The organism is Arthrobacter sp. KNU-44 (assembly GCF_051843155.1).
In the GTDB taxonomy this organism is placed as follows: Bacteria; Actinomycetota; Actinomycetes; order Actinomycetales; family Micrococcaceae; genus Arthrobacter.
Map to the genome: position 1 here is coordinate 2,553,024 of NZ_JBPXNG010000002.1, position 55,684 is coordinate 2,608,707.

The window sequence follows — 55,684 nt, forward strand, 5'->3', positions numbered from 1 at the left end:
GGAACGGCTGCGCCTGGGGCATCTCGTGGACGCCAACCCGTACACGCTCTCCGGTGGCGAAAAGCGCCGGCTGTCCGTGGCCACAGTGCTCGCCGCGCACCCACGCGTCCTGGTGCTGGACGAACCCACCTTCGGCCAGGACGCGAACACTTGGGCCGAGCTTGCGTCGTTCCTGTCTGAACTGCTCGACGCCGGCACCTCGGTGGTTTCCGTGACCCATGACCGGGAGTTCAGCTCCGTCCTGGGCGGCACCGAGATGCGGCTCGAGCCTGCGTTCCAAGGCGGGGCCCGGCAGGAAGCGGGTGCGGCATGAGGGAAACCCTGACCCTGCGAGGCAACAATGCACTCCTGACGCGCGCGAATCCGCTGGCCAAGTTCGTGTCGGTCTTCCTGATCACCCTGGTGTTGGCGCTGTCCATCGACCTGGTGTCAGCTTCGACGGCGCTCATCGGCGAACTGGCGTTGTTCCCCCTCGCGGGGCTCACCGTGCGCTTGCTGTGGCAGCGCGGCTGGCCCTTGATTATCGCGGCCGCGCTTGGAGGCTGGAGCACCGCGATCCTGTCGGCGGACAGCGGAAGGATACTGCTCGACGTCGGGATCTGGTCTATCAGCGAAGGCTCGCTTCAGCTGGGACTCGGGTTCATGCTGCGCGGCCTTGCCATAGCGTTGCCGGCCATTCTCCTGATGAGTTGCACCGATCCGACGGACCTTGCCGATGCCCTGGCGCAGAAGGCGAAACTGCCGCACCGTTTTGTCTTGGGCACTTTGGCCGCGCTGCGGCTCGTGGGACTCATGGCGGAGGAGTGGCAGACGATCGGCATGGCACGGCGCGCGCGGGGTGTCGGCTCGCATGGGAGCCCGCCGCAACGGTTCAAGGCCATGCTCGGCCAAAGCTTCGGTTTGTTGGTGCAGGCGATCCGTCGCGCGTCCCGCTTGGCTGTGACTATGGAGGCCAGAGGCTTCGGCGGCGGACGGCGGACTTGGGCGCGCGAATCCTCCTACAGTCGCCTGGACGTCTGGGTTCTCGCTGGCGGGCTGCTCATCGCAGCCGCGGCGGTGCTCGCGGCCCAATGGGCAGGAACGTGGCACTTCGTCTGGCTGAAGCAGCCCAACTAACTCGCATTTGTTGTCGTTTTGGGGCCTCATAACGACAACAACTGCGAGTTACTTGGGGGAGGACGTGTGGCTGGCTTCCGGTGGCCGCGAGCAACGCAACACTCAGGCTCTAGGCCGGATATCGCACGAGACGACTATTCTGCGACAAAATCGGCGAGTTGCGTCACGAAACCTCCGATTGATAGACCATCTGTGATATTTATTGGGTATGACGCAACCGACTGCCGAACATGTAGGTCTCCTTCTTCGCGACGCCCGCGGCGAAAAGGGCTGGACACAAGGACAGCTCGCTTCGGAACTGGGCACCAGCCAAAGCGCCATTGCCCGCATGGAACAGGGCAAGCAGAACCTTAGCCTCCGGATGATCGAGCGACTTGAGTCGATCTTCGGACGAACCATCGTCAAAGTCGGCAAACGGCAGATGACCCACCTGCGCGTGGAGGGCGGACGCACGCTCTTCGGCTCGGTAGACGTCAACAGCAGCAAGAATGCCGGCGTCGCATTGCTTTGCGCGAGCCTCATCAACCGCGGCACCACTATCTTGCGTCGGCTTGCCCGGATCGAAGAAGTCAACCGGATCGTCGAGGTTTTGACCTCAATTGGTGTCGAATGCACCTGGCTGAACGGCAACGATCTTCGCATCCGCCGCCCGGAGACCCTGGACCTTGCCTCCATGGACGTGGAGGCGGCCCGCCGCACCCGTAGCGTCATCATGCTGCTGGGCCCCCTCTTGGATGAGGCGGCCTCGTATCAACTGCCCTACGCCGGTGGTTGCGATCTCGGGACTCGAACCGTGGAACCGCATATGCAGGCGTTGCGGCAGTTCGGGCTCTCGGTGGAGGCCAAGTCCGGCTTCTATTCCGTGCAGGCTCCACCGGCCGACGGCGAGCACCGCACCTTTGTCCTTACGGAGCGCGGCGACACAGTGACGGAGAACGCCATCATGGCCGCCGCACACCGCAGCGGTACTACCGTGATCCGCAATGCCAGCCCCAATTACATGGTTCAGGACCTCTGTTTCTACCTGCAGGGGCTCGGCGTGGTGATCGACGGCATCGGGACAACCACCCTGAAGATCACGGGCCGCCCGGCGATCGATGTTGACATTGAGTACTTCCCGTCGGAAGACCCGATCGAGGCCATGAGCCTCATCACCGCGGGCATCGTGACCAACTCGGAAGTCACCATTTGCAGGGTCCCCATTGAGTTCATGGAGATCGAACTGGCCACGCTTGAGCAGATGGGCCAGCAGCTCGACATCTCCGGGGAGTACTTTGCCCGCAACGGACGGACTCGCCTGGTGGATGTCACTACCAAGCCATCACGGTTGCGCGCCCCGGAAGACAAGATCCATCCGATGCCGTTCCCGGGGCTAAACATCGACAACTTGCCGTTCTTCGCGGTCATCGCCGGCAATGCCGAGGGCCAGACCATGATCCACGACTGGGTCTACGAGAACCGGGCGATCTACTTGACCGAGCTCAACAAGCTCGGCGCCCAGGTCCAACTCCTCGATCCGCACCGCATCTACGTCAATGGCCCCACCAAGTGGCGTGGTGCGGAAGTCGGATGCCCTCCGGCACTCCGACCCGCAGCTTGCCTGCTGTTGGCGATGCTGGCGGCCCGCGGAACGTCCGAGTTGCGCAATATCTACGTGATTGAGCGCGGATACGAGGACCTGGCCGAGCGGCTCAACACCATCGGTGCCAAGATCGAGTACTTCCAGGACTGACCGCGTCGGATTTGGCTCGATTCGGACTTCCAGCAGAATCCTTCGGGCGGGCCGCAAAACCCCGATCTGTCTCGGCGAGGCTGCCATGGCGCACAATTGATCCGTGCGCACTTTTGGTGTGGAAGAGGAATTGCTGATCGTCGATCCCGTGACCGGCGAGCCGCTCGCCCTTGCCGACGCGCTCCTATCGGGTCCCACCCACGACGGCCTCGCCCAGGACGGTCCCGACGCTGGTCCGAGCCAGGAGAGTCCCGACGCCGGTCCGCCCCTTGAGGAGATCGACGGCCCCGATACCGGCCTAAGCCACGAGCTCAAGCTTGAGCAGATAGAAACCCAGACCCGGCCATGCCGCAGCTACGCAGAGCTCCTGCACCAGATCCGCAGGGGGCGGGGCCTCGCGAGCCATGCCGCTCGCCGCCACGGCGCAAGGATCGCCGCGTTGGCCACGTCGCCCGTGGACGCCGCGTTGCACACCACCCCGGATCCCCGCTACGCCATTATGCTCGAACGTTTCGGCATCACGGCGCACGAACAGCTCACCTGCGGATTCCACGTCCACACTTCGATCGAGTCCCCGGAGGAAGGCGTGATGGTGCTTGACAGGATCCGGGACAAGCTCGCTGTCTTCACGGCGATGAGCGCCAATTCTCCGTACTGGCGGGGGCTGGCTACCGGTTTTGAGAGTTACCGGACGCAGGCGTGGAACCGCTGGCCTTCGTCGGGGCCGTCAGCCATCTTCGGTTCCTTGGCCGCTTACCGACGTGTTGTCAGGAGGCTCATCGAAACAGGAGTGTTGCTGGACGAGGGGATGGTCTACTTCGACGCCAGGCTGTCCCGGCACGTTCCCACGGTGGAGGTCCGGGTGGCCGATGTCTGCCTCCGGGCCGAGGATGCGGCGCTCCTCGCGGTGCTCGTCAGGGCCTTGGTTGAGACTTCTGTTCGTGAGTACCATGCCGGAATAGAGCCGGCGGCCGTGCCTACGGCGCTTTTGCGGATGGCGTCCTGGCAAGCAAGCAACTTCGGCCTCCGCACCGAACTGCTGGACTTTGGAACCTTTCGCCCGGAGCCCGCCGCGGATGTCGTGTGGTCGTTGGTGGAGTACCTGGAACCTGTCCTCGCCGAACAGGGTGAATTCGACTTGGTCCAAACCGGCGTGGCAGCCATCCTGGGCCGCGGCAACGGCGCCATCGAACAGCGCGGTGTTGCCGGGCGCTGGAGCGAGAGCAACGGGAGCGCGCCCGACGCCGCCGGGCTGGCCGCCGTCGTCGAGCACGCCGTTCAGATCACGATGCGCTCGGAGAGGGACGAGAGCGACACCAAGCCGCAGCCCGTCCTCACCTGGGTGCGCCAGGACTGGCGCGAACCGCCCGGCTAGACCTGCTTGAGGGCCCTCTCCAGGTCCCCGATGAGGTCGTCCACGTCCTCCAGCCCCACTGAAAGCCGCACGACGCCGTCGCTCAGGCCAATGGCCGCGCGGCCTTCCGGACCCATGGCGCGGTGCGTGGTGGTGGCGGGGTGGGTGATGAGGGACTTGGAGTCGCCTAGGTTGTTCGAGATGTCGATCACGGCGAGCCCGTCCAGCAGCGCGAAGGCGGCCTCTTTCGCCGATCGCCCCGCCGAGGGCAGCAGTTCAAAGGTGAGCACGGTTCCGCCGGCCTTCATTTGCTTCGCGGCGAGCTCGTACTGCGGGTGCGACTTCAGCAGGGGGTACTTGACCCAGCTGATGGCCGGCTGATCCTCAAGCCATTCGGCGATCCGCAACGCAGACGCCGAGGAGTGGTTGACGCGCAGCGCCATCGTCTCCAGGCCCTTGGTCAGGACCCAGGCGTTGAACGCGGAAAGCGATGGCCCGGTGTGCCGCATGAGCTGCTTGACGGGACCGTCGATGAATTCCTTGGTACCCAGGATCGCTCCGCCAAGGACCCGGCCCTGGCCGTCGATGTGCTTGGTGCCCGAGTAGACAATCACGTCCGCGCCGAGATCGCCGCAGCGCTGCAGCAGGGGGGTGGCAAAGACGTTGTCGACGACGACGGTAGCGCCCGCCGCGTGGGCCAGCTCGCTCACCGCCGCGATGTCCACGATTTCCTGCATGGGGTTCGACGGCGACTCGAAGAACACTGCCGTTGTCGGCTCGGACAACGCGGCACGCCACTGGTCCAGGTCCGGGCCGTCCACGAAGACGGTCTCGACGCCCCAGCGGGGCAGGATCTCGTTGAGGATCACGAAGCAGGAACCGAAGAGCGAGCGGGCGGCAACCACGCGGTCGCCCGCAGCCAGCAACGCACCGAGGGCGGTGAAGACAGCGGACATGCCCGACGCCGTCGCGAAGCACGCTTCGGTGCCTTCGAGAAGGCGGAGTCGCTCCTGGAAAGTGGCCACGGAGGGGTTGCCGTAACGGGAGTAGACGAAGCGCTCGTCCTCACCGGTGAATGCGCGCTCTGCGGCTGCGGCGGACTCGTAGACGAAGCCGGAGTTCAGGAAGACGGCCTCGGACGTTTCTTGGAAGTTGGTGCGGTCAAGACCGCCGCGGACGGCCTGGGTATCAGGGCTCCAGCCGGCGGCGTCAGGATTGAAAGTCACTTAGATGTTCCCCAGGTTCGTCGGAAGTCCACGGTTTTTCCAGCCGTTCACGGTTCGCTCGCCGTAGCGGTCCGGTTCGCCCTCGAAACCCTCCAGGACGTTGTAGGCGGTGTAGCCGGCCTGTGTTGCGGCGATCGCGGCGGCGATGGAGCGCTGTCCGGAGCGGCAAAGGAAGACCAGTTCGGTGCCATCCGCTTCCGGAGCCTGCTGCGTCAGCTCTTCGATGAAACGGGTGTTGGGGATGCCGCCGGCCAGGTTCCACTGGATGAACAAGGGATCGTTTTCCGTGGCCTTTGTGTCAGGGATCCCGATGTGTGCCCACTCGCCTTCGGTGCGGACGTCCACCAGGATGGCGCCTTGTTCCAGCTTGGCCCAGGCATCGTGCGGGCTGAGGTCGCCTGCGTAGCTCATGCGTGGCCCTCGCCGTCGAACTCTTCATCAAGCTGGTCTACCGCGTTGGCAACTGCTGCATCTGCGCTCGCGATCGCGGCGGGTAGGACGATGGCCTGGGCCACAATCACGTCCGTGCCATTGAAGGTCGCGGCCGGGCTGCCGTGCAACACGTATCCCTCCGCGAGGGCGGTGGAGATCCGCTCGCAGAAATCCTTCGTGTCAGGGCCCGTGATGAGACGGTACGAGAGTTTTTCTTCGGTGGGTTCAGGCATTGGTGCTCCTCAGTCACGCTTGCAGTTCGAAAGTGTCGATACGCCGAGTAGTCACCTGAGGCACCCCGCCGGAGAGAGGGTTGCCGACCAGCAAGTCAGGGCTTCGCGCTGGTGCTCATTACTCAAGAAGAAAATAACATCCACGACGGCGGCCTGCATCACTGGCCGTCGTCATGTTCCGTAACCGGGGGTCTTAGGCGTCGGTTTCATTCGGCAGCGGTTCAAGGCTTGCCTGGATCCGGGGTGGAATGGCGTCAAACCGCGACGCTACTCCCGTAGGGGAGTGATGGAAAGTGGAACCTTGGTGCTTCCGGATTTCCAGCAACTCGTGCACGGATATCCCGGTGGCCGTGGCGAGCGCGTGCAGCGAGAGGCTGTTGTGATGAGCCAAGGCAAAAACCACACCCGACAGGGCTTCGAAACCTTCTGTCTCGTAGATTTCCTTCACCAAGTTGGACATGCCGTTTGCATCATCGATTGATCCCGCTGACGCACCAGTCGCCATGGCCGTCAGCGACCATGCAGCAGAGTCGGGGCTGATGTAGATGCTCATGTCGATACCCTACGGACTCAGGCCCGCTTGGGGAATGGGCGATACGTTTATCTTTATGGCAGCACTCACCGACCTTGACCGTCAGCTCCTCTCCGCCCTCCGGGAGGACGGCAGGGCGTCCGTGGCGAGCCTCGCGCGTAAGCTGGGCGTGGCCAGGGCCACTGTGAATAGCAGGCTCGAGCGTCTTGTCTCCTCGGGAACCATCGTCGGTTTCACTGCGAGGGTGCGCGACGAGGTCGATCCACTTGCCATTCGCGCCATTGCGCTCATTGCCGTGGAAGGAAGATCGGCTGACAAAGTCATTCGCCAACTCAGGGGACTGCCGGAGATTTGGGCACTGCACACCACAAATGGCGGTTGGGATCTCGTGGCCGAGCTGCGCACGGAAAGCCTCAGCGACTTTGACCAGGTGTTGGGCAGGATCCGCGGCATCGAGGGGATCGTCAATAGCGAGACGAGCCTGTTGCTCAGTTCCGTCCTCCGGTAGTCGTCAGCGAGACGACGACTCGTCTAAGCATTTTGCAAAGGATCAATCGCCATTTTGTACATTTTTTCAATGAAAAGTACGTACTTTGGCAATTGTGGATGCATATCACCGCTCCGTAGCCTCGTAGCAACAATGTTTATGAGGGAAAGGAGCGCACATGACGCGCTTTGTCGATGTCCGCAATATGGTTCGTTGGACGGCCGGGCGGGGCCCGGAAACCATCATCTCGGAGATGATTCAGTACCTGGAGGACGACTTTCGGAGGTGGGAATCTTTCGACAAGACTCCGCGGGTGGCAAGTCACACGCCATTTGGGGTCATCGAACTGATGCCCACCAGCGACCAGGAAACATACGGCTTCAAGTATGTAAATGGACACCCTTCGAATCCCGCGCGCGGCTTCCAGACCGTGACGGCTTTCGGTGTCCTGTCCGACGTCCATAACGGCTACCCGACGTTCCTTGCAGAGATGACAGTGCTGACGGCGCTTCGGACGGCGGCCACGTCCGGGATGGTCGCGAAGAAGCTCGCGCGCCCGGATGCCCGGATCATGGCGATGATCGGGACCGGAACCCAATCGGAGTTTCAGGCCCTTGCCTTCCGGGCGGCCCTGGGTATTAACAGTGTCAGGATCTGGGACACGGATCCGGCTGCGATGGAGAAATTCGTCCGGAACATGGCTCCCCTCGGCCTCGACATCACCATCGCAGACTCGGCAGCCCAAGCAGTGGAGGGTGCCGATGTCATCACCACCTGCACGGCGGACAAGGCGAATGCCACCATCCTGACGGCTGCCCAGGTCTCGCCCGGCGTTCACATCAACGCGATCGGAGGCGATTGCCCAGGGAAGACCGAGCTCGACGCCGCCATCCTGGGCCTCGGCGACGTTTTTGTGGAATACGATCCCCAGACGCGGATTGAAGGCGAGATCCAACAAATGTCCGCCGAATTTCCCGTCACGGAATTCTGGCAGGTCCTGTGCGGGAACGCGCCGGGCCGCACCGCCACGGACCAGATCACGATTTTCGATTCTGTGGGCTTCGCGATCGAGGACTTTTCGGCATTGCGGTATCTCCGCGCCGCCGTTGAGGGTTCGGAATTCTTCGATGAGATCGACCTCGTCGCGAACCCCGATGACCCCAAGGACCTCTTCGGCCTGGTGCGGGCGCTTTCTCCGATCGGCTCCTGAGAAGCCCAACTGACTCGCATTTGTTGTCGTTTAGGGGCCGCTAAACGACAACAAATGCGAGTTAGTTGGGGAAGTCTGGTGCGCCGGCCCCAGAACCGGCGCACCAGACATTTAACAAGCTTGACCGGCCGCAAACTAGTTAACTACTGAGGGCATGGCGGCACAATAGGGTCGCGATGCTAAATTACGCGGCCCGCTACACTCGGATTCATGGTGGGTCATGGGGGAACCAGAACCGTAGCGCTAACACTGGCAGGGCTGCTGCTCGCGGCCTATGTGTCCGGATGTGAATATACCGACGCCGGCGATCCTCGGCCGGCTGCCGGGCCCACTCGGAGTTCCCCTCCTCGGCCGCCATTGCCAACCAAGGACCAGGCAACGGTGTCGCTCGAAGCCAGCAACCTCGTGACCGCCAGGAAGCTTCTCGGGGCCGCCTCCGGCGCGGTGATCCTGGAGGATTCCGGCACGGTGGGCGGCGCCGTTAGCGGGGTTGGAAAGAGTGCAAGGGTCGAGGACGCGGGCCCGTATACTCTGACCGCAGCCTGTGTTGGCGCCTCGGATGTCCACCTTGTCATCGCCCAGGATCCACGGATCGGCCTTGCCCCCCAGGATCAGACGATCGATTGCGCTACTTCCTACTCGCGAGTTGTTCAGCTCCAGCCTGGGTCGGTCAATGTCCAGGTTCTGGTAATGCGGGTTTATTCAAGTGCTTCCGCCACCTCAACAGGCGGGGGCGTCGCTGCGGTGAGGCTCACGGCCGGCGGCTGAAATCCTCCGGCTCGCGGGCGACGGTTATGGAATGTCTTCCGGTTCCGCCGAGGGCCCAGGTGGCCGATGCGGCGCGGGCGGGCCGGGGTGCGGGGGGTGGGGTACATGTTTGTGCAGGTGCGGCGGATGCGGACCGCCGTGCGGCGGACGCGGAGGATGCCGGGGCGGGGGTGGCGGGCCCGGTTCCGGCTCGGTCTCCCCAGCCGCGGCCTCAGGCACCGTCCGTCCATCGTCGGCACTGGTTTCCTCCGCGGCACCTTCGTCGGGGGCCTCGGTCACGAGCCCGTAATAGTTGTAGAGTTCCTGTTCCTGCGTCTCCGTGATCGCGCCGCGGTCGCTCTCGATGCGCGGGCCGTTCTTCACTTTGTCCTTGGCGAAAGCCACCTTGATCACTGAATTCTCAAGGCTGGCTCCGGAAAGCGGCGCGAAAGACTCGGACATGCCGAACAGGCCGGTCCGCACGGTGACAAAGACAGGATCCCCGGAATCACCGCTGGTGAAAACCTGCTCCACTGAGCCGATTTTCTCCCCGGCGACGTCAACGACAATCCCTCCGTTGAGGACGATGTCGTCGATGTCCTGCAGGCTGAGCATGAGGCAGATCCTTGTCGTGTCGGGGTTCCGGCTGTACGGCCGAGCTGTTCTATATTCTGTCCTGATTCTTCCGGCCCGGCGATAGGCGCCGCCACGCGCCGAACGCACTCACTGTCCGGTGACTGCCAGCACCGCTACTGCGGCAAACACGGTCAGAGGAGCAACCATCAGTCCGAAGATCGCGTAACCCTTCCACGTAATCAGGACGTTCATCCGCATCAGCCGGTCGTGCCACAGCAAGGTTGCCAGGGAGGCCCACGGCGTGATGATCGGGCCAGCATTGACTCCGATCAGCAACGCCGCCATCCGCAATGGGGTCCCCGCCAGCGGTTCTGCGAGCAGGTACGCAGGCAAATTGTTGAGGACATTGGAGCCGGCGGCACCCGTCACGGCGAGCCGAACCAGATCCAGGAAGCCCTGGCCTTGTCCGGCCACCTGACTCAGCAACACGGAAACCCCCAGATGCCTGGCGGCCTCCATCACCAGAAAGAGGCCGGAAGCGAACAGCAACAAGGACCAAGGAATCAGGGTCACCTTGAGAACCCGCGGGCGCCGGAACGCGAACACCACGCCCAGCACTACAGCCCCGGCCAGGGCAGGGATCCATACCGGGACTCCGGACACCAATGCGGGCAGCAGCAGCGCCAGAACCACAGCGCTGCACCCGAGCAGGACCCGGTCCGCCGCAGGCCTGGATTCACCGCCGGCTGGCTGGTCAGACCTGATCCGCCCGACCGGGATCCGTGAATACCGGTTGCGCAGATCCCGCCGGAAGACGATGGCGATGAACAGCAGCGGTACGACGACGGCCGCAAGGGAGGGCGCCCACATCAGGCCAGCAAAGCCGCCAGGAGTAATACCGCCAAGACTGTGCTGCGCCAGAAGGTTCGTCAGGTTGGAAATGGGCAACAGCAGGCTTGCCGTGTTGGCCAGCCAGACCGTCGTCAGTGCGAAAGGCAGGGCCGGCAGCCCGGCTTGCCGCGTAACGCTGACCACCACCGGGGTCAGCAGCACAGCCGTTGTGTCCAGGGAAAGGAAGACAGTGCTCAGCGTCGCAAAGACCGCGAGTAGCAGCCACAAGAGAATGCTGTATCCGCGGCCCCAATAACGGAGCCGGCGGGCAGTCCAAAGGAACACCCCGGCCTCGCTGCACAGCTCAGTCACAACCGTCATCGCGACGACGAACAGCAGAATGGGAGCCACTCGATCCACGAGTGCCATGAGATCGGTGAAAGGCAGGGCGCCCGTGGCGATCGCCACGGCACCCGCCAAAAGCAGGACCGCTCCAATGATCGCCAGACGCATGAACGGAGTCTATTCCCCAGCATGCGATCCTCGGACCAACAACGGCAATCATCGCCACGCTAAGCTCGGATCACGTTGATACTGACTGAGTCCCTGCCTGACGGAAAACATAGGTGCAACCGTGACGCTTGCCGAGAACATCTTCAACCAGCCCTTTCGGGTCCAATTCGAGGCATTTATCGACGAGCACCGGCGGGCGCTCCATGACTGCTTGAACGGGTTGACGGAAGAACAGTCCCGGCGGTCGTTGGTGCCGTACCGGACCACCTTGCTTGGCCTCGTGAAACACGCGACCTTCGTGGAGAAGGTCTGGTTCGACGAAGCCATAACGTGCCGTTCCCGGGCCGAGATCGGTATCCCTGCGACGCCGGATGAGTCTTTTATCCTCGATGACGGCGACACGATCGCCACGATCCAGCAAGCACACCGCGAGGCATGCGAAGCATCGCGCCAGGCGACATCGTCCTTGGGGCTCGACGAAATGCTCAACGGCAACCGACGCGGTCCGCTCCCGCTGCGCTGGGTGTACCTCCACATGCTCCGCGAGCTTGCGCAACACTGCGGGCACGCAGACATCCTGCGCGAGCAGATCCTCAGCCGGGGATAAAGACGAGGTGCTCGTCGCCGGGTTCGGGCGCTCTCGAGTCCCGCTGAGAGCGATTACTTTCCGGTAGGTAGTAGGGGAGTGTCGATTCTCGATTCCCGTAAGCAGTCCAGTAGCCATTACTCGCGACCCGTTGAGCCTTGGTCCATATGATCCGAATTGGGGCTTTCGTTGTCCAAAACACAATCGTTCGGAATCCCGTGGGGATTGCGAAGCGTCAAGGCGTTTCACGCGGAGACGCATCGGATTTATTTACTGCGGCTGAGACTTCGCTGGACCGGGGATTCGGGGTAATCCGGCGCACGCCGAAGTCGCGCAATCAAGTTATGGGATGCAGACATGAAATTGACGAGTCGCCAGCCCCTCATGAGGGGCTCAACAGATCCAGCACCGCGGCTTCCCGCGAAAATCAGGCCAATGAGCCGGTGGTTCGCCGCGGGCAGCGTTGCGGCTGTCATGGCCAGCTTCCTGGTGGGCGTTGTCGTCGCGGCGCCTGCACAGGCGGCAACTCCTCCGGTCATCACCTTGACGTTTGACGACGCCAACGGAGACCAAGTGGCTGCTGCCCAGATTCTTAACGGAGCTGGTCTGAAAGGGACGTTCTTCACGCCTTCCGGTTACTTGGATGCGAACGGCTATATGACGAAGGCCCAAGCCTTGGCAATCCAGGCGGCCGGGAACGAGATCGGTGGCCACACTGTGACCCACCCGGACCTGGCCCAGATGGGACCGGACGAGGTCAAGCGCCAAATCTGCAATGACCGCGTGAATCTAACCAACATGGGTTTCCGGATTACAAGCTTCGCCTATCCGTTCGCTTCGCTGACACCCGCGGTAGAGCAGACGGTGAAAGATTGCGGTTTCAATAGTGCGCGCAGTTTGGGCGATCTCGAAAGCAAAGTGCCCGGCTCAGCAGGTCTCGGATTTGCCGAGACAATTCCGCCAGCGGACCCGTGGCTCACTAAGGCCCCCGATGAGGTGGACAACACCTGGACATTGCTGGACCTGCAGAACCTCGTCACGAAAGCACAGCCTGGCGGCGGATGGGTTCAGATCACGTTCCACCACATCGGCACGGGCATTGATCCGACCACCGGCATTGCTGACCCCTTGACGGTAACCACAGCCCTCTTCACCCAGTTTGTACAGTGGCTAGCGGGGCAACAGACGTCAGGGCTTGCGTCCGTCAAGACCGTTGACCAGGTGATCGGCGGGGCAGTGCAGCCGCTCGTCAACGGCCCGGCTGCGCCGCCGCCGCAGACTAGCGGTAACCTCGCCAAGAACCCGAGCCTGGAAACGGCAGGGCCTGCCGCGACAGGGCTACCACAGTGCTGGGCGGCTGGCGGATACGGAACCAACACGCGAACCTTCACCTCGGTCACTCCGGGCCATACCGGGAATGTCGCTGAGCAAATGGTCATAACCGGGTATGCCACCGGCGACGGCAAGCTTCTACCGACTCTTGATCTGGGCGAATGCGCCCCAAGTGCAATACCTGGCCACGTGTACACGATGTCTGCGTGGTTCAAGTCCACCGCTCCAACCCAGTTTGAGGTGTATTACCGCACGGGATTGGGCACGTGGAGCTATTGGGACGCCGGTCCCCAAGTCCTTGCCGCTGGTAACTGGACCCAGATTACGTGGACAACTAAGGCTGTGCCCGCTGGTGCGACGGCCATCAGTATGGGGCTGAACCTGAAAGCTAACGGGACTCTGGTGACGGACGATTACACGCTCACAGACACAGGCGCGGGGGCCGATGCCGCAATTGCGGCTGCGGCTGCTGGGCCTCCGAGTATCGGCACCGCCACCGGAGCAATGGTTTGTGGCCTGGCCGCAGGCGGCTGCTACCAGTACTTCCAGGGCGGCGTGGTGCACTGGTCAACCGCGACCGGGGCACACGTCACGAAGGGCGCCATCGACGCGGCTTGGGCTGCAACGAATTGGGAGAACGGTATTCTGGGCTATCCGACCAGCAATGAGATTGGCGGGCTTAAGAACGGGGGCGTCTACCAGACGTTCCAGGGCGGCGTGATCCACTGGTCTGCTGCAACGGGAGCCCATTTCACCAGGGGCGCCATTGATGCGGCGTGGGCGGCCCAGAATTGGGAGAACGGGTTCCTCGGCTATCCGACCAGCAATGAGATCGGCGGGCTTAAGAACGGCGGCGCCTACCAGACGTTCCAGGGCGGCGTGATCCACTGGTCTGCTGCAACGGGAGCCCATATCACCAGGGGCGCCATTGATGCGGCGTGGGCGGCCCAGAATTGGGAGAACGGGTTCCTCGGCTATCCGAGCAGCAATGAGACCAGCGGGCTGAAGAATGGCGGCGTTTACCAGAACTTCCAAGGTGGAGTCATCTACTGGTCCCCAGCCACCGGTGCCTTCCCCAACGGCGGAGCCATTCGCGTAGCCTACGCTTCCCAGGGTTGGGAGAACGGTCGCCTTGGTTACCCGACCACCACCGAGTACGCGGTTTCGGGCGGAAGAGCGCAGAACTTCCAAGGAGGACACATCACCTGGTCGGCGACTACAAACGCAACCACCATTACCTACAACTGAGATTGAACGCACGCGGACGCCGGCCCTGCCGGCGTCCGCACCCTTGAACCGGCAGGGGGCGTAGCGGCAGACTGCATCTCTGACGCACGCCCCCTGCCGCTGCCTGCTGCGGAGGACTAGCCTCCGCTCATCGTTTCTCAGGGGTCGAAAGCCCTACTCGATCCCCGCGAACAGCTCGTTGAGCTCGGCCGTCAGCTGTTTGCGCATTGCCGGGGTACCGATCTCCCTGCCGTCCACATGGTTGACCGGCGCAATGAGCCGGATGCTCGAGATCAGCCACACAGCATCGGCGTCGAACAGGTCTTCCGGGACCAGGGGCCCGTAGCCGAGCTCCCAGCCCGCGGCCTTCGCCTTGGTGAACAGCGCGTCCTGGGACGTGCCCGGGAGGATCCCGCTGTCCAGTTGCGGAGTGATGAGGCGCTTGACCGTGCGTACCGAGCCGGCGCCGTCGTCGACGGTTTCAACGTGGGCCAGCAACACCGTGGACGTCGGGCCCTCCAGAACACGGCCGTCTGTTGAGGTGAAGATGGCGTCGTCCGCGCCTTGCTTGTGCGCGTAGCGCAGCGCGGCCATGTTCACGGCGTAGGAGAGCGTCTTGGCGCCGAGCAGCAGCCAGGGGGCGCGGTCGCCCGCTTCAGTGTCGAAGCCACGGTCAAGAAGTACGACGTCGATGCCCGTCTCGCGCTGCCGGCGGCTGCCCGCGGGGGACGGCGAAGCCTGGATCCAGCATGTGGGAGTCGAGGCGCCTTCCACTCCGCGCGTCACCAGAAGCTTCACGACGACTTCGTCCTCGGCTGGGCTTGGCGCGGGGAAGGCGTCCCGGAATTCGGTGATCGCGGTGTCGATCGCGCGGCGCCAGACGTCCTGTTCGGGAATGTTGAGGTCCAGTGCGCGGGCTGAGCTCTCAAGCCTGTTCAGGTGCGCTTGCACCTTGCGAGCACGGCCCTCGACGGCGAGCAGCGACTCGAAGACGCCGTCACCCCGGGTGGCGCCCAGGTCGGTTGCCATGAGCTGCGGCTGGTTGGAATCGGCGACGCGGCCGTTTTCGAACTTTGGATCCAGGAAAACGAGGACCGTCGAGGCAGGTAAAGTCATGCTTCCAGCTTAGTGCTGGCCCACAGGACGAGCAGTCGGGAGCGTTGCGCCAGATAGGCTGGGCTGACTGTTGGTTCTTTGATTAGCTATTCGATCGTGGGGGTGTGGGGTGCTGTTTCCTTTTCAGTTCGGGACAGAGTGGACTTGGCTCCTCGGCGCGTGGGCCATCGTTGAGATCGTCTTGCGCGTCGTGCTGCTGGGCGTCATCCCCGGAAACCGCCGCCCCACGACGGCCATGGCGTGGCTCCTCGCCGTCTTCCTCGTTCCGTCCGTCGGTTTCGTCCTGTTCCTGTTGTTCGGCAATTTCCGCTTGTCCCGCCGTCGTCGGGAGCAGCAGGAGCAAGTCAACGATCGGGTGCGTGCAGGCACTTCGGCGCTCGCCGACGTCGTAAGCACATACTCGGGACCCGAATGGGTGACGTCGGCCGGTGAACTGAACCGGCGCCTGGGTTCCTTGCCGATGGTGGACGGTAACTCCGTGGAGCTGTTCCCCGGCTACGAGGAGTCGATCAAGGCCATGGCGGAAGCGGTCCGGGGGGCCAAGAAGTTCGTCAATGCGGAGTTCTACATCATGAGCAGTGACTCCGTCACGGACGAGCTCCTCACCGAGTTGGAAAACGCGGCAGCGCGCGGCGTCAGCGTCCGCCTTCTGTTCGATCACATCGGCACGCTGCGGATCCCCGGCTACCGGAGGCTGGTCCGTAGGCTCAGCAGCGGCCAGATCCAGTGGCGCCGCATGTTGCCGCTGCTGCCCATCCACGGACAGTGGCGCCGTCCGGATTTGCGGAACCACCGTAAAATCCTGGTGATCGACGGCGAAATTGCCTTCACGGGCTCGCAGAACCTGATCGAGCCCTCTTACAACAACCCCAAGCACCGGCGCGCCGGGCGTAAATGGGTGGAACTCATGGCGCGGATGGAGGGGCCGATCGTTGCTACCCTCAACGTCGTCTTCGCTACCGACTGGCTCAGCGAAACCGATGAATCCCTGGAAAACCAACTGCAGGTCGCGGTCCAGGCAACACCCGGCCGAATGACGGCCCAAGTGGTTCCCAGCGGCCCGGGGTTCGTCACGGAAAACAACCTGCGCCTGTTCAATACACTGATTTACTCGGCCCAGCACCGCATCTCAATTTGCAGCCCGTACTTCGTGCCCGACGATTCCCTGCTGTACGCCATTACGACGGCGGCCCAGCGTGGCGTCGACGTGGAACTTTTCGTCTCCGAGAAGGGCGACCAGTTCCTGGTCCACCATGCCCAGCGCTCCTACTACGAGGCGCTGCTGGAAGCCGGGGTGCGGATCTACCTGTACCGCGCGCCGTACGTCCTGCACGCCAAGCACTTCACCATCGACGAAGAAGTGGCCGTCCTAGGCTCCAGCAATATGGACATGCGCTCCTTCTCGCTCAACATGGAGGTGTCCGTGATGCTCCTGGGCGCCGAAGCTGTGGACAGCATGCGCTCCGTTGAATCGAGTTACCGGGAAATGTGCCGCGAGCTGACCCTGCAGGGCTGGTTGCACCGGCCGATGCTTGCCAAATATGTGGACAACGTGGCGCGGCTGACGGCGACCCTGCAGTAGGGACTCAGTCCTCGGCGCAGGCCTCGTCCGCGGGTTCGGCATGGACCCTCGACAGCAACCGATGGAGTTGCTGGAGCTCATCGGCGGAGAACCCCGCAAAGGCCTCCTGCTCGACGTCGGCCACCGCAACTTCAATCGACGCCACCGCGCGCTTGCCTTCCGCGGTGATTTCAACGATATGACGACGACGGTCGGCGGGATCGCGGCGTCGTTCCGCCAGCCCTTCGCGTTCGAGGTCGTTCAGGACCGCTACCAGTCCGCTCGCGTCGATGGAGAGAGCATCGATCAGGCCCTGCTGGCTGAGCGGCCCGGACTCCTCTAGCCGGCACAGCAACACGGCGTGCCTCGGGCTGAGCCCGGAGGAGTCGAGGGCTTGGCGGAGGCGCGTATTCATGATGCGCCCGTGGCGCGCCAAGAGGAACCCCAGTTGCTTTCCCGCTGCCGAAGAACTCATCAGCAAAATCTTATCACTGAGGAAATTATTGATCACCGGCAATCGTTGTCTTTCATAAACGATCTGAGCGGCACGAGCCGAGCAGCGTGAGCTTTCTACCTAAGGAGTTGCCATGAATGATCAGGCTCCGCACCCCACTGTGGTGGTTATCGGTGGAGGCTACGGTGGGATCTCCGTAGCAAAGGCCCTGGACGAACACGCGACGGTTACCTTGGTGGAGCCCAAGGACGCTTTCGTACACAACATCGCGGCCCTCCGATCGGTAGTCCAGCCCGATTTCCTGCCGCGGATGTTCCTTCCCTATGACCGCCTGCTGGTGCACGGCACGGTACTCCGGGACCGCGCGGTCCGGGTGGACGGGCACACGGTCGAGTTGGCCTCGGGTGCCAGCCTGGCACCGGACTACATGGTCCTCGCAAGCGGTTCCAGCTACCCGTTCCCGGCCAAGAGCGATCGAATGGTCACTTCCGACGCGATCGCCCGCTACCTGGCCGCACATGATGACCTCAAACGCGCCGACAGGGTGATGCTGCTGGGAGCCGGGGCTGTAGGCCTTGAATTTGCCGGCGAGATCGCGGCGGCATGGCCGGAGAAGGACATCGTGATGGTGGATGTGGCGCCGGACATCCTGCCGGGGCCGTACGATCCACGGCTGCGGATTGAGGTCAACCGGCAGCTGGATGAACTCGGCGTACGGCGGATCCTGGGGAATCCGTTGGTCCAGTTGCCGCCCGTTCCCGCGGGCGAATTCGCCACCTTTACCGTGAACACCGCGGACGGTACGGACATCCAGGCGGACATTTGGTTCCGCTGCTATGGAATAGCCCCGCAGACGGACTATGTGGCGGGAGACCTCCTGGCCGCACGGACTGCCGAGGGCTACCTGGACGTCACCCCCGAACTCCGCGTCGCGGGCTTCGAGAACGTCTACGCCTTGGGCGACATTTCGGCGATCGACGTGAACAAAGCCGGCGTCGCGGGACGCGAGGCCGTGGTGGTTGCCAAGAACATCCAAGCCCAGATTGAGGGCACGGCGGAACTGTCCGCTTACGCGCCGTCGAAGCCGGTCATCATCCTTCCCCTGGGGCCCTCCGGCGGTTCGGGCCAACTGCCCGACGGTGAGATCGCCAGCCCGGAGCTGATCTCCCAGATCAAGGGCCAACACATGATGATCGACCGCTATGTCGAAATGTTGAATCTCGGCGCATAAGTTGACCGCTTACGCCGACTGCTAGTCGAGGACGGCGTTGACGAGTTTGACGAGGTCCGCCGCGGAGTCGGCAGTGACAGCGGTGCCCATCTTAATCGCCGTGGCCCCGAGATTGCCTTTCACGCCGGTCACGGTCAGTGTGGTCATCTTCTGGCCGGAGGGCAGGACCTGGGTGCTCAACGCTCCCGTCGACTGATCGCCGGTGGTCTTTTGCGGCAACGGCTGGGTCTGGGTCGTGACCTTCTGCCCTCCTACCTCGATCGTGAAGGTCGAACACTGAGCCAGCGCATCAGTGGCCTTCTTTGTCTGACCGGTCAGCACGCTGGGGTCCTTCACCGCCAGGGCAGTGATCACTGTGACGGACTTATCCGCGGCCGAAATGCTCTGCCCAGCGGCATACGTCGCCCCCTCCGGGACCTGCGCGCTGTTGTTCGCCAGGGCTGCGCATGCCGGGGGAGTGATGACGGCGGACGCGAGCATCTGCTTCGCCGCGCTCATGCCCTGGTCTATCTGCGCAGCAGGCACCACGGTCAACGGCTTGCCCTGGTCATCTTTCAACTGCGCGACGATCGATGCGAGTTCCTCGTTTGTGTACGTCTTCGGCGTAGGAGTCGGTGTTGGAGTAGGCGTTGGCGTCGAGGACGAAGCGGCTGCGCTTCCCGGATTTGCGGGACCTCCGCAGGCGGTCAAAGCCAGTACGGCAGCAAAGAGAATCCCGAGCGGTGCGAGCATTTTTTTCATTTGTAAACCCCAATTTTTATGGCGGCACGACCTTCCCGGGGATAACCGGTACAGCCTTGCCTCAACCGCCCGGCCGGTCATTCCCCGCACCGATCCGGGCAGTAGTGAATAGGATGGTTGCCACGGTACATAATCAGTAGGCTTCCTAAGTAGAGTGTTGTCTACTTGGATGCCGTGAGCAGGGTCAGTACTCGCCTTTGATCACGAAGAAAGAGCCGCGAATGACGCCTGCCAGCTTCGACTTCTGGCGAGCGAATTTGAAGCGTGACGCCAGTTCTTCCGGGATCTCCATGCCGTCGGCGAGTTTGAATCCGACCGCTCGCTTCCCGCCGGCCTCGATGCTGTACATGACGTTGATCGACAACCCGGACTCGTAGAAGACGTACGCCATCCGCAAGCCGTCGACGTCGAAGGCAGTTGCTTCCAGGGGGCGGGAGCTGATGACGATGTCACGCTCCTCTTTCAGGATGCGCCTCACGCGCTCGACGACTTCGGGGACCTCGCGGGCCGGGCTCACCGTGAAGACGTGGTCGTATTTGTTCCGGTAGTAGCGGCCCTCGTTGGCGCGCAACCCGGCAAGCGCCTCGGCAACTGGAGACGATTCCAGGCCAACGGTAGAAACGTTCTCGAAGTCAACGATGTACGGCATGCATCCTCCTAGTAAGACATGGTTGGACCAATGCTAACGTGACGGCGTTCCAGCGATCCCAAGGGGCTTTCCATCCAGGAGCAATGGGGCGATTCTGTAAGTCCAAGCATGTTTGGAAGCGTTCTTTGGAGGCATCATGGCGCGGAAAAACGAGTCCCCGGCTGTGCAGGCACCGCCTGAGCCCGGAGACGAATACCCTGAGAAAGTCCGAATCCTCGCCGAGGGCCGATTGGTCAGCGACAGGCTGTGGAATGCGGACCTCGCACCGGCCCGGGAACGCAACTGGAGAGTCCGCAGCCTCTTCGCCCTGTGGATGTGCGACGTCCACAGCATCGCCGGTTACACTTTTGCGGCCGGTCTCTTCATCACCGGCCTGGTCGGCTGGCAAGTCTTCCTGGCCCTGGTCCTCGGCATTACCCTGGTTTATTTCCTCATGAACTTTGCCGGGACGGCAGGGCAGAAGACCGGCGTACCGTATCCGGTCCTGGCGCGGATGTCTTTCGGCCTCTTCGGTGCCAACCTGGCCGCCCTGATCCGGGCACTTATCGCCATCGCGTGGTACGGCATCCAGACCTGGCTTGCTTCTGAAGCCGTGCTCGTTCTGCTGTTTTCTGTGTGGCCCCAGCTGACTTCGCTCGACGGTCCGGACGTGCCGCGCATCCTTGGCTTGACGCCGCTCGGCTGGGCGGCGTTCCTGGTCCTTTGGGCGGTCCAGCTGCTGGTCATCCGGCGCGGCATGGAGACGGTCCGGAAGTTCCAGGACTGGGCCGGTCCTGCCATCTGGGTGGCAATGTTCGCGCTCGCGGTCTACATCCTGACGCAAGCGGGCAACAAGTTCAGCCTCTCGATCCCCGGCGTCGCGCCTTTGGACGGCCCGGCGGCCCTGGCCCAGTTCTTCTCCGCCATCGCCCTCACAGTCACCTACTTCGCCGCGCTGCTCCTGAACTTCTGCGATTTCTCCAGGTTCGCACCGGACCGCAAGACCATCCTGCGCGGCAACTTCTGGGGCCTGCCCGTGAACTTCATCGCGTTTGCCCTTGTCACAGTGGTGGTCACAGCCGGTGCGGCGTCCTACTTCACCGCAGACCAGTACCGTGGCCAGGACATGTTCAAGGTCATCACCGATCCGGTGGCGATCGTCCAGGCGATCAAGAATCCGTGGATCACCATCATCGCCGCCGTCACGTTTGTGGTGGCCACGATCGGCATCAACGTGGTGGCCAACTTCGTTTCGGCCTCCTACGACCTCGCCAACGTGGCCCCGCACCGGATCGACTTCCGCCGTGGCGGACTTATCAGCGCGGTGCTCGCGATCGTGATCCTGCCTTGGAACCTCTTCAGCAGTCCCGTGGTGATCGTGTACTTCCTGGGTGGTCTGGGCGCGCTGCTCGGTCCGCTGTTCGGGGTCATCTTCACGGATTTCTTCCGCATCCGGCACCAGCGGTGCAAGGTCTCGGACCTGTACCACGAGGACGAGAAAGGCCTCTACTTCTACACCAAGGGCTGGAACCTCAAGGCCATTGCGGCGCTGGTCCCGGCCGCCGTCGTCGCAGGCGTTTTGGCGCTGGTCCCGGCACTGCAGAACTTCCTCCCGGGAGGCTCGGGCCTGGGTCCGTATTCATGGTTCGTGGGGGCGATCCTGGCCAGCCTGATCTACTACACGATCACCCGCAACGATCCCCGGACAGTCCGCGCCCGCACTGAGGAGCACGACTGATTCTCAGGTAGTGGGAAACTCCGCGCCCAGGGCCGAGAGCACGCCGAACGCCTTGGTACGGATTTCGTCATATTCGTCCTGGGGCGTCGAATCCGCCGTAATGGCACCTCCGACGCCGAGGCTGAGCGTGCGTCCGCCGTCGCCGTCGCGACCCATCACCAGAGTCCGGATCACGACGGCGAGGTCCGTCGCCGCGTTGAGCGAAAAGTACCCGATCGCGCCGGAGTAGACCCCGCGCGGTCCGGACTCCAAACCGTCAAGGATGTCCATGGTGCTGATCTTCGGGGCGCCCGTCATGGACCCGGCAGGGAACGCGGCCGCCACGGCCTCCGCCCGGGGTGCTCCGGGGCGCAGCCGGGCGTCGATGGTGCTCACCATCTGGTGCACCGTGGCATAGCTTTCCACCTCGCACAACCGGCTGACGGTCACTGACCCGGGCACCGCGAAATGGCTGAGGTCGTTGCGGAGCAGGTCCACGATCATGATGTTCTCGGCACGGTCCTTGAGCGAGGATTCAAGGGCACGCCGCAGGGCCTCGTCAATGGCGGGATCGTTGGCCCGGCCCCTCGTGCCCTTGATCGGCTCGGCCCGCATGCCGCCGTCGGAAGTTATCCGAAGGAAGCGCTCCGGCGAAGTACTCGCGACCGTCATATCGCCGAACCGCAAATAGCTCGCGAACGGCGCCGGGTTGCGTTTGCGCAGCGCGAGGTAGATCTCCCACGGGTCCATCCCGGGATCCGGAGCCGTCACTGTGGTGGTCAGGCAGACCTCGTACGTGTTGCCCTCGGCGATCTGGTGCTGGGCTTCAGTGATTTTGCTTTTGTAGTCGTCCTCGGTGTCGCGGCTGGAGAACTCGAGTGCCACTGTACGGCTCCCGGCGGCGGGATCCCCGGCCGAGTGCCTCGGCGCGCCCGCCGCTTGGGGTGCCGAGGCCGCGGACAGCACGGCCTCGCGCGCAATCCCAAGCCATTCGCCGGCGTCGGGAGCATCGATGGCGAGCAGCCAGACGGCACCGTCACGGTGGTCGATCACGACGGCCCGGCCCGCGAAAAGCAACGCCGCATCCGGAGTGCCGGCTTGGACATCGCTGCCACCGGTCTCCCGCTTCAATTCATAGCCGAGATAGCCCAACCAGCCGAGCGTGAATTCGCAGTCGTAGCCTTCCGGCGCCCTCAAGGCCTTGCGGCCCCACACGGTGTCCAGCCAGCGGAAGAAAGGACCGGTGGTCTCCACGGTGGCGCATCCGGCGCTGAGGTGGGTGGTTCCGGAGCTGTGCGTTACGGCTTGGCCGAAGGAGCCGCCGTTGTCCGCGAGGATACTGAAGCGGCTGCGTTCGGCGGCGTTGAAGGAAACGGCGTCGCCGGCTGTGTCCCTGTTGGAGGACGTGTTGGAGGAATCGAGCCAGACGGCGTTGGCGGACTCGGCGTAGAGAGCGTGGAACAGGGCAACGGCGTCCGGCGCGGCATCGATCCGTTCGGCCTTGAGCTGCAATCCGCGGCGCGCCGAGAGCTCGGGAGCCAGCACAGGGGAGAGCGTAGGGAGGTAGTTCAGCGCCTGCAGGGCGTCATCAGGGGCCTCGCCGTCCGCCCGGTTCAGCACCCGGACGTCGATGTGGTCGAGGACGTCGTCGGACTCGAGCCACTCGTCCTCCTGCGCCGCCCAGCTGTCCCAGAACGGTTCGTAGCTGCTGCCGTCCCGGGCCATTGCACGGTGCCGGCGGTCGTCGTCGGGAGCGTCTACCCAGACCACGGCGTCCAGCATGGGCCGGGCCGCACTCGCGGCGGCACCGACGCCCTCGACGATGACGATTTCGGCAGGCAGCGTCACATGGCTGCGGCCGTCGTAGTGTTTGTCCCAATCCCAACTGACCCACTCGGCGGCGTCGCCGTGCCGCAGCGGTGCCAGGACGGTGGTGACGTACCGCTCGACGCCCGCGGCAAGGCCGTTCCAGCCCGGATAGATGTCCTCAAGATGGAACAACGACACCTTGTGATGCATGCGTAGGCGGGCGGCGAGTTCGACGGCGAGAGTAGTCTTTCCCGCGCCGGACCGGCCATCGATGGCAATGATCACAGGTGCTGGGGTCATGAAATAGAGCGTACCTGCTGCGGGTCGTGCTGCTGTGCGTGCTGCCTCGCGGCAAGGGCTTCCCGCGTGTGCGCGACGATGCCAGGGACGGCCGCGCGAATGAGGTCCCAGGTCACGTCGAAGTCGTGGTGGCCCCCATACCAAGGATCCTCGACGCCAAGGTCCAGGGTGCTCCGGCCAACAACGGCTGGGTCGAAACTACGAAGCATCCGGATCTTGGCGAGTGTTTCCGAATCCGGGGCGGCCTCGTGCAGCCAGCCATAGTGATCCACGTCGAGGGCCAAAATCAGGTCCCGTTCCCGGAACCACTCCGGGCGCCAGATCCTGGCAATGTGACCCTCGGAGCGGATGCGGTGTGCCGACAAGACCCGGGCTGCGCGTGGATCGATGGGGTGCCCGGCTTCGTAGGACGTGGTTCCCGCGGAGTCCACAACAACCGCTCCACCCAGCCCTCCGGCGTCGAACGCTTCAGTCAACATCAGTTGCGCCATGGGTGAGCGGCAGATGTTTCCCGTGCATACGGTGATGATGCGGTATGGGCTCGACGCTGAGTACATGGAGCAAGCATGGGGGATGCCACCCTGTCTTGGCTAGTCAAAAAGGAAAGGAGATTACAGGATTTGTAAAGTCGCTGGGGGAGGCGTAAAAGGGCCTCGACTTCCTGCCGCTTTTGACCGCCGGTGACGCCGCCGACGCAGGGATTCCGGGGTGCGGATCCGGAAAACTGGTGGGAGGTTGAGGTGGGCTCGCCTAGGTGCACACCAGATCCCGACGGCGGTAACCAACCAGGCCGGCGGAAGCCAGGACGGCGGCAATCGCCAAGGTCCACCAGGTTGACCCCCAGTCCGTTCCGGGGGAGAAAACGTGTGGCACCACGTGGAAGGGGCTCGTGTCCATCAGCCACTCCGGGAACTTCAATATCGGCCCGAAGAACGTGATTAGCAGCCAATAGACCAGGAGCAGCCAGGCCAGCGATCGCAATTGCGGGGCAATCCCGATGAGGGCAAGGGCCGCTCCTACGGCGAGCCATATGGCGGGAAGCTCGGCAGTGCCCTGCAGCACCACCTTGCCTGCGTCGAGCGGAGAACCGGAGACGTTCGACGCGGTGGCCAAAGCAAGGGAGCAGACCACCATCCCCGCCGCGGGAGCAAGGATGGAAAGCGCCGCCGTCGGCATGACGTGGCGCAACCGTGACAGCGGTGCCGACAATACCCACTCGGCCCTGCGCTCCTCTTCTTCCGCATAGAAACGAAGGGCGAGCTGTAGGCCCATCGTCGCACCGATGATCCCCAGTATCAGCAGGAGGACTTCGACGAATCCGTAGGTCAGTTGCTCCTCGGTGGTGATGCGGAAGGCGATCAATTGCCTGACGAAGGGGTTGCCGGCAAAGGCGCTGCTGAGGGTGCCCGTAACCAGGCCGAACACAGTGCCTAGAATCAACAGGTTCACCCCCCACGTCCACAACGGCAGGCGGTTCAGCCGCGAGGTCAGGCCCCAGATTCCTGTGCGTCCCCGAGCCGGACCGGGCCTGGTGGGGATCAGCCCGAGACCAAAATCCCGCCGCGAAGACAACCACGCGGCAAGAACCGCCAGTATGCCGCCGGCGCTTACCAAGAGCAGCAACGGCCCGGCATTGTTTTCCGACGCCGGGCGGATGTGTTCAGCCCAGCCCAGCGGACTGGCCCAGAGAAGCCAGTTGGAATCTTGGAGCGTGTCACCTAGTCCACGCACAAGGTAGCTGACGCCGAGCACCGTACCTGCAAGGGTGTTGGCCGTACGCGCCACGGAGCCCAACTGCGCGGTCACCGCTCCGACGCCTGCGAAGGCCACGCCGGCGCCTCCCATGACGCCCCCCAGCGCGTAGGCCGACGTGGTGGGCGCTCCGGCCATCGCCAACGCCGCCCCCACCAACACGGTCAGTGCGGCAGAAGCCAGCCAGGCGAACAGGACGGCCGATGTCAGCCTTGCGTGCCTGCCAACGACTCCGGAGTCCAGAAGCTCGGCTTGTCCGGAGTCTTCGGCTGCCCGGGTGTGACGGGTCACGGAGAGAATCGCCATGAGGGCGGCGAAAAACATGCCGAACATCTGGATGCGCCACGTGGTGAAGCCGATCGCGTTGCTGAGATCCGTGGCGGGGCCCAGGAGCAAGGAGAATGCCGGATTGGTGGAGAGGCTCGATTGGAGGGCCAAGGCGTCCAAGCGCGAAGGGAAGAGGGATCCGTACACCGCGTAGACAACTACCGGGATGATCCCGAAGGCCAGAAACCAGGGCAGCAACTTCCAACGGTCCAAGCGGATCGCGTGCCGCAGTAGGGGCAGCGTCCCCGTGAACGCGTGGTTCATGGCGTGCGCCTGCGGCCCCGCCTGAGCGAGAAAGAGGGGTTCAGCCGTTGCTCGTCGTCGTCCCGGGGAGGATCATGTTGTTCGCCATAGTGCTGGAGGAACAGGTCCTCAAGGCTTGGCGGCGTGACAGTCAGCGCGGACATGCCGTGGCGGGCAAGAACGCTCATCGCGTCCCCAAGGGTTTCTGCGTCCACGCTGAAATGCACGCGCTTCCCCTCGATCCTCAGATCCGTGACTCCAGGCAGCGCGGTCAGCGTCCCGGCGCCGTCATCGAGCGTCGCCGAGACGTTGGTGCGGGTCCGGCTGCGCATCTCCTCAAGGCTGTTCGTTTCCACGACCTTGCCTTTGCGGATGATGCTGATGCGGTCGGCCAAGGCTTCCACCTCGGCGAGGATATGGCTGGAGAGCAACACCGTACGTCCCAAGGTCCGTTCCCGTTGGATTTCCTCCCGGAAGGTAGCTTCCATGAGTGGATCCAATCCGGCGGTCGGCTCATCCAGGATCAACAGTTCGGCGTTGGAGGACAAGGCCGCCACAATGGCCACTTTTTGCCGGTTGCCCTTCGAATAGGTGTGCCCACGCTTGGAAGGATCCAACTCAAGGGCCTCCAAGAGATCTTCGCGGCGCTTTTCATCCAAACCGCCCCGCAGTCTGCCGAGAAGATCGATCGCTTCGCCTCCGGTCAGGCTGGGCCAGATGCTGACATCCCCCGGGACATAGGCGATGCGCTTGTGCAATGGGACGACATCTCGCCAGGGGTCGGCACCAAGAACCTTCACAGCGCCTGAGTCGGCCCTGAGGAGCCCAAGGAGTATGCGGAGCGTCGTCGATTTGCCTGCGCCGTTCGGCCCCAGAAAGCCAAGGACCTCGCCTTCGCGGACCTCGAGATCCAGTCCGTCCAAGGCCGTGAACCGCCCGAAGGATTTCACGAGCCCCGAAATGCTGACGGCGGCAGTCATGGAGTGAGCTTACTCCCGCGTTGTCAGGGCGGACAGGTGCAGCGGAGGTCGTCCGCCGCACCTGCCGGTGATCTCCCAAGGGCGCCTTGCGGGCTGGGTCTGAGTCAGGAAATCCGCAAGTGCTCCAGGACTTCCTCAGCGCCGGGGTAGGCGGCCTGGGTGCCCTTCTTGGTGGTGGCGAGCGCTGCGGCCACCGATGCGAACGCCGCGGCTTCGGCCAGGGTTACGCCTACTGCGAGGCGGGCAGCGACGGCACCGGTGAAAGCGTCACCCGCACCGGTCGTATCCACGGCATTGACCTTCGTGGGCGCGATCCGGGAGATCTGTTCCCCGGATGCGGCGAGCGAATCCAACACCACCGAGCCGTGCGAGCCGAGGGTAACCAATACCCGTTGCAATCCGCGCTCGGCGAACTGGCTTCGGACCGACTCCCAGGCGCTTGCATGCGCCCCCGGGTGCGGCATTTCGGCGTCGCCCAGGAACATGGACGCTTCATGGGCGTTCACCAGCAGTACATCGCTCAAGGCGGCCAGGCTTTGCGGGATCTCGGCGTACGGCGAGAGGTTCAACAGAACGGTTGCGCCGGCGTCGTGCGCTGTTTTGGCGGCAGCCTCCACAGTCTCAAGGCTGACCTCCAGGCAGAGGCAGAGCACCGCGGCGTCGTCGAAGGCGTCCGCCGACACATCCGCCGGGGCGAGCGTTCCGTTGGCGCCTGCCGAAATGATGATGTTGTTCTCACCGTTCGCGTCTACCGCGATGACCGCGACGCCGGTGGCGACATCCGCGGAACGGCGGACGCGCGAAACGTCCACGCCGGCCCCTTGCGTGGAGGCAAGGAGCATGTCACCGTTGGGGTCGTTTCCGACCGCGCCGATCAGGCTCACCGTGCCGCCCAGCTTGCTCGCCGCGACGGCCTGGTTGGCGCTCTTGCCGCCGGGATTGACCGCGAAGCCGTTGCCGTGGACGGTTTCACCCGGGAGCGGGAGCCGCTCGCAATAGATGGTCAGGTCCGCATTCAAGGACCCGACGACGACGATCCTTCGGTTCACTTTTCAACCTCGGCTTCGAGGGGCTTGGGGATGAGCAGCGATGCCGCGAAGGCGGCAACTGTGATGGCCAGGCCGACGACGACGACAGTCAAGTACGAGGCCTTGGCGTCACCAAGCGCCGAGGTCGCCACAAGGACCGCCGGCAACACCAGGAAGCTCAGGCCGGCGCCGAGGTTGAAGGCTCCGGCGTTCATGCCGGGCAGGAAGCCGGGGTTGCCGGCGGGGGAGAGGACAACTCCGAGTCCGTTGAGCATGATGTTGACGGTACCGGCATACATGATGCCGAGCAACGCCGTTCCCACGATCATGAGGGGCAGGCTGCTGAGTCCGAAGAACGCGATGACGGCGAGGGCCGCGATGCTTCCCAGCATGCCGATGCGCAGGACTTTGGTGTAGCCGAGCACCGGGGCGAGCCGGCCGCTGATGGGTCCGAATACCCAGCCGAGCAGGGCGTAAGGCGTGAGGATCATGAGGGACATCTCGGTGGGGCCAACCCCGAATCCCGGTGCCGCGGCCTGGACGTAGGCCGGGACGATGCCGTTGATGACTGCGAAGATGCCGGTCATGGCGAGGGTGGTGGTCAGCAGCGGCGCCCAGGTGGAACGCTGGCGCAGGTGGACGGTTTCCACCATCGGTTCCTTGGACCGCTTCTCGACTGTCCAGAACGCGGCGAACGCGGCAGCAGCGACCACAATCAGCCCGATGGCCAGCATCAGCGTTCCGGAAGAGAAGGCGCCGACCAGCTTGGACCCCTCATTGAGGGCTGTCAGGAGTGCGCCCACCGCGATGACTATGAAGAACACGCCGAGCCAATCCATGGTTGTGCCTGCGGCGGGCTTGCTCTCGCCAGCAAGGATGGCGACCAGGGTCGTGGCCACGATTGCGAGACCGACCATAAGCCAGAAGATGCTGCGGAATCCGAAGTGTTCGGCGAAGTAACCGCCTACAAAGGAGTCGACGCCCGCAACGCCGCCGTTGACTGCCGTGATGAGGCCCATCAAGGCTCCGTACTTGCGCGGGTTGTTGACCGCGGAGCGCAGCATGATGAGGCACAGCGGCACGGTGGGGCCACTGACGCCCTGGACGATGCGGCCCACGAAGAGCCATGTAACGTCGGGCGCCATGGCTGCGATGACCGAGCCGACGGCCATCAGCAGCATCATGCCGAGGAGGATCTTCTTGCGGCCGACGATGTCGCTCAGGCGCGGCAGGAAGAGCGAGAACAAAGCTGCTGCCGTGAAGAACCAGGTCTGGGAGAGGCCGATGACCGCCTGGTCCGTGTGGAGCTCGTTTCCCATGGTGACCAGTGCCGGGCTGAGCATGGACGCGTTGAGCTGGAAGGCTACGCAGGCTGCCAGCAGGGCGACCATGAGGGCCGCGACGTTGCCGCGGCTTGTCTTGGTTTCGTTGATGAGGGTGGTCATTTACTTGGCCTCTCCTGCGATGCCGCTGGCGACGACGGCGTCGCCGCTAATGGTGGCGGGAGCCCCGGCGTCGGGCTCCCCGATGCGGATGATCGCGTCGGTTACGAGGTTCCAGAACTTCTCGTGGTCAAGGTCGACGGCGACGGAGGTGTGGCAGTCGGCCGGCGCTGGGGCGCGGAAATCTGCCACGGTCATGCCAAGGGTGAGCTTGCCCTGCAGTTCGATGTCAACGGGGACTTTGCGGGTAGTCATCACGGTGGGGTCGATGACGTAGGCCACGGCGCAGGGATCGTGCACCGGGGGATAGTCGAAGCCCTGTGCATCCTTGTAGGTCTTGGTGAAGAACTCCATCAGTTCCATGACGAACTTGGCCGGCTTGGTGCCCACGGCGGCGATCTTCCCGACGACGTCGGGAGTGGCCAGCGCCTGGTGCGTGAGGTCCAAACCGACCATCACCACGGGCCACTTTTCGTTAAAGACGATGTGCGCGGCCTCGGGGTCAATGATGATGTTGAATTCCGCCACGGCGCTCCAATTGCCAACGTGGTAGCCGCCGCCCATGAGGACAACTTCCTTGACGCGTTCAACGATGCGCGGCTCCTTGCGGGCGGCCATGGCGATGTTTGTGAGTCCCGCCGTCGGGACGAGGGTAACGGTGCCCGGCTCGTGCGCCATGATCGTTTCGATGATGAGGTCGACGGCGTGGCGCGGGTCCAGTTCGATAGCGGATTTGGGCTGTTCGGGCCCGTCCATGCCGGTTTCGCCGTGGATGTCCGGCGCGGTTTCTATGGAGCGGACGAGTGGGCGGTCGCAGCCGGCGGCAAAGGGAACACCTGTGATGCCGGCGATGGTGCCCACGGAGAGGGCGTTTCGGGTGACCTTTTCCAGGGTTTGGTTCCCCACCACCGTGGTAACGGCGAGCAGTTCGATGTCCGGGTTGCCGTGGGCCAGCAGCAGGGCCACTGCGTCATCGTGCCCGGGATCACAGTCCAGGATGATCTTCTTGCGTTCAGGGGTCATGGTGTTGGGATCCATGTTCATCTCCACGTCATTGGGGCCTGCCGAGGCAGGGCGCTAAAGCATTCAGGGGAATTCTGGCACTGGCCTGCGCCTCACGTCAAACGCTTAACGCTAATTGCGTCAAGCGCTTGATGCCTTGCGGCGTGGGGAGGGGCCGATTCCCCGCTACGATCGTTGTATGGAATCCGCGGAACCAATGCATCGGGCCTTAGGCCGTACGCAGCGTGTCACCGCGGCGATGGTGGCCTCCCTGGCAGGGGTCTCGACTGCGACGGTGTCCCTGGTTGCCAACGGCAAGACCCAGGGCAGAGTGTCCGAAGACAACATTTCGCGGGTCCGCGAGGCCATCGCCGAACTCGGCTACGTGGTGGATGGCATCGGCAGTTCTTTGGCCAAGGGCGTGAGCTCGATCGTGATCCTTGTGGCGCCGGACATTTCCAACCCCTTTTTCGCCAAGGTCATCGCCGGAGTCCGGGAATCGCTCGGTTCCGAGTACCAACTGCTGCTCTCTGTGACCGATGCCGGTGAGTTCCCCCGTGCGGAGGACGTCCGAAAGCTCCTGGCCCTTCGCCCTGCGGGCCTGCTGGTGGACGCGCCCAATGCAAGCTTCCTGGAGGATCTTTCGGTTGCCGGGCCGCTGGTTCTTCTCGATGCGCCGGGCCTCGAAGCCTATGCTCCGTCCGTCAACCTCGACGTCGCACATGGCGCCCGTGAATTGGCCGCGCACCTTGCGGCCTCCGGGCACAAGCGAGTTGCCTACGTGGACAGCGTGACCGGCACGGCCACCTTCGAGGTGCGCCGGGCGGCGTTCCTGGATGAAGCCAATTCCTGCGGTATTTCCGTTGCGGACGCGCACATCATCAGTACCACCATCGACGTCGGCGCTGCCGCGGCTGCCTTCGCCGCCGCGTGGCCGGACTGGCAGCGCGCCGGGGTCACCGCCGTCGTTTGCGGAACTGACACCCACGCCTACGGCGTGTTGCAGGAGGCCCGAGTGGCCGGGGTCCGGATTCCGGAGGAACTCGCCGTTGCGGGCTTCGATGACCTGCCGTATTCGGCCACGAGCAACCCGAGCCTGACCAGTGTGCATCTGCCGGCCACGCCCCTGGGACTAAAGGCGGGCGAACAACTCCGGGGGCTGATGGAAGGCCGTGAGCTGGACCCGCCGCAACTGACCCTAGAGAGCTCGTTGGTGGTGCGCGGCTCCACGGCCTTTTCCCCATCGATTGCTGAGTAATTGTCGTTTTGAGGCTCCAAAACGACCGTTCTGGGGGCCCACGCCGGCGAGGGCCCCGGCCTGAGCTTGCGAAGGCTGGGAGCCGGTGGGGAGCAATCGATGAAGGCTGTGGATAACTTCTGCGAGGTAGGCCGTTTTCTGCTCTGATGGGGTCATGAAAACCCCACGTCGCCTCTCCGTGAGCCTCGAGACGCGGCCGTTCACTATTGCTGAGGCGGCCCGGGAGGGTGTCAGTCCGAGACGTCTGCGGCACGGCTCTCTGAAGAGACTCGGCAAGGGAATCCGTTCCGAGAGCCCGACGGCGGAGCTCCCCTTGAGCGTCCGCGTGCGCCCTTTCGTCGAGGTCAATGAGCGATGCGCCGCATCCCACCTCACGGCGGCAGAACTTCTTGGCTTGCCGCGACGTCTCCAGAAGGAGCCAGCGCAAATGTTCCATGTGATCCGCCCCGAGGGTGCTGCCCATCTCAACCGGCCACACGTCGTCGTGCACCGCATGAAGCTCTATGAGGACGAGGTCACTACGGTTGATGGCGTCCCTGTCACCACTGTGGAGCGCACCTGGCTGGACATGGCCGAGATACTGACCGTGGACGAATTGGTGGTCATGGGGGACAGCTGTGTGCGGATACCGCGGGTTGAATTCGAAGGGCGGGACGCGCCGCTGTGCACTCTCGCGGATCTTCAGCAAATGATCGATCGCCATAAAGGCAAGAGAGGGCTACACAAAGCCAAAGTAGCCATCCAACTGATCCGGATAGGCTCGGATTCGCCGCAGGAGTCATTGCTCCGCCTCGCGATCGTGAGGGCAGGCCTGCCGGAACCCGCACTCAATGTGCCGGTTGAGGCCAAGGACGGCGGGAGGTTCCTGCAGCCTGACTTGTCGTACAAGAAGTACAAAATCGGCATCGAATACGAGGGCGAGGGCCACGGCAACGAAGCACAAGTGGTGCGGGACATCAGCCGTTCGGAACGGTATGAGGCGCTGGGCTGGACGGAGGTCCGGATCTCAAAGCGCCACATGTTCAACGATGCGAAAGCTGCCGTAGCCAAGATCCGGACGGCACTGATCCAAGCCGGTTGGCGGCCTGCCCGACAACAAACGAGTGCTGCGTAACAGTCGTTCTGAGGTTTCAATACGACAGTTTGGGCCCACGCCGGCGAGGGCCCCGGCCTGAGCTTGCGAAGGCTGGGAGCCTGTGGGGAGCAATCGATTTGTTTTAGTGGATGACGGCGAGCAGCACACCCACGGACATGAACAGCACTCCGAACGTGCGGTTGAGGACCTTTTGCCCGTGCTCGTTGTGCGTGAACCGTTGAAATGAACGGGCTGCCAAGGCGAAGAAGAACCACATGACGCAGATGTCGATGAAAACGATCGTGGTGCTGAGGATCAAATACTGCGGAATCAGCGGCTGCTCGGGGCGGATGAATTGGGGCATGAAGGCCAGGAAGAAGACGATCGCCTTGGGATTGAGCAGGTTGACCCAAACGCCTCGCTGGAACATGGACCACGCCGGTTCGTTGCGCCGGGATTCCACTTCTTCCTTGTCCAGGTCCGGCCGGTGCAGGAACTGCCGGATGCCCATGTACACCAGATATGCCGCCCCCGTGTAGCGGATGACGTTGAAAACCACGGGTGAGCTCGAGACCAGAACACCTACCCCGAGAGCCACGATCAGGATATGGATGATCAGTGCCGCCTGTTGGCCCAGGACTCCCCAGATGGAGCGGCGGAATCCGGAGTTGAGCGAGTTGCTCATGGTGGAGATGGCGCCCGCGCCGGGAGTGAAACTGATCAGGGTGCCGGCGCCTACCAGGGCCAGCCAAAGCGAAATTTGCACCAATCCAGCTTATGCCCGTAGGACGGGGCGCCGGGACGCGTTGATGGTGTGCCCGGACGAGCGGTTACCAGAGCGTCTCGACCAAGGGGAAGCTATGGAATTCCTGATCGGCCGTGATGACCACCATCGATTCCACGATGGCCTGTGCAGCGATCAGCCTGTCGAAGGGGTCCCGATGCTCCCAGTCGAGGTGCCCGGCCGCGAGCGCATGGACGCTCCGAATGGACAGCTCCTCGTTGCACAGTTCGGCGACGTGCCGGGCATAGCCCAGGAGCAGTCCGTCTAAACCCGCAAGCTTACCCAGCTTGTGCTTGTAGCCGATCTCGTAGGCGCTGGCGGATGATGCCACGAGACGGTTGTCGAATGACTGGATTGCACGTCTTGCCTTGGGTGAGAGCTTCCGTGGTTCCGTGAGGGCCCAGATCAGGGCATGCGTGTCGAGGAGGTAACGGGTGCTTCCCACAGCGCAAGTTCCTCCTCATCCATCGGCTCTAGGAAATTGTCCGGAAGTTGTCCTTTGACGAATCCAAGGCGGCGCTTGGTGGGCCGCTCGATCTTCACGAGCCGTGCAACGGGCTTGCCGGCCTTGGCGATAACCACATCTTCGCCCCGCTCAACCATGTTGAGGAGTTCAGAAAGGCGGGTCTTTGCCTCCTGAACGTTGTATTGCGCCATGTTGACCAAGCATACTTGGTCAACCCGTACGGCGTAAGGCCCAGTGGCGCGTTGGATGCTCGCGGCCCCCGCTCGCCGAAGCTCAGGCACACTTGCCAAACCTCGAATGCACCCAGTGGAGCATCGTGTCCGGGAGATCGTCGCCAAGTAAATACTGGTCGAAGTAGGAGCGCGGGCCATTGGACATATATCCGGTCTCGTCGATGCCAAAATGACCGATCATGTGAAACCCGCGCTCTTCGGCAATGCCCTTGAGTTTCTTCGCCTCCTGGAGGATTGGCTGCTCATCGTAATAATCGTCCTCGGCCCAGATTCCGGCGTGCGCGATCGCAAAATAAGTTGAGCCCTCGAGATCCAGATGTTCCAGGATGGCGTCCTGGAACGGATTCAAGCTGCCCTCGAAGGACTCTGTGACAACCCGGATGCTTTCCAGCTGCATCTCGGCGTCGAGGCCGATCACCACGAGCCTTGGGTAGAGCTTTTCTTCTTGGTCGATGAGCGGACGGGCGAGAATCTGTAGGTCAAAGCCTGCTTGGATGATCATGTTTTGAGGCTATTCACGGCCGCGGGCCGCCAACAGAGGTCATTTTTCCTATGTGGACAACTGCCCCAGCTTGGCCGCCTTCACCAGGAGATACTGCCGTTCCTGCAGGCTCCCCGTTTTCCTTGCCGCGGCGAGAAGACACTCCCGGGCGCCCGGAAGGTCACCGGACATTTCGAGCAAGTGCCCGCGAACTGCGTCGAGCCTGTGCCAGTCTCCCAGCCCTGTCCCAAGCCCATCCAACAGCTGAAGGGCCGCCCGCGGCCCTTCAACCATTGCCACGGCGACTGCTCGGTTCAGTGCCACCACCGGGCTTGGGGCCATGGCTTCGAGCACCGTGTACAACGCCAGGATCTGCGGCCAGTCGGTCTGCTCCGCGGACGCCGCCTCGGCATGGACCGCAGCGATCGCGGCCTGCAGTTGGTAGGGTCCAGGACGCCCAACCCCCAGCACTGTTGACAAGAGTTCAAGGCCCTCGGCGATCTGCGCCGAGTCCCACAGCCGGCAATCCTGTTCCGCGAGCGGCACCAGCATTCCGTCCGGGAGGGACCTCGCCCGTCGCCGCGAGTCGGTGAGGAGCATCAGGGCAAGCAGTCCGCCCACTTCGAGCTCGCCCGGGAGCAGTCCCCGGAGGAGCCGGGTAAGGGGGATGGCCTCGGCGGTGAGGTCTTCGCGCTGCATGGAGGGGCCGGAACTTGCCGCGTAACCCTCGTTGAAGATCAGGTACAGGACGTGGAGTACGACGCCGAGCCGCGCCTTTCGCTCGCCGGGTTCCGGGAGCTCGAAATGGGCTCCGGCCTTCTTGATGTTCTGCTTGGCCCGGCTGATCCTCTGGCCCATGGTGGCTTCCGGGACAAAGAACGCGCTGGCGATCTCCGCCGTCGTGAGCCCTCCGATCGCCCGCAATGTCAGTGCCAGCTGCGAGGGTGCTGAGAGGGCGGGGTGGCAGCACAGGAAAAGGAGGGTGAGGGTGTCTTCTGCGAACCCTTCCGCGCCACTGGCCGAGGAAGGGTCCTCGCGAGACGGCGGTCCCAGAGCCGCCGCGCGTTGTTCGCGTGCCTGTCGGGCACTTTCGCTGCGCCAGTAGTCCACCAACCGCCGAGTGGCGACCGTGAGCAGCCACGATCTCGGGTTGTCCGGAACACCGGAGGCGGGCCATTGCATTGCTGCCTCGAGCAGGGCGTCCTGGACGGCATCTTCGCACTCGGCAAATTGCCCGTGCCTGCGGATGAGCACGCCGAGGACCTGCGGCGCGAGCGTGCGCAGCAGGTCCTCCACCGTGGATTCCCCGGAAGGTTCGGCCAAGCGCTAGACCTCCGGCGGCGCGTCCTGGACGCGGCGCAGCTCCACAACCGGTGCGTACTTCACGATGCTGGAGCAGATTTCCACTGCCCGTTCCTCGCTGGCGACGTCCACCACCCAGTAGCCGATGAGGGATTCCTTGGCCTCGGCGAAAGGTCCATCGGTGGTGATGACCCCACTGTCCGTCTGCTTGACCAGCTTGGCAGTGCCGGGGTCGGCCAGTCCGGCGTTGAACACCATCTCGCCTGAATCGCTGAGATCCTTGTCGATCTGGATCATGAACCCGATCATTTCCCTGATCCATTCGGGATCCGCAGCCTTCATCATGCCCTCGGCGGAACCAAACATCATGATCATGTACTTCATCTCGAACTCCTTATCAGGGGCGCTCCGTGTGGGCGCTTTCGTTCATGGGTCGGAACTACGGGACGGTTTTCGACATGGATTGATGGAAAATCCCAAGAAACTTTTGGCGGCCGGCTGCCCGCAGACTGCTACGCCCGTGCGATGACTTCCCCGTTCGGGATCAGGAAGTAGCCATCATCGGTGGAGCCCCAACGGTGCCAACCGGCGGCAATTCTGGCCAGGTCAGCCTCGTTGGCCAGCCCGTATTCCAGGGCCTGCTCGGCAAAGGCGGAGTGCAGGACGCGCTCGCTCCACACCCGCGACTGCCAGCGGCGCTGTTGCGCGGTGGCGTAGAGCCAGTTGCTGCTGGAGGGCGCGACGTCGGTGAAGCCCGCCTGCTGTGCCCATGACACGAGCCGCCGCCCGGCGTCGGGCTCTGCACCGTTCCGTCGGGCGATCTTCTGGTAGAGCTCCATCCAGTCGTCGAGCTCGCGGACCTCCGGGTACCAGCTCATGCCGTGGAAATCGGCGTCGCGCACTGCCACGATGGCGCCGGGCTTGGCCACGCGCCGCATTTCGCGCAGCGCGGCAACGGGGTCGGTCAAGTGCTGCAGGACTTGGTGTGCGTGGACGAGGTCGAAGGTCTCGTCCTCGAAGTCCAGATCGTAGATGTTGCCCGTCACGAATTCCACGTTTTCAACGCCGCGTTCGGCTGCCAGAGAGGCAGCCTGGGCCACGATCTCGGCGGATCGGTCGAGCCCGACGACCTTTGCAGGAGCCACCAGCTCCGCGAAGTCGCACGTGATGCTCCCAGGTCCGCATCCGACGTCGAGCACTGATGTCCCGGCGGTGAGATGCGGGATGACAAACGCGGCAGAGTTCTCGGCTGTGCGGGAGGCATGGGCGCGTACGACGGACTCGTGGTGGCCGTGTGTGTAGACGTCTTCAGGCTTCTGCTCGTTCATAGGGAAACGCTACCCCGATGCAGTGGAAAGCGGGCGGAACTTGGGCCCACCGCTTGTTTTCGACTGCCCGCCTGCCACAATGGAGCCATGGCCGCAGCGTGGTGGGGTCGGGGGTCGCAGCTGGGGCGCGGATCGGGCCTCGGCGGGCTGCATGACGGACCATCCTCGGACGCCTTGCGTCGCCCGTTCTTCATTGCGGCAGTGGCCGTCTTCGCAGTCGTCGTCATGGTTGAAATCGGCTTGTCGATCCTCCTCGGAGGGACCGCCATCGATCCCGTTACCCCCGACCAAGCGGACAAGCTCGGCGTTCCTCTTGACGTCTTCCTCAAGACCCAACGCGCGCCAGCTGCGCCCCCGGGTGCCGGAATCGGTTTCCTTGCGTTCCTGGACGGGCTGTTGCTGTTCACGGTGGTGATGCTCGGGCTCAGCCTGGTCATCGACCTCAGGGTTTACGGACGGGTTCAAGGCATCGTCACCTTGATTGTCACGTTTCTCTGGGTGGTGGGGGCGTTCTTCACAGCCCTCCTGGCCTTGGCGAAGCTGTTCCTGATGTTCGGCCTGTTCGTCGCCGCACCCTTCGGGACCATTGCCTACCTGGCGTTATGGGGGAGTTTTCCCACGAGCCAGGCCGCGGCCATCCTTGCCCTATTACTGTTGCTGAAGATCGTCTTCGCGGTCCTGCTGGTCTTGAGCCAGCCGAAATTCCTGAAGGTCACCGGGCTCGTGGTGCTGCTCCTGGTATCGGTCCTCCTGCAGCTTATTCTTGGCCTCATCCACAGCTTCCTCCCCGGCCCACTTGTGTCCATCGGGGATCAGTTCTGGGCGCTCATTACCGTGGTGGTTGCCTTGGTGTGGGCCCTCATCATGCTCATCGGATCCATACCGGCCATCATCAACGCACTGCGGGTCAGCGGCTCGGCGGGGGACTAAAGTCCCGGACGTTCGTTAGCCCTACTCCTGGGGCCGGTTCCGATAGGCGGCCAGGAAGGTTGCGATCCTGCGCACGGCCTCCTCGATCTCGCGGACGGATGGCAGGATGACGAAGCGGAAGTGGTCCGGGTTTGGCCAGTTGAAGGCAGAGCCGTGGGAGACAAGGATTTTCTGGTCCTGCAGGAGGTCCAGGACGAATTGCTCGTCACTTTCGATCGGGTAGACGTCAGGATCCAGCCGCGGGAACAAATACATGGCCCCGGCCGCCGGAACGCAGCTCACGCCGGGGATCGCAGTCAGGAGCTTCAAGGCCAGATCCCGTTGTTCGCGGAGCCGGCCACCTGGCCTGATGAGTTCCTCGATGCTCTGGTAGCCGCCCAGGCAGGTCTGGATGGCGTGCTGTGCCGGAACGTTGGAGCACAAACGGAGGGAAGCCAACAGCTCCAACGCTTCGCGGTATTCGGCAGTTGCTGCGTGCGGGCCGGTCACAGCGACCCAGCCGGCCCGGTAGCCCGGCATACGGTAAGCCTTGGAAAGGCCGCTGAAGGTCAGGACGCAGATGTCGTCTGCCACGGATGCCGTGTGGATGTGCTGGGCGTCCTCGTAACGGATCTTCTCGTAGATCTCGTCCGAGAAAAGGACAAGGTCATGCTTGCGGGCCAGGGCCGCGAACTGCTCCAGGATGTGGCGGGGGTACACCGCGCCCGTGGGGTTGTTCGGATTGATGATGACGATGGCCTTGGTGCGCTTGGTGATTTTGGCTTCGACGTCGGACATGTCCGGCCACCAGTTCTGGCCCTCGTCGCAGAGATAGTGGACCGGCGTGCCGCCCGTGAGGGTCACTGTTGCCGTCCACAGCGGATAGTCCGGCGCGGGGATGAGAACCTCGTCGCCGTTCTCCAGGAAGGCCTGCAGCGTCATGGAGATCAGTTCGCTGACACCGTTGCCGATGAAGATATCCTCGACGCCGATGTTCATGAGGTTCTTGGTCTGGTAGTACTGCGAAATCGCGGTGCGAGCTGTGAAGATGCCCTTGGAATCGCTGTACCCCTGGGCGCCACGGAGGTGGTGGATCATGTCCACCACAACGGACTCCGGCGCCTCAAGTCCAAACGGCGCGGTATCCCCAAGATTCATCTTGAGGATCCGGTGCCCTTCGGCCTCCATGGTTTTGGCCGCTTGGAGGATGGGCCCACGGAGTTCATAGCGGACGTTCTGTAGTTTGCTGGAGTGCTGCATCGGGCGCATGGTTGATCATTTCATGAGCCGCACCGTTTCGGCGCCGGATGACATGCATCCCCAAGACCGCCTTACTGCTTGACCGCGCAGATCTGCGGTTGGACTATGCAAATGTTGATCGGATTCGGCTCGATGATGACGCTTTGCCGTAATTCGGTGCGGACCAGCACGAGGGCGTTCTGGTTCACCTTGCTCCCGACGTCAGGATTTACCCCCACTACAACGCAGATTTGCAGGAATCCGGGCGAGGCCTGGCACATGGAGCCCTGGGTGAAATCGAGCTGGATTTTCGCGTTCTGGAAGGCGGTCCGGGCATTTTCGATCCTCGAGCCCAGGACCGCGGGCACCACCGATTTCACCGGTGTCGCGATCTCCAGGTTGACCGTGGAACCGCGCCCGGCGGACTTATTTGCATCCGGAGACTGCGTGACCACCGTCCCGGCGGTTTGATCGCTTTCCTTGTCCGCAGTGGTAGCGGAGAAGCCGGCGTCCTTGAGGATCTGCACCGCTTCCGCTTGCGGCTTTCCCATCACATCAGGCACCGTGACGTCCTTGAGAAGGAACCAGATCACTCCACCGATGGCCGCCAAAAGCACGACGCCGCCGATGATCACCCACAGCCACGGGAATCCGCGTGCGGGCTTGGGCGGTTCGGCGGGCTTGGTGACGGTCAGCGTGACCAGGTGGGCCTGGTCGGCATAGTCCTCGGGAGCGTCGTCGGCAGAGTAGGCGATCAGTTTCACGGGATAAGAGCCGGGCGAGGCACCGGCGGTGTCGAAATTGACCAGGTATTGCTCCGTGGCTCCGGCGGCGATGGTCCGCAACGGGGTGGGGATGGTCGTGTAGCTCGGCGACGGCGGTGTGCTCTCCACACCGGGAAAGGCTCCGAGCACCACGCGTTCGGGGCCGGGAGCTCCGTTGGTCACAGACGCCGTGAGGGAACCTTTGCCGTCCTTGAGTTCTACCGTGGGAGAACTCAGCGTCATGGTGATGGTGCTCATGCAACAACCGCCTTTCAGGCAATGAACTCATCCTTCTGCTGCCAGGAGCTTGAGCGCACACGTGCCGACAACCCGGCACGCGATGCCCAACTGCCCTCCCGAAGTGCCGAAGGTGAGGCTAACAGTGTCCCCGGAAGACACGTCCTGTTCTGTTCGCGTGCCCTCCACCAGGAGCGTCACGGTGACGGCTTGCTGGGGGGCCAGCCGGGCACGCTTGGTGGGGCTGCCCAGATCGAACAGACCCCCGAATTTCTTGACTTCGAAAATGCAGCTTCCCACCACGAGCAGCTGTGTTCCCGCCGCAGAGCATTGGCCGCCCGCGCCGACAAGGTCCGAGGCCGTGAGGGTGGCCCCTTTGGCGGCCTGCGAGAAGCCCGACTGCCAACTGGCCGCCGCGTTGTTGTTCCCGCCGCCGCAACTGACGCCGAAAACCAGGACGAGCACGGCGGTCATGGCGCATACGATCACCACGATGAGGGGCTTCCGGTTCTCGTCGTTCACGTGCCCATCACCGCGATCTCGTCCGTCACGTGGGCAGGCTTGATGCCTTTGACGATTCTGCGGACCAGCTCCACTTGCCCGGCGGCAGCCGCGGGGACCAGAACCTTGATGTGGAACTCGCCCGGGACGGATTCGACGTCGAACCCCGGGATCCCGGTGGCCAGCTGCAGGAAGCGGGTGAGCCCGTCCACGGTGCCGCGGCGCGCGGACAACGAGGCCGCGCACGCAATCAGGTCCCGCTGGCGGGCCAACGGGACTCCTGCCGCCGCGGAGTCCACCGATTCCGGGCTGGGTAGGGTCAGCCAGTCCAGGTCCACCCAGCGCGACAGGAAGGGAATGAACGACGACGGCGAGCGGCCGGGATCGGGAACGGTGTGGATGCGGTCCAAGACATCCCGGACAGGCTGTTGCATGTCCTCCGCCACGGCGATGAGGGCCTGCAGCGGCGTGCTGGTTTCAGCGGCCACTTGGTAGATCTCGGGCAGGATCTTCAACATCGGGGAGTTACGCAGCACGGGTTCAACCATTGCCATGCACCACTTCGATCCGGTGCTCACCCGAGCAGAACAGCCATGTCTCGGGAAGGGTCACGACGTCGTCGACCGTCCGCCGCGTGCAGCTCGCCCAGGAGACGGCGTTATCCGTACTCCGGTAGATCCCCTTGGGGCCAGCCGCGAGCACCAGCTGTGTTCCGTCGTCGCGCACTATGCCGGACACGGCACGGACCGGCTCGAAACGCGTCCGGTCCCGCAAGGGAAGATTGCAGTTGACATCGGGGACGCTCCACTGTGCGGCAGCCTGGCCGAGCTGAAGGCGTAGCACGCCTCCGCTCTGGGTGGCGGCGTAGGCGGCAGTGCCCATCACATGGACACCCCAACAGCTGCCACCGGTCCAGCCCGCGCCGAATTGTTCCCAGGAAGCCATGAGGGCGTCGTCGAACTGGGTGCGGGCGAGTTCATCGATCTTCAATCGGAGGCAACCCGTTCCTGTACCTTCAGGTACTGAACGTCCCAGCCAGACGTAGCTCGCGCCGCCGTCGTACTGGACGGTCATGCAGCGGATGTCCTCGCCCGCTGGCTTGATCTGCTTGAAGCTGCCGGCGGCCCCGGCCTCCGGGGATAGCCAGACGCCCGCGGAGGCTTCCGCGGCCACCACCACGCCGGTGCGGCCGCGCACGTCCACCAAGGCATCCACTGCGTAGAAACCGCGGTCCGGCTGGGCGGCGTCCACGACGTTCTGGACCGGGATAGCCCCCTCGACCATGGGCAACTCGTAGAGACCCTGCTCGCCAGCGAGGAGCAGCACCGGAACTCCTTCCCGGTCCACCCAGCACAAATCCGCGACGACGAAGCCCAGTTCCGCGGCCCGCCGCCACGATTCGCCGAGGTCGTCGCTGACGTAGATGCGCGATCCCGTTGGGGTCACGGTGCTGACAGCAACCATGCCGGGATGCTGCCCGGGACCGAAACCGCCAGGGCCAAAGCCACCGGCACCCAAGCGGCCCGGGGCGGGGGAGCGGAAAGGCGCAATGGACCTTACCGTCTCGCTGGCCGCCTCCGAAGCGAACTCGGCGCATGCCTCCCAGCCATCGCCCGCATTGGTAGTGCGGAAAAGGGTGCTGTCTTGCGCCACGAACCACGTGTTGTCCTGTCCTTCGGCCTGAACCAGCGCCAGGGCATCGGTGTCCGGAACCTTGTCCACTTCCAGCCTCACCCGGTCCACGTACTGGACTCCCGGTTCGGCCTCCTCCATGGCGCGGTAGAGGTTGGAGACGCGAAGCGGCTTACCAAAGCCCGAGCCATAGTTGGAAGAGCCTGGACTCAACGGACTGATGCCCTCTGCAAGCCGCCCGACGATCCTGGACTTCACAGCCTCGGCGTCCTCATCGGGGCGCACCACGATCCTGGCGTCCACCAGCACTTGCTTGTAAAGGCCCCAGCGGACCACGGGCTCCGCCCCTACCGTGGAGCGGCGGCGCAAGTACTGTTCCACTTCAAGGCGCACGCTTTCACGTGCCTGGGCGGTCAGCTCGGCGGCACTCACAGGAACAGGGACTGCAGCGGGGGCACCAGGGCCGCCGGTGCCAGCGTCTCCGGAAGCTGAAGCGCCAGGCACAAACGGCACCAGCACCACCTCCACCTCGCCGGGTTTGGCGAAGGCCCAGATGTCCCGTCGTGTGAACGCACGGGCCCGCGCGACGCCGCCATGGCGCATGGCCAGGCCCTCGTAGTCGCGTACAGTGACGGCCCTATCCCGGGCCTGGAAATCCTGAGGGGCCCGGCGGAGCGCATTCTCCAGCGATTCACCGTCGCGGCCTCCCGTGGCTGGTTCCGGGTTGTTGACCTTCAGCCCCGGGAGCGGGGTGCGCATGACCGTCAACTGGCCCGCGCCAACGTTGCCGCGCTGCCCTCCGCCGCCGCGGTACCAAGCGCGTACCTCGGCACCCGGCCCGGGAACAACTGCGGTCAGGGCTACGGACTCTTCGTCCCACCATGCGAACATTACGACGCCGGCGCTCCGGTCGATGCGGACCGGCGCCTCATCCGGGCCGGCGTCCGCGAACGCCTCAACTTCGCGGCAAAACCGGAAGGGCTTGCCGTCCACCAACACGGCTTCGCCGCTGCTCAACCGGGTGCCCGCTGGGACTTCAATGGCGATGGACAAGCCCGCCCCGGAGACGATGGGCGCGTTCGGAATCACGAAACTCTGGCCCGGGCGGCCGGTCCCGACGCCGATGGGGACCGCGTCGTACAAGGTGACGTCGGCTGCCGGGACCTGCACACTGGGCTGGCCCGCCGCGAGGACGGCCGCCGTCGTCGTCGTGAATACCGGTTGAGGAGCGCCGGGCACTCCTGGCGGGCAGCTGACCTGGGTTCCGCGGGGGATGCGGATGTCCTGGCTGTCGGTACTGCTTCCCGCGGACGCGCGGGTGAATTCGAGGATGGTTTCGGCGGTGCTGGGCGGGTACAGGCTGGTGCCAAGCAGGTTCAAGTAGACCGCATACAGCTTTTCCGGGACCCGGTTGAGCCGGTACATCAGGGTGTCCGTGAGGTAGGCGAAAGCCTCGAGGATGGTGACGCCGGGATCATGGACGGAGAGGTCCGTCCACTCCGGGGCGATCTGCTGGATGCGCTCGCGGGCACCGGCCACCAAGTCCGCGAAGCTGCGATCGTCAAGATTCGGCACGGGGATACTCATGCTGCACCTCCGGAATCTACAGGCAGGGCGATGGCAAGCTGGTCCTCGAGTTGGGTGGAACGGACTCGGTAGCGCAGCCGGACCTCCAACACTTCAGGGCTTTCCGTGGACCGCGAGGCATCCAAGGACAAGACGGTGATCCGGGGCTCCCATTGCTCCACGGCCCGGGCAACATAATGGATGGCCAAGCCTGCCGTGGTGTCATCCGCGGGCGCGAAAGCGAGCCGGATCAGATTGCAGCCGTAGGTGGGGCGGTTGACGCGCTCGCCGGGCCTGGTGCTCAGCAGCAGGAGGAGGGCCTGACGGACCGAAGCTGCGTCCGTGACAGTGGCGAGCCGTCCGTCGGGGGTCAGCCGCAAACCGGGAAGGCCGGTGGGGGCATCGAAATCCGGGTGCACGAAGGCCACCGACTTGTACCTGGGGACGCTCACGATTCGCCGCCTCTCATGATCCCGCCGCCACGAATTCCTGGCCCGGCCGCCGGACCGTGTACTTCACGGCACCGGGCGGAGTTCCGTCCGTGTAGCCCTCCACGGTGTCCAAGCAGATCTTCTTGCCGCCGATCCGGACAAAACCCGAATAGCCCTTGGTCACCGGCAGCGTCTTGTTGCAGGGCTTGATGTTGAGGCCGACGTTGGGGCACATGCTGATGTTGCGTCCTTGGGGGTCGTTGTCAACCAAAACCGGCGAACCGGCAACGCGGACCCATTGCTGGGAAGGCACGTTTTCCACCTTGCCGTCGTGCCCGCAACGCAGGATGGCTTCTACGACGAGGAACTTCAGCATCAGGCCTCCTCGAAATCGACAGTCTTGGCCCGGATCCTCATGGCCTTGCCCGGTGCCTCCAGAAGCAAGTCCGTAGCCGAGGTGATCCGCAGCTTCTCCGGACCGAGTTCCACCGTTGAACCGTGCCCGTCCGTGAAACTGACGGTGCGGCCGCCGCCGTCGAGCACTATCTGCTGCCCGTCAGCGCTGCGGAAGGTGTAGCGGCTGTCCCGGGGTGTGTTCACACTGTTGTCCGGGGTCTGTTCCCGTCCGTAAAGACCGCCCAGAATGATGGCCTGGGCCGGATCCGTCGCCGGCAGCAGGACCAGCACAGTGTCTTCGGGGGCGGGCGGCACGACGAAACCCTTCCCTGCTCCAGCTCCCGTTGCCAGGATCGGTGCCCAGGCTGATTCCAGCGGCGGATACGCTGGGAGCCGGACCCGTGCCCGGCCGCGTCCTTCCGGATCCTCAACGTCCAGCACGGTGCCAAGGGTGAAGACGTCGGGACGCCGGCTGGGCGGGGCTTCCGGGGGACGAGTGGTGAGGGTGGTTTCGTAGCCCGTGCCGTCCAGCCTGTGAGTGGCGGTGGCGATCGCGTAGGTGCCTTCGAGCGACGTCGCGAGTCCGCGCACGCGAACCCGGCGCCCCGCGCGGAGGCGGGGATCACCGTCGGCCACGAAGACTGCGGTGACTTGCCCCGCCACCCGGACGTCGAGTTCCGCCTGGGCCAGGCCTTGAGCCGCGGACTGGGAAACGAGCGACTCGTTGTCGCGCAGGAGCTCCCCGCCGGCGCCCACGCTGGCCAGCGCAGGGTCTGCAGAGACGTTGGCCTTCGCGCCACTGTTCCCTGCGGAGGCCTGTTGCACCGAGGCGTCGTCGGACCGCCAGCCCGTGGCTTTGGCACCGAGATACGCCGGCTCCTGGCTCAACTCCACCTCTGCCGAATGCAGGCTGCCGCCCAGTTCCAGCTCGATCGGCTCGCCTTCGCCGGACAAGTCGACCAGCCGCAGCTCATCGCCGTCCACCACAGGATAGGCCCCGACGCGGGCACTCTGCTCCACCAAGAGGCTCAAATCCGAGCGCGCACATTGGTATACCTCACCGAGCCGGGTTGCGCCGCCTACCACACGCAGCCCGGTCCCTTCGGCGAGTGTGCGGGCCAACCCGGCGAGGTCGACGTCGCTGTGCAGCCGCGTGAACTGGCGTTTCCTCAGCCGGTGCAGGGCATCGTAGGCGCGGACCCGCACTTCCTGCGAAAGATCCGCCCCGTAGCTGTGCTCCACCACCGTCACTTCACCCACGAAGAGCGGAGTGCGTTGGCCGCCGAGTTCCACGCGCAGCGCATCGCCCGGCGCGGGGTCCACGCCGCCGCGTGCCGTCGCCGAGCGTCCCGGACCGGGGCGCCAGCTGATGAGGCACTGGGCCGGCCTGGCCAGCGAACTGAGGACCTGCACGGAGATGATCGCCGCGGTTTCGGCCGCGGAGAGCCGGCGCCGCCCGAGGGTGACGATGAGTTCCGGCAGGACCTGAAGCTGCCTCATGGGGCTGTGCCCTTGACTGAGCGCCTCATGGCGCCTCGCCAACCGGGGGAACGGCAAGGGGGCCGTTGAAGTGGGCGGGATCGTCGATGTTGTTGTACTCCAGCAGCAACTTCCACAGCAGAGGCGTGCCAAAGGCGGCCAGGCTGAGGCGCCCCAATTCGCCGGGCGGAACCTCCGGAAGCAGCTCGCCGCCGTCGGGCGCTGTTGCTTCCCTGTCTGTGCTGCCGTCGCCGCCCACCGCGAGCGTATCCACGGGCGGCGCGGTCAGGTCCACCGCCGGCAGCCGCTGGGCGAGCTCGTAGTTCTCGCCGCCTTCCTCGTCAGCGCTCTGCCCGACCCGCACGAACACCATGCGCATCCACGAACGCAAGGGGGAGCCGTCCGGCGAAAAGCGGTCGAAGCGCTCTGCCACCTCGGTCACGATTCCGGGCACGTTCCACGCCCGCCCCCACACGAACCGGACCGAGGGCGGCCGGCGTTGCCTCTCCACCTCGGCCGAGTTCTCCGCGAGTGCCCAGATGGGCCGCGTCATCTGGCGCACGTCCTGGACATGGAGCGACGCCGGCGCGAGGTCGACGTCGAACAGGAGATCCAGGCGAAGCTCGGTGTGCCCGCCGCCCGTGAAGAGCAAGGGATCGTCGGCGAGGCCCGTTCCGGTCAGCTTGCCGCCCGCCGAACGCCGCGGCTCCACGCCGGCCGTTCGTGACATCACCACCGTTTCCGGATTGAGCAGGCAGCCAAGGTGTTCCCCGGTGTCCTCGATCAGGAATGCGACGCGTTCCATGTCAGAGCGCCAACTGTTCGCGGTTCAGCCGGGCGGCCCGGGCCATCGCTGCTGTTGTTGCCGCTTCCGCTGCGGGCTGCGGTGCGGGGCGCGGGGCCAACTCGGGCCAGTTTCCGGCTGTTGGTGCGGCCGGGGCGCGGTCCGGCGTCGTGCTCGGGTGGCCTTGGCGTTCTGGGCGAGAGCGTTCTGAACGAGACCGTTCCAAGCGGACGACGGCGGCGGGCGCCGCCTCCGGGGACTGGTGCGGCGGTGTTGTGGCTCGCTGAATCGCGGGCGGGCTTGGTGGACCGGCGTTTGGTGGGCTGGTTTTCTTGGCGCTGGCTGGGGGTTTTTGGTGCCGCACTGCTTGTGCAGCTGCGGGCAATTCAGTGGCATTGACGGGCGGAATTCCACGAAGTCTCAGGATCGGGAGTGTCGATTGAGCGGCGTGCGTGGATTTGGCCTCCAACACGGGGGCTACTGGTGTTTCGACCGTCTTTTCGCCTGTGGTGATTGCCGCCGTCGGAACGGGCCGGCCGGAAAGAGTCACTGCGGTTCTGATGGCACGGTCCGCTGGGGAGCCAGCAAAGGGCGGCCTCTGGAGTCGCTTGCCCAGCGTCAAACGAGGAAGCAACCGGGGCGGGGGCCCAAGGACGTTGTTCCGGAGCGGGCTTGCAGTCCAGGTCTCGCTGACGATACCGGGGCGGGACTCGTTGTGATATGAGCGGGCGTTGGGGGTGGCGGGGGTTGTTTGTGAGCGGGGGTTGGGGGTGGTGGGGACGACGCCAGCGTCGCGCAGCAACTGGACCCAATGCTCCGGTGCGCCGGACACGTCCAGTCTGCGCACCGGCGCCGGGCGCTCCGTTCCAACCCCGCCCTCCGTTCCAACTACTCCAGCGGGCCGATCACCAGCCGAGGCGTCAGGGTGCGGCGGCGGTTCGAGCCTTTCGGCGAGCCCCCGCAGCCGCCGAGCCGCCGAACGGCGCCACCTCCCATCAAGCCACGGGAGCGCGGGCATCATCGAGCTCCAAGCGGTCGTACGCAATGCTGAGGGACTCGATGGCCAGGTCCTTGCCGAGGGCATCCAAGGGGGCTCCGAACCAGTCGCACGGCCAGGCGCCCAGCAGATTCCAGCGACGGACTTCCACCGATCCTGCGTCGTTGAGCATGGCGATGGAGACGTTGCGGCGCTCCACATGGCCGTCCACGGCTTTGAAGAGCCATTGGAGCATTTCGGTGGAGTCGGTCAGCCCGTAGCGAAGCGTCACCGGGGTGTATTCGACCTGTCCCGGAATGACCCGGACCGTTCTGTTCTCGCCGCCGGAGCGGTACAGGATGCGGTCGATTTTCAGCCCGAGTCCTTCGACCTTGGTGAAATGTCCCTGGACCACGCCTTGGATGACGAGCTTGAAGTTGTAGGCGCGGTAAGGATCCACCACGTTTCCGGGCTGGGCAGCGGGGGCGGGGGTGCCTGGCTGGGTGCTCATTTCAGGCTCCTGCGCTCTCAGTCTCGCTGGTGTTGTCTGCCGATTGCATGAGCTTGAAGATCACGAACTCGGCGGGTTTGACGGGCGCGATGCCGATCAACGTGACAACCTGCCCGGCATCGCGGACTTCGGGCGGGTTGGTCTCTTCGTCGCATTTCACAAAGAAGGCCTGTTGAGGAGTGGTCCCCAACAGCGCCCCGTCTCGCCATACATTGGTCAGGAATGCGCCGATGTCGCGGCGAATGGACTTCCACAAGGTGTGGTCGTTGGGTTCAAAGACCACCCAACGCGTGCCGTCGGCCACGGATTCCTTGATCATGTTGGTCAACCTGCGGACGTTGACGTAGCGGTACTCACTCGCTTCGGGTGCCTTGGTCCGGGCGCCCCAGATGCGGATGCCTTCGCCCGGGAAGTAGCGAATGCAGTTCACCCCAGCGGGGTTCAGCACTTCCTGTTCGCCGCGGCTGACCCGCCGGACAAGGTCCAGAGCGCCTTGGATGGGTTCGTTGGCAGGGGCCTTGTGGACGCCGCGCGTCGCGTCCACGCGCGCCCACACCCCGGCGACATGGCCCGACGGCGGCTGGGTCACCTTCTTGCCGGACACCGGGTCCGTCATGACAATCCAGGGGAAGTACAACGCTGTGTAGCCGCCTGGAGACTGGGGAGCACCGAGTGCGTCCTCGCCCGTGGCCCTGGGTGAGCCAGGCTTGCGGTCATCGGCCTGGTCATCGTCGGTCTTGCCCTCCTCCGCTTTCGAATCGGTGGACTTTGGAGCGTCCGGCACGCCGGAGGTGGCCGCCCGGGTGAGGGCTCCGACGTCATCCACTTTCTCCGGAGTATCCATGATCGCCATGCGGTCCTGCCGCAAGGGATGCTCCACGTGGGCTTGCAACGCGGCGTAAGCGTCGACGTCGGCGAATCCTGGGGCCGCCACCATGGAGATGTCGTCGATCGCCTCGAACAAGGTCACCCCGGTTGGGTTCGCGGCGGTACCGGTGAGGCTGCCGCCTGTGCCGATGTTGACCACGTAGCAGCGGCTGCCGCCGTTGGCGAAGAACCCGAAGACGGCGTTGGACAGTGGAGTTCCCTGCGTGGCCTTACCGACGTACTGGTCGACGAACTGGGTCCAGTTGTCCAGTACCCTGGCCTCATCCGGGTACGCCAAGGGGTCCGGGGAAACTCCTACAAAACCTGCAATGCTAGTGCTGACCTGGCCGATCGAGCGCGCACCGCTGGGCACTTCCTGTACATACACTCCCGGCGCCTGGTAATTCGCCATGGGATGCCCCCTTTCACTCCCACCGGATGATGACCGGCAGGCTGCTCGTGTCTGCTGAGACTTCACGTTCAGTGCCGCGGACTGCCACGACAAAGTGCTGGAGTTCGTCCGCCGAGGCCAGTACCTCGAAATGGCCGGTGGGATCGCTCACGACGGCGTTGACGGACGAATGCGGGCGGATGTAGGCATCCGGGATGCCTTTGTTATGGACGTCGACCAGCCGGCCATGAATCCGGCGGGCCACGGTAGTCGTGGCGACGAGGGGCTCGGTGACCGGCGGGCCGAAAGGCTCGTCGAGACGTATCCCTACGGGGATGCGGATCAAGAAACCGATTCCTTGTCGGATGCCGGCATCATATTCGTCCGGCTGGAATTCCCCGCTGGAGACCACTGAGTACTGGGTGTTTTGCTCGAGCGCAATCAGGAGCTTCTCCATGTTGTCCAGTTGCGTGGGGCCGTGGCATTCCACGGCTACTTTCAGCTCAAGGTCCAGCAAGGGGCCTTCCCTCCTGGAGCGGCCAACCCTGTTCATGGCGACGGCGTGGACCGTAACAGGTGCATCGGTGGATTGACTGGTAGGTGGTTCTGAGCCGTCATCGAAGCGGACACGCTCGGGCGAAACGGCGTCGGAAAGTACTCCGAGGAGCTCGGTCAACGATGATCTCACAACACCCACGGTGACACCCCAGTCCACAAAGTGGTCCAGCATAGCCGACGTGCTCTACGTTACTCCCGCACTGCCCTGTGAGTCACTGGGACCTCAGGAATAACTCCATTCGATGGTTCGCTGTCGGGCGTTACATCCTTGCGGGCCGTCATGGTGGCCTCGATGACGCCTTGCATGAAAGTCATGACGATGTGGAGTTCTTCCGGCGAAAGCGCGTCGATCACCGGGGCGATGGCGCCCGCCAGGGGAGAAAACAATTCGCTGCCGGTGGCGCGCGCGGAATCGGTCATCTCCAGATGAACCTGCCGGCGGTCCTTCTCACTGCGTCGGCGTGCGAGGTGGCCCGCCCGGTCCAGCCGATCCACGAGCGCGGTTGTTGCCGGTGAGCTCAGGTTGAGCGCTGCTCGGAGCGCCCCGGGAGTCATGGTCTTTCCCTCGCGGGCGGCGGCCACCATGGCCGCCAATGCATTCAGGTCTGTTCGATGGAGGTGGTGGCGGTTGCTGATGGCCTCCACATACCGCTCCGTTTCGACCGTGAACTGCTGGAGTAGCCCGAGGAGTACAGCCGCGGACCGGACGTGCTGATTGTCATCCATGAGGCCTCCTTCAGCCTCAAATTATCCCACCGGGATGCCATTGACCAATTATCTCCATGATAGATATATTTCGTCATGGAAGTAGTTAGGAAGGGTGTGGGCATGATGGACAAGCGGACTGGAACCGGTCGACGCAGTAGTTCGCGGTGGTGGTTGGCGGGGGCGGTGCTATCGCTGGTGGCGTGGATAGTGGTCGGCGGAATCGGCGGACCTACCTTTGGAAAGCTCAGTGAGGTGTCCAGCAACGACCAATCATCCTTCCTGCCAGCCAGCGCCGAATCCACCGAGGCCCGTGAATGGCAAAGCAAGTTCACTTCCAGCGGCAGTGTTCCTGCGGTGGTCCTGATCGAGTCTCCTGAGAAGCTTTCACCCGTTCAACTGGCCCGATTGGCGTACCTCGGCACCCAGCTGTCTGCTGTCGAGGGGGTCAGCCACTCGACGTCGACGGTTGGGCCGATTCCGTCCGCGGATGGCAAGGCGGCGCAGTTCATCGTCCCGGTGGAGGAAGGAAGCGGTGTCAAAGGGAGCATCCAATCGCTTCGTGCAAAGGCGACGGATTTTGCGGCCGGGGCGGCACTCGCCGCTGGAACAACCACCTACGTGACGGGACCGGCGGGCTTCCTCGCCGATCTGGTCAGCGCTTTTGGGGGCATCGACGGGATACTGCTTTTCGCGGCACTCGGTGCCGTCTTGGTCATCCTGCTAGCGGTCTACCGATCCGTGGTGCTGCCCTTTGTGGTGCTCCTTACTGCCGTTTTCGCGCTTTGCGGTTCCATTCTGGTGGTCTTTGCCTTGGCGAAGGCGGGCACAATCCAATTGACGGGACAAAGCCAAGGGATCCTGTCCATCCTGGTGGTCGGCTCAGCCACTGACTACGCCCTCCTCTTTGTGGCCCGATACCGTGAGGCCCTGGGCCACATGACGAACAAATGGTCGGCTGTGGGACGCGCATACAAGGGCAGCTTTGAGGCAATCCTGGCATCGGGGACAACTGTCGCCTTGGCGCTGCTTTGCCTGCTCTTCTCGGAACTTAATTCAAACCGCGGACTGGGGCCCATCGGCGCAATCGGAATCGGCTTTTCAATGGTGGCCAGCCTGACACTGCTTCCTGCTGCGCTCGGCTTGCTCGGCAGGTCCGCATTTTGGCCGCGTACCCCGAGGAAAGTCCCAGCCAACTCCGGCATTCCCCGGGGCTGGAGGCTTCTGGCAAGCATCATAGCCAGGCGACCCAGGGCCGTATGGCTGGGCACAGCTGCCGTTTTAGTGGTCTGTGCCGCGGGCCTGTTGCAGCTCCAGGCCAGCGGTGTTCCACAGTCGGCACTCATCCTCAGCAAATCTGAGGCGGTAGACGGCCAAGTGGCATTGGGCCGGCACTATCCCGCCGGTGCGGGAAGCCCGGTGGTGGTTGTGGCCGACGAAAAGGCGGCGGCCGCGGTATTTGCCGGGGTCAAAGCCCAGGAAGGCATCTCGGATGCATCCATGGTTGCCGCGCAACCGGATTCCGGCGTCCGCCCGCTGGCGGAAGCCGCGATGGACACTGCCCCCTTGGTGCGGGACGGCCGGGTGCTGATCAACGCCACCCTGTCCTCCGAGGCCGATTCGGCGAAGGCCGAGCAGACCATCGCCGCGCTCCGGCTGAAGCTTCATGACAAGGCCCCCGGAACCTTGGTGGGAGGAACCACGGCCACAGCTGTGGACACCAATGCCAGCGCACAGTCTGATTTGTGGCGCATCATCCCGATCGTCTTGGCGGTCATCCTGTTGGTGCTCATGGCATTGCTGCGGTCCGTTTTGGCGCCACTCTTGCTGATCGGCACTGTAGTGCTGTCCTATGCGGCGGCATTGGGCGTGTCGGCCTGGGTGTTCAACCATGTGTTTGGATTCCCCGGAGCGGATGCCTCGGTTCCGCTTTTCGGTTTTGTATTCCTCGTGGCCCTCGGCGTCGACTACAACATCTTCCTCATGACGCGTGTCCGGGAAGAGTCGAAGCTCGACGGAACTCGCGACGGTATCTTGAAGGGCCTCGGTGCAACTGGCGGGGTGATTACCTCTGCGGGCGTCGTTCTTGCCGCCACTTTTGCTGCCCTGGGGGTCATCCCGATCCTCTTCCTTGCACAGATCTCTTTCATTGTGGCGTTCGGAGTGCTGCTCGACACGACGATCGTGCGCTCCCTGTTGGTGCCTGCCTTGGCTTACGACATTGGCCGGCGCATCTGGTGGCCGGGACGCCTGGCACGCGATCCGGCGTCGAAGGACAATCAGCGGGCAGCCACGGCTTCCTGATCCCGCCACCAGGCCACGGTCGCCGCCATCGTGTCTGAAAGCGGCGTCGGTTCCAGCCCGAGCTTGGCCTGGCTCGCTGTGGAGTCCATGACGAACGGACGCTCGAACTGGTACAACATTTCGGCCAGCTCCCGCATGTCGGTTGAAAACAGGCCGAGGGCCCGGAGCAGCCAGCCTGGGACCACGCTCAGCTTCGGTTCGGGAACGCCGGCCGCACGCGCGAAGTTTCCGGCAATTTCCCGCATCGTCATTGCCGGACCCGTGGGGGCATGCAGCACGGAGTTCCAGAGTTCGGGCTTTTGGGCCGCGGCGATCATGGCTGCGGCAAGATCCGGGACGTACGTGAAAGAGTGCGGCTGCTCGGCGCTTCCGAGAACCTGGACCGTCTTGCCCTTGAGGACGAGGGGGACCATGCGCTCGCCGGCGTGCGCCATGCGGGCTCGTGGCCCGAAGAAATCGCCCGCCGTCACGCTAACGGTATTTGCCGGGTGGGCTTGCCGGGCCTTCAACAGGGCCGAGCGGATGCCGCGCTTGCCGCCGGTCGCTTCGCGGGGGCTGCTTTCGGTGATGGTCTTGTCCGGCTCGCTGTAGGAGTAAAGGCTCTCGGGGAAGACGACGACGGCGCCTGCCGCCGCAGCGGCGTCCATCACCACTTGCTCCGCTCCGGGAAGCTCGGCCGCCCAGGCTTTGGCCCGGTAGGCAGAACCGTGGATGCAGTGGAAGACGGCCGTGGCGCCGTCGAGGGCTTCCGCCAACTTGGCCGGGTCCGAAACATCGATGCGGAGCCTTTCGACCAGCGGGTGGTCAGGTCCGCTGCCTGAGCGCGTCAGGACGCGCACGTTTTCGCCGCGGTCCGCGAGTTGCTCGGCGATGGTCCATCCCACGGGGCCTGCTCCGGTGACGACGTACATGGTGTTGCTCACTTTCTGCTTGGGGGATTTAGTTCTTGGGCTGAAATCTAATTCGAGAGCAGTGCTCTCTGAAATCAGGATGAGCCCATTCCAATTCCTTGTCAAGAGCACTGCTCACATTTGTTTCCAGTGCTCTCTATTGTGGGATGCTGGATGCATGGACCACCTCTTAGCCGCAGCGGCCAGACAATCGACGCCCCGGGAGCGGGCCCGGGCCCAGACCGTGGCGGACATCATCCGGCTGGGTCGCCAACACCTTGCCTTGCATGGCGCCGCGGGCTTGTCACTCAGGGCTGTCGCGCGCGATCTCGGCGTGGTGTCCTCCGCCGTGTACCGCTATGTGGAGAGCCGCGACGAACTCTTGACTCTCTTGCTGATTGACGCTTACGGCGAGCTGGGCGATGAGGTGGATGCCGCCGTCGACGCCCTCCCCGAGGGTGACTACAGCGGCAGATTCCTGGCGCTCGGGCGGGCCGTTCGTCAGTGGGCCCTGCGCGAGCCGGCGAGGTATGCCCTCCTGTTCGGCAGCCCGGTCCCCGGATACCAAGCGCCCGCCGAGCGCACTACGGAACCCGGAACGCGGGTGATCTACCGGATGGTGGGGATCTTCGACGCCGCTTACCGCGCAGGTGCCTTGGCTGCCGACGCTGGGCCCGCCGTCGTCGTTCCTCCAGCCCTTGCCGCAGACCTGGCGGCCATCCGGGCCGATCTGGGAGTGGCCGTTCCCGAACCCGCGTTGGCCAGGGGCGTGCTGGTGTGGACGTCGGTTTTCGGGGCGGTCAGCTTCGAGGTGTTCGGCCAATACGGAGCCGACACTTTCGCCGCGCGCGACGAGTTGTTTGAGCACCAGCTCAAGGTTCTGCAGGGGATCGTGGGGCTGTAGCCGCCCCCCGCAACCGTGCATGAAAGCCCGTGCCCGAAGGTACAGTAACTGCATGGCTCGCGGACTTGCTGACATCGGCGCGGAGGGCGTTTTGCTCGCCGGAGCGGGGCGCGCCATCCTGATGCAGATCGCCAATCCCGCGGTCGGTCACGGCGTCGCCGAGCACAGCAACTTCGCCGAACGGCCATTGGACCGGCTGCGAGCCACCATGACGTACGTCTACGCTGTGGTCTATGGCTCGGACGAGC

Annotated in this window: 56 protein-coding genes and 1 riboswitch (2 of these 57 only partly in view); of the genes, 18 read left to right on the forward strand and 38 right to left on the reverse strand. The window is 64.0% G+C overall.

The features are described 5' to 3' along the window. The 4 genes from ACSVHC_RS12930 to ACSVHC_RS12945 all read left to right on the forward strand — a co-directional run. Positions 1-313 carry the 3' end of an ABC transporter ATP-binding protein gene (locus tag ACSVHC_RS12930; RefSeq protein ID WP_437771649.1) on the forward strand. 1,292 nt of this gene lie to the left of the window's left edge, so 313 of the gene's 1,605 nt are visible here — the last part of the coding sequence; its start codon lies off the left edge, out of view; its stop codon occupies positions 311-313. After that, positions 310-1,116, forward strand: coding sequence for an energy-coupling factor transporter transmembrane component T family protein (locus ACSVHC_RS12935; RefSeq protein ID WP_437771648.1), 807 nt, complete (start codon positions 310-312; stop codon positions 1,114-1,116). The genes ACSVHC_RS12930 and ACSVHC_RS12935 overlap by 4 nt, the downstream gene beginning before the upstream one ends. A gap of 208 nt (positions 1,117-1,324) precedes the next feature. Beyond that, positions 1,325-2,848 (forward strand): UDP-N-acetylglucosamine 1-carboxyvinyltransferase, encoded by a 1,524-nt coding sequence (locus tag ACSVHC_RS12940; RefSeq protein WP_437771647.1) that lies wholly within the window; start codon positions 1,325-1,327, stop codon positions 2,846-2,848. Positions 2,849-2,951: 103 nt separating this feature from the next. Next, the gene (locus ACSVHC_RS12945) at positions 2,952-4,223 is read left to right on the forward strand and encodes a glutamate--cysteine ligase 2 (RefSeq protein ID WP_437771646.1); all 1,272 of its coding nucleotides are present in this window, start codon (positions 2,952-2,954) and stop codon (positions 4,221-4,223) included. Here the strand turns inward: ACSVHC_RS12945 and ACSVHC_RS12950 are convergent. The 4 genes from ACSVHC_RS12950 to ACSVHC_RS12965 all read right to left on the reverse strand — a co-directional run bounded on the left by ACSVHC_RS12950 (position 4,220) and on the right by ACSVHC_RS12965 (position 6,646). Beyond that, positions 4,220-5,428: an O-succinylhomoserine sulfhydrylase gene (locus tag ACSVHC_RS12950; RefSeq protein ID WP_437771645.1), complete on the reverse strand. Its 1,209-nt coding sequence runs from the start codon at positions 5,426-5,428 to the stop codon at positions 4,220-4,222. The genes ACSVHC_RS12945 and ACSVHC_RS12950 overlap by 4 nt on opposite strands. Next, positions 5,429-5,839 (reverse strand): rhodanese-like domain-containing protein, encoded by a 411-nt coding sequence (locus ACSVHC_RS12955; RefSeq protein ID WP_234750991.1) that lies wholly within the window; start codon positions 5,837-5,839, stop codon positions 5,429-5,431. Further along, positions 5,836-6,093: a DUF1737 domain-containing protein gene (locus tag ACSVHC_RS12960; protein ID WP_236813293.1), complete on the reverse strand. Its 258-nt coding sequence runs from the start codon at positions 6,091-6,093 to the stop codon at positions 5,836-5,838. The genes ACSVHC_RS12955 and ACSVHC_RS12960 overlap by 4 nt, the downstream gene beginning before the upstream one ends. Before the next feature lie 10 nt (positions 6,094-6,103). Continuing rightward, positions 6,104-6,216: riboswitch (SAM riboswitch) on the reverse strand. 70 nt (positions 6,217-6,286) lie between these two features. Further along, positions 6,287-6,646 carry a hypothetical protein gene (locus ACSVHC_RS12965; RefSeq protein WP_437771644.1) on the reverse strand — a complete coding sequence of 120 codons (360 nt, stop codon included), beginning with the start codon at positions 6,644-6,646 and terminating at the stop codon, positions 6,287-6,289. 55 nt (positions 6,647-6,701) lie between these two features. Between ACSVHC_RS12965 and ACSVHC_RS12970 the strand changes: the two genes are divergently transcribed. From ACSVHC_RS12970 to ACSVHC_RS12980, 3 genes are all read left to right on the forward strand, one after another. Then, positions 6,702-7,133: an Lrp/AsnC family transcriptional regulator gene (locus ACSVHC_RS12970; protein ID WP_059389854.1), complete on the forward strand. Its 432-nt coding sequence runs from the start codon at positions 6,702-6,704 to the stop codon at positions 7,131-7,133. Between the two features lie 157 nt (positions 7,134-7,290). Further along, positions 7,291-8,322, forward strand: a complete 1,032-nt coding sequence (locus ACSVHC_RS12975; protein ID WP_437771643.1) for an ornithine cyclodeaminase — start codon at positions 7,291-7,293, stop codon at positions 8,320-8,322. Between the two features lie 381 nt (positions 8,323-8,703). Beyond that, a complete protein-coding gene (locus ACSVHC_RS12980) occupies positions 8,704-9,090 on the forward strand; it encodes a hypothetical protein (protein WP_437771642.1) in 387 nt (128 codons plus the stop codon). A 24-nt stretch (positions 9,091-9,114) separates the two neighbouring features. Here ACSVHC_RS12980 and ACSVHC_RS12985 read toward each other — a convergent pair whose 3' ends face one another. Then, positions 9,115-9,684 (reverse strand): hypothetical protein, encoded by a 570-nt coding sequence (locus tag ACSVHC_RS12985; protein ID WP_437771641.1) that lies wholly within the window; start codon positions 9,682-9,684, stop codon positions 9,115-9,117. A gap of 108 nt (positions 9,685-9,792) precedes the next feature. Then, the gene (locus ACSVHC_RS12990) at positions 9,793-10,989 is read right to left on the reverse strand and encodes an SLC13 family permease (RefSeq protein WP_437771640.1); all 1,197 of its coding nucleotides are present in this window, start codon (positions 10,987-10,989) and stop codon (positions 9,793-9,795) included. A 121-nt stretch (positions 10,990-11,110) separates the two neighbouring features. On the opposite strand from ACSVHC_RS12990, the gene ACSVHC_RS12995 reads away from it, so the two are divergent. Beyond that, on the forward strand, positions 11,111-11,596 hold the full coding sequence (locus ACSVHC_RS12995; RefSeq protein ID WP_437771639.1) for a DinB family protein: 486 nt from the start codon (positions 11,111-11,113) through the stop codon (positions 11,594-11,596). Between the two features lie 414 nt (positions 11,597-12,010). Then, complete coding sequence (locus tag ACSVHC_RS13000; RefSeq protein ID WP_437771638.1) at positions 12,011-14,155, forward strand: polysaccharide deacetylase family protein; 2,145 nt, start codon at positions 12,011-12,013, stop codon at positions 14,153-14,155. A gap of 153 nt (positions 14,156-14,308) precedes the next feature. Here ACSVHC_RS13000 and ACSVHC_RS13005 read toward each other — a convergent pair whose 3' ends face one another. Then, the gene (locus ACSVHC_RS13005; protein WP_437771637.1) at positions 14,309-15,250 is read right to left on the reverse strand and encodes an aminodeoxychorismate lyase; all 942 of its coding nucleotides are present in this window, start codon (positions 15,248-15,250) and stop codon (positions 14,309-14,311) included. Positions 15,251-15,359: 109 nt separating this feature from the next. Between ACSVHC_RS13005 and cls the strand changes: the two genes are divergently transcribed. After that, the gene (gene cls, locus ACSVHC_RS13010; RefSeq protein ID WP_437771636.1) at positions 15,360-16,832 is read left to right on the forward strand and encodes a cardiolipin synthase; all 1,473 of its coding nucleotides are present in this window, start codon (positions 15,360-15,362) and stop codon (positions 16,830-16,832) included. Positions 16,833-16,836: 4 nt separating this feature from the next. Here cls and ACSVHC_RS13015 read toward each other — a convergent pair whose 3' ends face one another. Further along, positions 16,837-17,286 (reverse strand): MarR family winged helix-turn-helix transcriptional regulator, encoded by a 450-nt coding sequence (locus ACSVHC_RS13015; RefSeq protein WP_437771635.1) that lies wholly within the window; start codon positions 17,284-17,286, stop codon positions 16,837-16,839. Between the two features lie 112 nt (positions 17,287-17,398). On the opposite strand from ACSVHC_RS13015, the gene ACSVHC_RS13020 reads away from it, so the two are divergent. Beyond that, entirely contained in the window at positions 17,399-18,496 is a 1,098-nt protein-coding gene (locus ACSVHC_RS13020) for an FAD-dependent oxidoreductase (RefSeq protein WP_437771634.1), read from the forward strand. Positions 18,497-18,517: 21 nt separating this feature from the next. Here the strand turns inward: ACSVHC_RS13020 and ACSVHC_RS13025 are convergent, their stop codons facing one another. Then, on the reverse strand, positions 18,518-19,237 hold the full coding sequence (locus ACSVHC_RS13025) for a hypothetical protein (protein WP_439180991.1): 720 nt from the start codon (positions 19,235-19,237) through the stop codon (positions 18,518-18,520). A gap of 184 nt (positions 19,238-19,421) precedes the next feature. Next, entirely contained in the window at positions 19,422-19,886 is a 465-nt protein-coding gene (locus tag ACSVHC_RS13030; RefSeq protein WP_439180992.1) for a phage tail protein, read from the reverse strand. 136 nt (positions 19,887-20,022) lie between these two features. Between ACSVHC_RS13030 and ACSVHC_RS13035 the strand changes: the two genes are divergently transcribed. Next, positions 20,023-21,603 carry an NCS1 family nucleobase:cation symporter-1 gene (locus ACSVHC_RS13035; RefSeq protein ID WP_437771631.1) on the forward strand — a complete coding sequence of 527 codons (1,581 nt, stop codon included), beginning with the start codon at positions 20,023-20,025 and terminating at the stop codon, positions 21,601-21,603. A 3-nt stretch (positions 21,604-21,606) separates the two neighbouring features. On the opposite strand, the gene pabB is transcribed toward ACSVHC_RS13035, so the two are convergent. From pabB to uriH, 7 genes are all read right to left on the reverse strand, one after another. Then, complete coding sequence (pabB, locus tag ACSVHC_RS13040) at positions 21,607-23,691, reverse strand: aminodeoxychorismate synthase component I (RefSeq protein ID WP_439180993.1); 2,085 nt, start codon at positions 23,689-23,691, stop codon at positions 21,607-21,609. After that, positions 23,688-24,248 carry a low molecular weight protein-tyrosine-phosphatase gene (locus ACSVHC_RS13045; protein ID WP_437771629.1) on the reverse strand — a complete coding sequence of 187 codons (561 nt, stop codon included), beginning with the start codon at positions 24,246-24,248 and terminating at the stop codon, positions 23,688-23,690. Before ACSVHC_RS13045 ends, pabB begins: the two co-directional genes overlap by 4 nt. Before the next feature lie 193 nt (positions 24,249-24,441). Continuing rightward, positions 24,442-26,034: an ABC transporter permease gene (locus ACSVHC_RS13050; RefSeq protein ID WP_437771628.1), complete on the reverse strand. Its 1,593-nt coding sequence runs from the start codon at positions 26,032-26,034 to the stop codon at positions 24,442-24,444. After that, positions 26,031-26,993 (reverse strand): ABC transporter ATP-binding protein, encoded by a 963-nt coding sequence (locus ACSVHC_RS13055; RefSeq protein WP_439180994.1) that lies wholly within the window; start codon positions 26,991-26,993, stop codon positions 26,031-26,033. The genes ACSVHC_RS13050 and ACSVHC_RS13055 overlap by 4 nt, the downstream gene beginning before the upstream one ends. 104 nt (positions 26,994-27,097) lie before the next feature. Continuing rightward, entirely contained in the window at positions 27,098-28,042 is a 945-nt protein-coding gene (locus tag ACSVHC_RS13060) for a ribokinase (RefSeq protein WP_437771626.1), read from the reverse strand. After that, positions 28,039-29,466, reverse strand: a complete 1,428-nt coding sequence (gene uriT, locus ACSVHC_RS13065; protein ID WP_437771625.1) for a uridine transporter UriT — start codon at positions 29,464-29,466, stop codon at positions 28,039-28,041. The genes ACSVHC_RS13060 and uriT overlap by 4 nt, the downstream gene beginning before the upstream one ends. Further along, positions 29,467-30,501, reverse strand: coding sequence for a uridine-preferring nucleoside hydrolase UriH (gene uriH, locus ACSVHC_RS13070; protein WP_437771624.1), 1,035 nt, complete (start codon positions 30,499-30,501; stop codon positions 29,467-29,469). 223 nt (positions 30,502-30,724) lie between these two features. Here uriH and ACSVHC_RS13075 point away from each other — a divergent pair, with 223 nt between their 5' ends. Then, positions 30,725-31,723 (forward strand): LacI family DNA-binding transcriptional regulator, encoded by a 999-nt coding sequence (locus ACSVHC_RS13075; RefSeq protein WP_437774094.1) that lies wholly within the window; start codon positions 30,725-30,727, stop codon positions 31,721-31,723. Positions 31,724-31,877: 154 nt separating this feature from the next. Next, positions 31,878-32,837: a hypothetical protein gene (locus ACSVHC_RS13080; protein ID WP_437771623.1), complete on the forward strand. Its 960-nt coding sequence runs from the start codon at positions 31,878-31,880 to the stop codon at positions 32,835-32,837. A gap of 103 nt (positions 32,838-32,940) precedes the next feature. Here the strand turns inward: ACSVHC_RS13080 and ACSVHC_RS13085 are convergent, their stop codons facing one another. The 7 genes from ACSVHC_RS13085 to ACSVHC_RS13115 form a co-directional block, all read right to left on the reverse strand. Then, the gene (locus tag ACSVHC_RS13085) at positions 32,941-33,564 is read right to left on the reverse strand and encodes a LysE family transporter (RefSeq protein WP_439180995.1); all 624 of its coding nucleotides are present in this window, start codon (positions 33,562-33,564) and stop codon (positions 32,941-32,943) included. Positions 33,565-33,628: 64 nt separating this feature from the next. Then, positions 33,629-34,027, reverse strand: coding sequence for a type II toxin-antitoxin system VapC family toxin (locus ACSVHC_RS13090; protein WP_437771621.1), 399 nt, complete (start codon positions 34,025-34,027; stop codon positions 33,629-33,631). Further along, positions 33,988-34,239, reverse strand: coding sequence for a type II toxin-antitoxin system Phd/YefM family antitoxin (locus ACSVHC_RS13095; protein ID WP_437771620.1), 252 nt, complete (start codon positions 34,237-34,239; stop codon positions 33,988-33,990). Before ACSVHC_RS13095 ends, ACSVHC_RS13090 begins: the two co-directional genes overlap by 40 nt. Before the next feature lie 82 nt (positions 34,240-34,321). Further along, positions 34,322-34,783: a hypothetical protein gene (locus tag ACSVHC_RS13100; protein ID WP_437771619.1), complete on the reverse strand. Its 462-nt coding sequence runs from the start codon at positions 34,781-34,783 to the stop codon at positions 34,322-34,324. 48 nt (positions 34,784-34,831) lie between these two features. Continuing rightward, positions 34,832-36,085: an RNA polymerase sigma factor gene (locus ACSVHC_RS13105; protein ID WP_439180996.1), complete on the reverse strand. Its 1,254-nt coding sequence runs from the start codon at positions 36,083-36,085 to the stop codon at positions 34,832-34,834. A gap of 3 nt (positions 36,086-36,088) precedes the next feature. Continuing rightward, positions 36,089-36,448, reverse strand: coding sequence for a YciI family protein (locus tag ACSVHC_RS13110; protein ID WP_437771617.1), 360 nt, complete (start codon positions 36,446-36,448; stop codon positions 36,089-36,091). Between the two features lie 128 nt (positions 36,449-36,576). Next, entirely contained in the window at positions 36,577-37,392 is an 816-nt protein-coding gene (locus ACSVHC_RS13115) for a methyltransferase domain-containing protein (protein WP_345448445.1), read from the reverse strand. 87 nt (positions 37,393-37,479) lie between these two features. Between ACSVHC_RS13115 and ACSVHC_RS13120 the strand changes: the two genes are divergently transcribed. After that, positions 37,480-38,322, forward strand: coding sequence for a hypothetical protein (locus tag ACSVHC_RS13120; RefSeq protein ID WP_437771616.1), 843 nt, complete (start codon positions 37,480-37,482; stop codon positions 38,320-38,322). Positions 38,323-38,343: 21 nt separating this feature from the next. Here ACSVHC_RS13120 and ACSVHC_RS13125 read toward each other — a convergent pair whose 3' ends face one another. The 13 genes from ACSVHC_RS13125 to ACSVHC_RS13185 all read right to left on the reverse strand — a co-directional run bounded on the left by ACSVHC_RS13125 (position 38,344) and on the right by ACSVHC_RS13185 (position 51,359). Further along, positions 38,344-39,570 (reverse strand): pyridoxal phosphate-dependent aminotransferase, encoded by a 1,227-nt coding sequence (locus tag ACSVHC_RS13125; protein ID WP_437771615.1) that lies wholly within the window; start codon positions 39,568-39,570, stop codon positions 38,344-38,346. Between the two features lie 62 nt (positions 39,571-39,632). Next, a complete protein-coding gene (locus ACSVHC_RS13130; protein ID WP_437771614.1) occupies positions 39,633-40,562 on the reverse strand; it encodes a PASTA domain-containing protein in 930 nt (309 codons plus the stop codon). A gap of 27 nt (positions 40,563-40,589) precedes the next feature. Continuing rightward, on the reverse strand, positions 40,590-41,063 hold the full coding sequence (locus tag ACSVHC_RS13135) for a hypothetical protein (protein ID WP_439180997.1): 474 nt from the start codon (positions 41,061-41,063) through the stop codon (positions 40,590-40,592). Continuing rightward, positions 41,060-41,596, reverse strand: a complete 537-nt coding sequence (locus ACSVHC_RS13140) for a phage tail protein (RefSeq protein ID WP_439180998.1) — start codon at positions 41,594-41,596, stop codon at positions 41,060-41,062. Before ACSVHC_RS13140 ends, ACSVHC_RS13135 begins: the two co-directional genes overlap by 4 nt. Then, positions 41,583-44,261, reverse strand: coding sequence for a baseplate J/gp47 family protein (locus ACSVHC_RS13145; protein ID WP_437771611.1), 2,679 nt, complete (start codon positions 44,259-44,261; stop codon positions 41,583-41,585). The genes ACSVHC_RS13140 and ACSVHC_RS13145 overlap by 14 nt, the downstream gene beginning before the upstream one ends. Next, positions 44,258-44,692, reverse strand: a complete 435-nt coding sequence (locus ACSVHC_RS13150; RefSeq protein WP_437771610.1) for a GPW/gp25 family protein — start codon at positions 44,690-44,692, stop codon at positions 44,258-44,260. The genes ACSVHC_RS13145 and ACSVHC_RS13150 overlap by 4 nt, the downstream gene beginning before the upstream one ends. A 13-nt stretch (positions 44,693-44,705) precedes the next feature. Then, entirely contained in the window at positions 44,706-45,047 is a 342-nt protein-coding gene (locus tag ACSVHC_RS13155; protein WP_437771609.1) for a hypothetical protein, read from the reverse strand. Next, positions 45,047-46,567 (reverse strand): phage baseplate assembly protein V, encoded by a 1,521-nt coding sequence (locus ACSVHC_RS13160; RefSeq protein WP_439180999.1) that lies wholly within the window; start codon positions 46,565-46,567, stop codon positions 45,047-45,049. Before ACSVHC_RS13160 ends, ACSVHC_RS13155 begins: the two co-directional genes overlap by 1 nt. A gap of 25 nt (positions 46,568-46,592) precedes the next feature. Then, positions 46,593-47,351 (reverse strand): CIS tube protein, encoded by a 759-nt coding sequence (locus ACSVHC_RS13165; RefSeq protein ID WP_437771607.1) that lies wholly within the window; start codon positions 47,349-47,351, stop codon positions 46,593-46,595. 974 nt (positions 47,352-48,325) lie between these two features. Then, entirely contained in the window at positions 48,326-48,817 is a 492-nt protein-coding gene (locus ACSVHC_RS13170; protein WP_439181000.1) for a phage tail protein, read from the reverse strand. 1 nt (position 48,818) lies between these two features. Further along, complete coding sequence (locus ACSVHC_RS13175; protein ID WP_437771605.1) at positions 48,819-50,096, reverse strand: phage tail sheath family protein; 1,278 nt, start codon at positions 50,094-50,096, stop codon at positions 48,819-48,821. Positions 50,097-50,109: 13 nt separating this feature from the next. Further along, a complete protein-coding gene (locus ACSVHC_RS13180; protein WP_437771604.1) occupies positions 50,110-50,805 on the reverse strand; it encodes a hypothetical protein in 696 nt (231 codons plus the stop codon). Positions 50,806-50,822: 17 nt separating this feature from the next. Further along, positions 50,823-51,359 (reverse strand): MarR family winged helix-turn-helix transcriptional regulator, encoded by a 537-nt coding sequence (locus tag ACSVHC_RS13185; RefSeq protein WP_439181001.1) that lies wholly within the window; start codon positions 51,357-51,359, stop codon positions 50,823-50,825. Positions 51,360-51,464: 105 nt separating this feature from the next. On the opposite strand from ACSVHC_RS13185, the gene ACSVHC_RS13190 reads away from it, so the two are divergent. Next, a complete protein-coding gene (locus tag ACSVHC_RS13190) occupies positions 51,465-53,642 on the forward strand; it encodes an MMPL family transporter (RefSeq protein ID WP_439181388.1) in 2,178 nt (725 codons plus the stop codon). Here ACSVHC_RS13190 and ACSVHC_RS13195 read toward each other — a convergent pair. Beyond that, positions 53,618-54,553, reverse strand: a complete 936-nt coding sequence (locus tag ACSVHC_RS13195; RefSeq protein ID WP_437774093.1) for an NAD-dependent epimerase/dehydratase family protein — start codon at positions 54,551-54,553, stop codon at positions 53,618-53,620. The two genes, ACSVHC_RS13190 and ACSVHC_RS13195, sit on opposite strands and share 25 nt — an antisense overlap. A 157-nt stretch (positions 54,554-54,710) precedes the next feature. Between ACSVHC_RS13195 and ACSVHC_RS13200 the strand changes: the two genes are divergently transcribed. Further along, a complete protein-coding gene (locus ACSVHC_RS13200; protein WP_437771601.1) occupies positions 54,711-55,436 on the forward strand; it encodes a TetR/AcrR family transcriptional regulator in 726 nt (241 codons plus the stop codon). Positions 55,437-55,488: 52 nt separating this feature from the next. Next, positions 55,489-55,684, forward strand: partial view of an oxygenase MpaB family protein gene (locus tag ACSVHC_RS13205; RefSeq protein ID WP_437771600.1) — the beginning only. 626 nt of this gene lie beyond the right edge of the window; 196 of the gene's 822 nt are visible here — the first part of the coding sequence; it begins with the start codon at positions 55,489-55,491; its stop codon lies beyond the right edge, outside the window.

Excerpts from the sequence above, each read along its gene's own strand:
- ACSVHC_RS12935 (WP_437771648.1), top strand. The coding sequence starts at position 310 with ATGAGGGAAACCCTGACCCTGCGAGGCAACAATGCACTCCTGACGCGC.
- ACSVHC_RS12940 (WP_437771647.1), top strand. The coding sequence starts at position 1,325 with ATGACGCAACCGACTGCCGAACATGTAGGTCTCCTTCTTCGCGACGCC.
- ACSVHC_RS12955 (WP_234750991.1), bottom strand. The coding sequence starts at position 5,839 with ATGAGCTACGCAGGCGACCTCAGCCCGCACGATGCCTGGGCCAAGCTG.
- ACSVHC_RS12960 (WP_236813293.1), bottom strand. The coding sequence starts at position 6,093 with ATGCCTGAACCCACCGAAGAAAAACTCTCGTACCGTCTCATCACGGGC.
- ACSVHC_RS12965 (WP_437771644.1), bottom strand. The coding sequence starts at position 6,646 with ATGAGCATCTACATCAGCCCCGACTCTGCTGCATGGTCGCTGACGGCC.
- ACSVHC_RS12970 (WP_059389854.1), top strand. The coding sequence starts at position 6,702 with ATGGCAGCACTCACCGACCTTGACCGTCAGCTCCTCTCCGCCCTCCGG.
- ACSVHC_RS12975 (WP_437771643.1), top strand. The coding sequence starts at position 7,291 with ATGACGCGCTTTGTCGATGTCCGCAATATGGTTCGTTGGACGGCCGGG.
- ACSVHC_RS12985 (WP_437771641.1), bottom strand. The coding sequence starts at position 9,684 with ATGCTCAGCCTGCAGGACATCGACGACATCGTCCTCAACGGAGGGATT.
- ACSVHC_RS12990 (WP_437771640.1), bottom strand. The coding sequence starts at position 10,989 with ATGCGTCTGGCGATCATTGGAGCGGTCCTGCTTTTGGCGGGTGCCGTG.
- ACSVHC_RS13000 (WP_437771638.1), top strand. The coding sequence starts at position 12,011 with ATGAGCCGGTGGTTCGCCGCGGGCAGCGTTGCGGCTGTCATGGCCAGC.
- ACSVHC_RS13005 (WP_437771637.1), bottom strand. The coding sequence starts at position 15,250 with ATGACTTTACCTGCCTCGACGGTCCTCGTTTTCCTGGATCCAAAGTTC.
- ACSVHC_RS13015 (WP_437771635.1), bottom strand. The coding sequence starts at position 17,286 with ATGAGTTCTTCGGCAGCGGGAAAGCAACTGGGGTTCCTCTTGGCGCGC.
- ACSVHC_RS13020 (WP_437771634.1), top strand. The coding sequence starts at position 17,399 with ATGAATGATCAGGCTCCGCACCCCACTGTGGTGGTTATCGGTGGAGGC.
- ACSVHC_RS13025 (WP_439180991.1), bottom strand. The coding sequence starts at position 19,237 with ATGAAAAAAATGCTCGCACCGCTCGGGATTCTCTTTGCTGCCGTACTG.
- ACSVHC_RS13030 (WP_439180992.1), bottom strand. The coding sequence starts at position 19,886 with ATGCCGTACATCGTTGACTTCGAGAACGTTTCTACCGTTGGCCTGGAA.
- ACSVHC_RS13035 (WP_437771631.1), top strand. The coding sequence starts at position 20,023 with ATGGCGCGGAAAAACGAGTCCCCGGCTGTGCAGGCACCGCCTGAGCCC.
- pabB (WP_439180993.1), bottom strand. The coding sequence starts at position 23,691 with ATGACCCCAGCACCTGTGATCATTGCCATCGATGGCCGGTCCGGCGCG.
- ACSVHC_RS13045 (WP_437771629.1), bottom strand. The coding sequence starts at position 24,248 with ATGTACTCAGCGTCGAGCCCATACCGCATCATCACCGTATGCACGGGA.
- ACSVHC_RS13050 (WP_437771628.1), bottom strand. The coding sequence starts at position 26,034 with ATGAACCACGCGTTCACGGGGACGCTGCCCCTACTGCGGCACGCGATC.
- ACSVHC_RS13055 (WP_439180994.1), bottom strand. The coding sequence starts at position 26,993 with ATGACTGCCGCCGTCAGCATTTCGGGGCTCGTGAAATCCTTCGGGCGG.
- uriT (WP_437771625.1), bottom strand. The coding sequence starts at position 29,466 with ATGACCACCCTCATCAACGAAACCAAGACAAGCCGCGGCAACGTCGCG.
- uriH (WP_437771624.1), bottom strand. The coding sequence starts at position 30,501 with ATGGATCCCAACACCATGACCCCTGAACGCAAGAAGATCATCCTGGAC.
- ACSVHC_RS13075 (WP_437774094.1), top strand. The coding sequence starts at position 30,725 with ATGGTGGCCTCCCTGGCAGGGGTCTCGACTGCGACGGTGTCCCTGGTT.
- ACSVHC_RS13080 (WP_437771623.1), top strand. The coding sequence starts at position 31,878 with ATGAAAACCCCACGTCGCCTCTCCGTGAGCCTCGAGACGCGGCCGTTC.
- ACSVHC_RS13095 (WP_437771620.1), bottom strand. The coding sequence starts at position 34,239 with ATGGCGCAATACAACGTTCAGGAGGCAAAGACCCGCCTTTCTGAACTC.
- ACSVHC_RS13100 (WP_437771619.1), bottom strand. The coding sequence starts at position 34,783 with ATGATCATCCAAGCAGGCTTTGACCTACAGATTCTCGCCCGTCCGCTC.
- ACSVHC_RS13110 (WP_437771617.1), bottom strand. The coding sequence starts at position 36,448 with ATGAAGTACATGATCATGATGTTTGGTTCCGCCGAGGGCATGATGAAG.
- ACSVHC_RS13115 (WP_345448445.1), bottom strand. The coding sequence starts at position 37,392 with ATGAACGAGCAGAAGCCTGAAGACGTCTACACACACGGCCACCACGAG.
- ACSVHC_RS13120 (WP_437771616.1), top strand. The coding sequence starts at position 37,480 with ATGGCCGCAGCGTGGTGGGGTCGGGGGTCGCAGCTGGGGCGCGGATCG.
- ACSVHC_RS13125 (WP_437771615.1), bottom strand. The coding sequence starts at position 39,570 with ATGCGCCCGATGCAGCACTCCAGCAAACTACAGAACGTCCGCTATGAA.
- ACSVHC_RS13130 (WP_437771614.1), bottom strand. The coding sequence starts at position 40,562 with ATGAGCACCATCACCATGACGCTGAGTTCTCCCACGGTAGAACTCAAG.
- ACSVHC_RS13140 (WP_439180998.1), bottom strand. The coding sequence starts at position 41,596 with ATGGCAATGGTTGAACCCGTGCTGCGTAACTCCCCGATGTTGAAGATC.
- ACSVHC_RS13145 (WP_437771611.1), bottom strand. The coding sequence starts at position 44,261 with ATGAGTATCCCCGTGCCGAATCTTGACGATCGCAGCTTCGCGGACTTG.
- ACSVHC_RS13155 (WP_437771609.1), bottom strand. The coding sequence starts at position 45,047 with ATGCTGAAGTTCCTCGTCGTAGAAGCCATCCTGCGTTGCGGGCACGAC.
- ACSVHC_RS13160 (WP_439180999.1), bottom strand. The coding sequence starts at position 46,567 with ATGAGGCAGCTTCAGGTCCTGCCGGAACTCATCGTCACCCTCGGGCGG.
- ACSVHC_RS13165 (WP_437771607.1), bottom strand. The coding sequence starts at position 47,351 with ATGGAACGCGTCGCATTCCTGATCGAGGACACCGGGGAACACCTTGGC.
- ACSVHC_RS13170 (WP_439181000.1), bottom strand. The coding sequence starts at position 48,817 with ATGAGCACCCAGCCAGGCACCCCCGCCCCCGCTGCCCAGCCCGGAAAC.
- ACSVHC_RS13175 (WP_437771605.1), bottom strand. The coding sequence starts at position 50,096 with ATGGCGAATTACCAGGCGCCGGGAGTGTATGTACAGGAAGTGCCCAGC.
- ACSVHC_RS13180 (WP_437771604.1), bottom strand. The coding sequence starts at position 50,805 with ATGCTGGACCACTTTGTGGACTGGGGTGTCACCGTGGGTGTTGTGAGA.
- ACSVHC_RS13185 (WP_439181001.1), bottom strand. The coding sequence starts at position 51,359 with ATGGATGACAATCAGCACGTCCGGTCCGCGGCTGTACTCCTCGGGCTA.
- ACSVHC_RS13190 (WP_439181388.1), top strand. The coding sequence starts at position 51,465 with ATGGACAAGCGGACTGGAACCGGTCGACGCAGTAGTTCGCGGTGGTGG.
- ACSVHC_RS13195 (WP_437774093.1), bottom strand. The coding sequence starts at position 54,553 with ATGTACGTCGTCACCGGAGCAGGCCCCGTGGGATGGACCATCGCCGAG.
- ACSVHC_RS13200 (WP_437771601.1), top strand. The coding sequence starts at position 54,711 with ATGGACCACCTCTTAGCCGCAGCGGCCAGACAATCGACGCCCCGGGAG.